Origin of the sequence: Luedemannella flava (assembly GCF_039528515.1) — a bacterium.
GTDB lineage: Bacteria > Actinomycetota > Actinomycetes > Mycobacteriales > Micromonosporaceae > Luedemannella > Luedemannella flava.
The window spans coordinates 1-42,296 of the sequence record NZ_BAAALT010000164.1 but is presented as its reverse complement, the minus strand read 5'-3'; the positions used below and the strand labels follow the sequence as shown (position 1 = coordinate 42,296).

Genomic DNA, 42,296 nt, shown 5'->3' with positions numbered 1-42,296 from the left:
GAAGCCGCCGCCTAGATCAACAACACTGCGAAAGTCGAGTGGCTGCCGTGTCGGCCCTTCCGTCCAAGATCCGGTAAGGGCGACGTGTGCAATGCGCGACACCCGCTTGATGATGCGCGTCACGTCCACAGTGCCCGGTCTATTTCGATAGCGTCCGCGGCGAAGGCACGGGAAGCTGATTCGGCACTCTCAATCACTGTCGCGACGAGGGCACACGACATGATGGGGGATCCGGGGAATCGGCGCGATCGGCGTGGTGGCGCTGGTGCTGCTGGCCGGCTGCGGCGGGTCCGGCAGTCCGTCGTCGCCGACGGGTGCTTCATACTGCGGCTCCTGAGCGTCGCTGTTGGGTTCAGCGGTCGCGGTGCTGTCCGTGCTATGGCACCGCGACCGTTGGTTTCCAGTACAACGAATTCAGTACCGGTCGGTCTCTCTATCCAAGCCATCGGCGTGCGAGATGAGCCCCACTCTGATGACGATGCGACTCGTGTAAGCGAGTTGCTCGGTCATATCGATGGCAGGTTCCGAGTGGATCAACCGCTCGCGGTTAGTCGCTGGAGAAGCGCACGAGCCGCACCCGTGAGTCCGGCTGTCTGTGTCTCCGATTGACGCGCTCACCGGCTTAGCAGGCCGGGGTGCTTTGTCCCTAGTCCGGGAGTTCGTCGATGCCGAGGGCCTCGGTGAATTCGAAGATTCCGTCGCCGAACGGACCAGGGCTCTCTTCCAGCGTGGCCGCAAGTCGATCGGGGTTGGCGACGAGGCCTGCCCTCTCGGCCCATGCCAGCAGTCCGGCGGCGGCCTGGGTGTTGAGAGGCTCAAATTCGTCCTCGTCGTAGGTGAGTGCCCGGACGATCTCCTCGTTGAGGTAGAACTCGACAGCGGTGCCGCTGGGATCGGCCGCCGTGGCGAAGGCGCAGTCGCTGTCGACGACCGATAGCGCGATGGCCGGTGCGTTTGTCTCCAACGCGAGCGCGTTGGCCAACCCGTCGGGCGAGGGGTCGTCGACTGGGCCGAGGAACCCGATCCGCCAGCCGTCGGCGCGGATGTTGTCGGTCACGGCCACGAACAGGTCGTCGACGCAGGCCAGCTCGTCGAGCCGTTTATCGCCGGTACGCGCGACGATGACAAAGCCGGAATAGCCCATGATTACCTCTGTCGTTCGGTGCGGCGCTGGTGGGCGATTGCTAGGGCGTTGGCGGCCAGCGAGTCGGGGCCGGGGTCGGGCCAGTCCGCAGTTTCGGCGGTGATCGCCTCCACATCGCCGCGCTCGGCGTGCGCGTAGGCGCGGATGAGGCTGCTGCCGACCCACATTCCGTCCGGCCAGCGGCCGGCCTTCCACCGCCCGGTGGCGAGCTGCTCGGCGCGGGCCCGCGCGGATCGTTCGCGGTCTTCGTCGATGGCGGCGAGCATCGTGTCGAAGTTGCCCAGCCAGCTCTTCATGCGGGGTAGGTTTTCTCCAAGCCAGGTCCGCACGATGGTGGCGGCACGGTCGGCGTCGGCATCCGTGGACAGCGAGAACGTGTGGTCGGGCAGCTGCGCCGTGTCGTCGGTCGCCCGCAGGCGATGTTGCCACACGCTGTGGTGCGGCATGGCGTCACGGCGCGGATCGTCCGCGCCGAAGTAGTACCGCAGGTGCGGGGCGAGCAGCACCCCAACATTGATGAAGAACGCGACCTCGCCCCATGACGCCGTGGTGCGCTGGACATCGAGGGCGATGCCGTTGCCTTCGGTGTCGAAGTATCGGAAGACCGGCCCACGGCGGACAAAGCCAGCGGCGGCCAGGTCGACTTCGACGAGCTCGACGAACCGTTTTAGCAGGGCGTTCACGAGGCGGCACCCTATCGTCCTAGTGACTGGCAGGCTATCGAGCACCCGGTTGACAATCTCCCTAGGGCTTTGATTTGTCGCATTCGGGCCTGGACGGCCAGCTCTTGCTCTCGAGTTGAGGTCTTGGTTTGAGCCGGAAGGAGTTGGCGACCTTCTGCCGGTAGGTCTCCTCGGTCTGTGGGTTCCAGGGGATGCACCAGCGCCCAGCACGCGTATTGGCAGGTACCTGCCCCAGACGCAGCCAGTTGTAGATGGCGTCGGCCGGGATGCCGAGGATCTGGGCGGCCTGTTTGACGCTGATCTCGCCGTCCTGCACCGCCATCGTGCGTGGCGTGAAGATCTGGTAGATGCCGCGCACCCCGGCGACGTGACGTGGGGTGAAGCGCAGGTTCTTGCCGGTGCGCAGGCCCGCGTCGTTGAGCATCTTCGCGATCTGCGCGTTGCTGTGGGTCGCACCGTACTGGCGCACGATCGCCAACGCCTCGGGCGGAGTCCGGCCCGGACCACGCCGTTCAACGACCAGCTCCTCGGCCGCGCCGGTATGCCAACGCACCCCGATACGCACCACCTCGGAATCGGGCTCCAGCAGTAGCGTCACGTCAGCGATCAGGGTGCGTAGCAGTCGTTTGCGGTCGCGAGGGCTCGTTGTCGGCGCGTCCCACAACCGGGGCAGGTCTGCCGCTAGGGCCTGCAGTGCGTTGTGGTCAGGCACTACGGGCTTGACCGCCCGGGCGGCTACCAACGCGGCTTCGGCCTCGCCGAGAGCGGCGAGTTTGGCTTCCCACCGGGACTCCAACGTCCGCGCCACCAACCGGTTTTCGGGTTCGACCTTGCTGAAGGCACGCTCAGCGCGGTCGGACTCGTAGCGGGCGCGCTCGAGCGCGAGCTCGGCGGCGCGGTGACTACGCACTTGCCGATCTGCGACCTCGTCAGCAGTGGCCAACGCGACCTGAATCTGTTGCGAAGTCACCGTCTGGAGCAGCAACGTCGCCACCGCGTCGTCGACCGTGTCCGCGGTAACCGTGCGGCACCCGGTGGTCGGCTCAGCACACTTATAGGTCACCTTGCGCCCGGCACGGCTGTAGCTGGTACCGACCCGGCCACCACACGTGCCGCACATGATGATCCCCTGACACAGCGCGGTGCCTTCCCGAACCGGGCGGGCACCGCGCCGGGTGTTATTCGCGGCCAGCCTCGCCTCCGTGGCCAGGAACTCCTGCCACGTCACGTAACCCTCGTGATGGTCCTCGATCAGGACCGTCCACTCCGCCCGAGCCCGCGCACGGCGGGTCGAACGCACGGTCCCGTCGGGCAGGACCTTACGCACTTCGCGGGTCTTGCCGAACGTGTAGACGCCCGCATAGGTGGGGTTCTTCAGCACCTGCGCCACGCGGGCGTGGGTGAGCTTGCCCCACTTGATCGTGCCCGCCCACGCGCCCGCCCAAGCCCGCTGTGGGAACAGGCGACCAGTCTGGTCGAACGCGCGAACCGTCGCCAACGCCGACCCAGTCCGCGTGAACTCCGCGAACAGGTCCTCCATCGCCCGACGAACCTGCTCATCCGGATCCTTCACAACCTGCTGGTCGTCGTCGTAGACGTAGCCCACCGGCAGCGGATGCCGTAGCTCACCCCGGCTGGCCGCGGCGACCTTCGCCCCGTGCAACCGGCCGAGCAGGAAATGCAGCTCGATCTCCGACATCTGGCCCTTGAGACCGAGCAAGATCCGATCGTTGACATCGGCCAAGTCGTACACGCCGTCGGTATCGATGAGCAACGTGTCGGTCAGCCGGGCCAGCTCCATCAACCGCGTCAGGTCGGCGTTGGAACGCCCCAGCCGCGATACTTCCAGCCCGAAAACGGCGCCGACCTCGCCCATGCACAACCGGGCCACAATCTCTCGATAGCCGTCTCGCTCGGCCCCGAACCGGCCTGACACCCCCAGGTCGGCGTCGACGACCACGATCTGCTCGGCCAGCCACCCGTACTCGGCGGCTGTGGCCGCCAGGCCGTACTGGCGTTGGGTCGACTCGGTGTTCTGGCGCACCTGCGCCGACGTCGACTGGCGCACATACACGATCGCCAACCGCGCCAGATGCGAGGCCGTGATCTTCGGCGTCGGCTTCATCGTGCCCGCCTGCGCGCAGCAGCGACTCGACCATGTTCGCCACCACCATCACCGCCTGGCGAACGTCCCACCCGCTCAACAGTCCCCGTTTCCGGCCCACCCGGGCCGCCCTCACCCCTGTCAGGAGCTTGCTCATGCGTGTCAGCCACCGACGCCGGGTCGATCTTGTCGATCAATGCCCGTGCCGCCGACAGGCCCTCTACAGCCAGCCGGTCCGACGACGGCTCAGCTCCACGGTCGGTCCAATCCTGCGCCACCGTGACGCGCCGCCTCCCGTCCACCTCACACACGAAGAACAGCCCATGCCGCATGCGCTGCGTGAACAGCACAACCAGGCTCTGCCCCTTCAACGGATGGAACGGATGAGTGATCACTAATGAACTCGAAAGAGAACCTGACTGACGGGTCGTATAGAGCACGGGTTCCGAAGGGCATGGACACGCCGGAGGCAACGCTGCTGGAGCTGGTCGAGCGGATCGCGGACGAGGATCCGGAAGGCGCGTGCTCGCTGTTCACGCTCGGCGCCCAGACCACCTTCGCCCAGGAATCGGAGACCAAGGACTGCGTCACGGCCATGCAGATCGTCGTCGACAAGGTCACCGACAAGGAGAACTTCGAGGCCGCGAAGCTCAAGCCGTCCGGCGAGTGGCCGGGCGTCGTCATCACCGGCGACTCGGCGGAGTTCGGCAGTACCACGTGCACGGGTTGGGACGGGCCCGGCGTGAAGTCGGGCCTCGACACCGGGGACCTGGGCCGCTTCGGGCTGAAGAAGACCGACGACGGCTGGCTCATCAACGAGAACAAGATCCAAGGCGGTGGTACCTGCGGCGGCTGACCCCCAACCAGGGTCGGCACCCGGCAGGACCAGGGTCGGACTCGGAAGACATCGGAAAGAATGGATTTCTAGGCTGACCACGCCCGTCCCGTACCCGGGCGAAAGGTCACCGCCATGCGTCTGTCCACCCGGGCGGCCGCCGGGGTCGCCGTGCTGGCCGCGAGCCTGCTCGTCGCCCCGGCACCGGCCGCCGCCAAGCCCAAGCCACCGCCCACGAACGGGTTCGCCCGCAGCGGCCCGTGGAACACCAAGATCCCCCGCGACGTGCGGCTCGCGCCGAACTCGCAGGCCATCGTCGACAACATCGCCCTCGACAAGGTGCAGAACTACGGCTCCTGGGCGATCAACACCGACGAGTACTCCGCACCGATCTACCACGTCGACAAGAGAACCCCGAAGAAGAAGTGGACCTGGGTGAACTGCCTGGGCATCGAGGACCTCTCCGCGGTCATCGCCGACTCGTTCGCGGCCGTGCCGACGCCGGAGAACATGATCGTGTCGAAGGGCACGGACGGCTCGGTCGCCATCTACCAGGACTCCACCGACACGTACTGGGACTTCTGGCGCGCTGAGCGGGACGCCGCCGGGAACTGGTCGGCGTGCTGGGGCGGCAAGATCGAGCACTACTCGCGCAACCCGGGGATCTTCGACAACCCGCTCGGCGCCACGGCCACCGGCCTGCCGTTCGGGGCGTTCACGATCCGCATCGAGGAACTGCGACGGGGGTACATCGACCACGCGCTCAACATCGCCACCGTGCGCACGCGGGCCAACTGCCACTCCTGGCCCGCCACCCGCGACGACGGCTTCGTCGAGGGCGCGGACATCCCGTGCGAGGGCCAGCGCTTCCGGCTCGACCCGACGTTCGACGTCACCACGCTCACCAGCCCCGCCGCGCGGGTCATCGCCAGGGCCATGCAGGAGTACGGCCTGATCATGACCGACAAGGCCGGCGCCCTGGTGACGTACGCCGAGGACCCCCGGCTCTACATGCCGCCGGGCGGTGGACCGGACACCGACCCGTACACGCTGCTCTTCGATCCCGACAACCTGGTGCCGGACGGGGTCGAGAAGTACGTGCTGCTGTCGGAGATCCCGGTCAACCGGTTGCAGGCGCTCCCGCTCGACTACGGGAAGCCCTGCGACTGACGGCGCCGCCCACCCGCCCGGCCGACGTCCCACGTCGGGTGTGAGCGGCGGCACCGGACAGCGCGTCGACGGTCGGCGGAACGGGGTCGCCGGCCGTCGGCGCGTGTCGTTACATTCGTCCCATGGCGACAGATGTATCCCGGGAGACCGCGGTGGCCACACCGGCGACGGGCCGGCCGACGGCCGGCTACGCGACCAGCCTCGTCCTCGCGGTGCTGGGCGTCTGGTTCACGGTCGGGCTCATGCTCGACGCCTGGGCGCACAACAACATCCCCCAGCTGGAGACGTTCTTCACGCCGTGGCACGCGGCGTTCTACTCCGGGTTCGCCGCCACGGCCGGGTGGGTGCTGTGGACGTGCCGCGCCGCGATCCTCGACGGTCAGCGCGCCCTCGACGCCGTCCCGATCGGCTACGGCGCGACGCTCGTCGGGCTCGTGACGTTCGCCCTGTCGGGCGTCGGCGACCTCGTCTGGCACACCGCCCTCGGCATCGAGCAGGACATAAACATCCTGTTCAGCCCCACCCACGTGGGACTCGTCGCGTCCATGCTCGTCATCGTCACCACGCCGCTGCGCACCGCGTGGGCCGACCCCGGCCTGCCCGAGGCGCCCGGCCTGCGCCGTCTGCTGCCCGCGGTGCTCGCCACCGCGTTCGCCGCCACGCTCGCGCTGCTCTTCATGCAGTACGCCAACGCGCTCACGTACGGCCCGTTCGGCGTCATCTTCGCCCTCTCGAACCAGGACAGCCGCGAGACGTCCCGGTTCGTCGCGGAGGTCGCCGTCACGACCGCGCTGGTCGTCGTGCCGTTGCTGACCCTCGCCCGCAGCTGGCGCCTGCCCGTCGGGGCCACCACGATCCTCTACGTCGCCCTCGGCGGCCTGTCCACGGCCGTGCGCGGGTTCGAGAACCTCGACCTGATCGCCGGGTTCCTCCTCGCCGGCCTCGTGGCGGAAGGGCTCGTCGCCGCGCTGCGGCCCGGCCCGGGCCGGCTCACCCAGCTGCGCGTGTTCGCCGCCGTCGTGCCGCTGATCACCTGGGCTGCCGTGATCGGCGCGGCCTACCTGACGGTGCCGCCCACGGCGATCCCGGTGGTGGCCAAGCCCGAGCTGGTGTACGGGGTGCCGCTCGTGCAGTGCGCGCTCGGTGCGCTGCTCGCCGCGGTGCTGGTGCCCGCCCGCGCCGCCAACAGGTCCTGATTTGTCCGCTAAGAAGCGCAATTTCGGCCACGTTGGGTCAGGTGGCCGATCGCGAGTGCCGTCGTTCTGCCGTACCCTCGGCGACCGTGAGTAGGCACCGGCTCAACGAGGACCAGGACACCGCCTTCATCCCGGTCAGCCTGCCGGCCCGTCACGCACCCGACGCCGGCAGGACGGACGCGGACCCCGCGCCCCCCGCCGAGGCGGCCCCACCGGAGCCCGCCGCGCCCCCGGTCGCTCCGCCCGTCACCGCGCCGCCGCTGATTCCGCCCGCCGTCGGGCAGCCACCGGCCCCGCCCGCCGTCGGGCAGCCACCGGCCCCGCCCACGGTCGAGGCCGACGCCGACGCGTGGTCCGACGAGGACGAGTTCGCCCGCGACAGCTCGACGGTCACGCTCGTACTGCCAGCCCGCGCCAAGGGCGCCGTGCCGCCCGCCCGTCTGCGGCCCACCCCGGCACCGACAGGCCCTGACGCGCGGACCCTCGANGCGGACCCTCGACCCGACCGCCCCCGGCCCGATCGCCCCCGGCCCGATCGCCCCCGGCCCGATCGCGCGCGGTCCCCAGTCGGCCGGCGTGACGCCACACATCCCCGCGCCGCGTCGCCCCGGCGCGCCCGAGGTCGTCGGGCTCCCCGACGCGCCCCACGGCACCTGGGACACCGCCACCGCCGAGTACGGCCCCGTCACCGCGGCGGCGGTGCGCAGCGCGGCGGTCCTCGACCAACCCCGCCCCGGTACGCCGGAGCCGCTGCGCTCGCGCCTCGCCATGGGCCTGGTGGCCGCGTTCATCGCGATGATCACGATCGTCGTCTGGCTCACCCAGCCCCCGGCCACGACCACGCCGCGCGGCGACGCCGCGCCCACGACCGGCGCCGCGCCGGTGGTCGTGCCGCCCGCGAGCCCGTCGACATCCGCGTCACCCAGCGCGACCCCGTCGGCCACCGTGACAGCCACGCCCAGCCGCAGGCCGACGACCGCACCGCCCACCACGACGCGCCCCACCACCGCCGCGCCAACCACCGCCGGCCGCAAGGCTCCGCAGCCAGCGTCGTTGACCGTCGGCGCCCAGCGATCACTGCGGTATGCCTCGAGCACCGACGTCTACGTGGTCCGCTCAAGCGGCGTCGCGGCCCTTGCCGAGGTCACCACGGCCAACGGGCCAACTCTCCGGCACGCCGCGAACTTCACGGTCGTCGCGGGCCTGGCCAGGAGCAGTTGCTTCTCATTCAGGACCGGCAACGGGGCGTATCTGCGCCACCGTAATTACCGGATCTACGTCGAGGTCGACAACGAGAACGACCCGAACCTGTTCCGGCGGGATGCCACATTCTGCAAAGCGGCGGGGGCGCCACCCGGATCGTTCCGGTTCAGCTCTGAAAACTTCCCGGAGTACTTCATCCACGCCCGCGATGGAGGGCTGTGGATCGATAAGGCCCCGCCGCCGCACGAGTCTTCGTTCGTGGTGTCCACCGCCTGGGAGTGAGAACCGTCCTTGCGGGGCCGGGCCGGCGCGTGGCACGGTTTGCGCCGCCCCCCCTCATGAACAGGACTGACCGTTGGCGCCTGCGGAACCCTCGCTGCCCCTACCACCCGACGAGGAAAACGCTGAACCGGCGGAAGCTACGAGACGGCGGCGCCGCCGGCCGAGCCTGGCCGCCTGGTGGGAGAGCACGCTGATCGTCGCGGGCCTGGTCCTGCACATCTTCTACGTCGCCCACGAGGCGCGCCAGGACGGCTGGGACCGCTACGACGCTCTGTCCACGCTGTTGGGGACCGGCTCGCTGCCCGACACGAAGTACTCCATGGTGGGTCCGTTCTTCGCGACGCCGTTCTGGCTGCTCGGCGACGTGGTCCAGGACCCGCGGTGGTGGACCGAGCGGTTCAACACGTTCGTGCTGGCGCTGGGCATCCTGGCACTGTGGGTGCTGCTGCGCGGACGGGTCCCGGACCGGCAGTTGCGGGTGTTCTTCCTGCTGCTGGTTACCGGTTCCATGTTCGGCAACCATCTGCGCTTCTTCTACGGCGAGGTGTTCACCACCGCGCTCGTCGCGGTCGGCCTCGTCGCGGCCATCGTCGGCCCGAAGCTCACCGGCTGGATCATGACGGTTGTCGGCCTGGTCAACACGCCCGCGACGATCGCCGGCCTCGTCACCGCCGTCGGCGAGCGGATCCTGCGCACCCGCGCGCTGCGCTATGTCACGGCCGTCCTGGTCGCGGTCGCCGCGATGCTCGTGGTGAACCTCATCCAGCGCGGCACCGGCCTCGACACGGGCTACCACGACGACAAGGGCTTGCCATCGATCATGCCGTACTCGGGCCTGCCGAACTGGAGCAATCCGCCGTTCTTCGGCCTGATGGGACTCTTCTTCTCGGCCGGCAAGGGCCTGATCTGGTTCGCCCCGGGCCTGTTCCTGCCGATCCGCAGGGGCCTGCACGCGCTCGGCGAGGCGGTCCGCCTCGTGTACCGGCAGTGGCTGGCGTTCCTGCTCGGCATCCTGCTCATCTACTCGATGTGGTGGTCGTGGCAGGGCGGCTGGTTCTGGGGGCCGCGGTTCGTGCTGTTCGCCTCGATCCCCGCCTCGTTCGCGATCGCGTTGGTCTGGGCGCGCCGCCGCGAAACGAGCCTCGGCCTCAACATCTTCGCGACGGTGGCCCTGGGCCTGTCCATCTGGGTGGGCATCAACGGTGCCGTCTACGGCGACACCGGCAGCACGCACCGGAACCCGATGTCCGCGTCCGGCGTGTCGGCGAACGTCAGGCTCTCGGCGGTGGTTGTCGCATGCTGTGACGAGGTCCGGAAGGACCCACCCCGGCACACGTAGCGCCCGCCGCGGCGGTGCCGGTCCACTCCCATACGTTGCCGCACATGTCCCGCGCGCCGTACGGGCCCGCCCCGTCGGGATGCTCCCCGATGGCCGTGGTGCCCGGCAGGTAGTTCTCCGCGATGGTGAACCGGCTGAGGGTCTCGTCGCTGCCCCAGGGATAGAGATTGCCGGCCGGCCCGCGGGCCGCCTTCTCCCGCTCCCGGGCGGACGGCAGCCGCTTGCCGGCCCAGGTCGCGTAGTCGACCGCGTCCTGCCAGGTGACCCGGACGACCGGATGGTCACCGGTCAGCGGCTCCAGATACGGCTGCGGAGCCTTTCCCGGCGGACGATGCCCGGTCTGCTCGACGAACCTGGCGTAGTCGTCCACGGTCACGGGATGGACGTCGATGTAGAACACCGCCAACCGGACGGGCTCCTTGCGCCGCCCCAGAAGGAACACGCACCTGGCGACCGTCGGGCTGGGCAACGTCACGTCCACCAGCCTAGAAGTCGAGGTTCACCCGCCATGAGTTATCCACAGGCAGCTCGACGTGAAGGAACATCTCGTCGAAAGCCGTTCTGCAGCAACGGTTCTACGTTGGTGCAGCAGCGTTTCCACAAGAGTTCATGCGTGCCGGACGGCGAGGATGCCGTCCGGCACGCATGGGTTGTCAGCTGATGTCGCGGCGGCGGGTGAGCAGGATGCCGAGGCCGCCGAGGATGACCACGTAGCCGATCATGACGAGCAGGCCGGCCCACTGCGGCGGCGCGTGCTCGAACGCCCGACCGGGCGTGATCATGATGGTGGAGGCGGTCGCCGGGGCGATCACCGGCAGGCCGAGCACCCAGTCCTTCTCGATCCAGTTGTGCAGCAACGGCGCGAGGATGTTCAGCAGGATATCGCTGACCAGGTAGACCACGATGCCGACGATGATCGTGCCGATCTGGCTGCGGATGAGCGTGCCGAGGCCCAGACCGAAGATGGTCCACATGACGAACGCCAGCAGGCTCAGCAGGACGGACTGGATGACCGGCCAGTCCGTCAGGTGCACGGCCACGCCCTCGCTGCTGAGGTAGATCGGCGTCACGACCAGGTTGATGACCGTGGCGACGAGCCAGAACAGCGCGCCGAACAGGCCCGCGGCGACGAACTTGGCCACGATGACCGCGGTGCGGTGCGGCGTGGTCAGGAACGTGGCCGTCGCGGTCTGGTGGAAGTACTCGTTGGTGACGACCAGCGCGCCGAGGATCAGCGCGAACAGCAGCCCGAGGTACTGGCCGGACGTCATCAGGTTCGCGGTGATCTTGATGAGGCCGGCCGTGCTGCGCGCGGCGGCGGCCTCGGCCTCCATCTGCATCCGGCTCTCTTCCGACATCTGGTCGAGCGGCGGCGACAGCTGGTAGTGCGTGATGAGCATGTTCAAGCCGAGCGCGAGCAGCGTCACGGCGACCATGGAGATGCCGAACAGCCACCACACGTTCGTGGTGCGGATCTTGAGCACCTCGGCCGAGACGAGACCCAACGGCGAGCGGCGCGAGGTGGTGGGCGCCGTCATCGGATGTCCGCCTTTCCCTTGGTCAGCTCCAGGAAGACCTCTTCGAGGTCGGGCCGCTCGGTGGTGAGCTGGTGCAGCACCACGCCGGCGCGGTGCGCGGCCTCGCCGACGGCGACGGCGTCCGGCCCGGTGACCCACAGGTCCCCGTCCACGTCCGTGGTGACCTTCGCTCCCTCGCCGAGGGCGGCGGTGAGCGCGGCCGGATCGGGCGTGCGCACCCGCGTGCGTCCGGCGCCGCCCATCGAGCCGAGCACCGTGTCCACCGGGCCCTGCGTGATGAGTCGGCCGGCCGCCAGGATGATGACGTCGTCGGCGAGGATCTCCATCTCGGACAGCAGGTGGCTGGAGACCAGCACCGTGCGGCCCTCGGCCGCCAGCGCCTGCAGCAACTGGCGCATCCAGCGGATGCCCTCGGGGTCCAGGCCGTTGGCCGGCTCGTCGAGGATGAGCACGCGCGGGTCACCGATCATGGCGGCGGCGATGCCCAGCCGCTGCTTCATGCCCAGCGAGTACCCCTTGAACTTGCGGTTGGCGGCCGTGGACAGGCCGACCATGTCGAGCGCCTCGTCGGCCCGGCGGTCCGGCAGGCCGGCCGCCCGGCAGATGACGCGCAGGTGGTTGCGCGCCGAGCGGCCCTTGTGCGCGGCGCTCGCCTCCAGCACGGCGCCGACCGTGCGGACCGGGTCCGGCAGGTCCGCGTACCGCAGGCCGCCGATGGTGGCGGTGCCGGCGGTCGGCCGGACGAGGTTGAGCAGCATTCGTAGCGTCGTGGTCTTGCCGGCGCCGTTCGGGCCGAGGAACCCGGTCACCCGACCGGGCTCGACCTCGAACGAGAGGCCGTCGACCGCCCTGACCGTCTTGTACTGCTTGGTCAGGCCGGCGACGGCGATACGTCCGTCTGGCATGTGGCGTGTCCTTCCCGTGTCGCGCACCAGAGTGCCATCCCCGCGCACCGGCGCGGCACCGGGAAACGCGCTCAGCGGTGGGTAGCTATGCGGGCAGCCGCGTGGCCTGCTCGGGCGTTGCCGTGCCGGCCAGGATCGCGGCGAGGATCTCCGCACCGTCCACCACACGGGGGCCGGGTCGGTTGAAGAACGCCGGACCGTCGACGATCCACACCTGGTCCGCGCGTACGGCGGGCAGGTCGGACCAGCCGGGCAGGCCCGTCACGGCCGCCGCGTCCGCGAGGGTCTGCTCGCGCGGCAGCCCGCACGGGCCCAGGACGATGACGTCGGGCGCGCAGTCGGCGACGGCCGGCCACAGGTGGGGGACGCTGTGCTCGCCCGGGCCCAGCAGGACGGGCCGCCCGCCGGCCAGCATGATCTGCTCGGGCACCCAGTGCCCGCCCGGCATGAACGGGTCCAGCCATTCGACGAACAGCACCGCCGGCCCGCCGGCCGCTGTGACGGGCGCCGCCGGCCAGCAGTCGCCGGGCAGCCGGTCGGCCGCGGCCTCGGGTTCGTCGGCCCGGGCGAGCCACGCGGCGCCGCCGGGCAGCGCCACGAGGCGTGCGGTCAGGTCGGCCCGCAACGCGGCGGCCGCGGCGGCGTCGCCCAGCCGGTCGGCGATCGCGATCGTGCTGTCGAGAATGCCGCGGATGGTCCGCGCCTCCAGCGACATCACGGTGGTGTCCAGCTCGAGCACGCGGACGGCGTCGTTGACGACCTGGTAGGACACCGCGCAGACCTCGCACAGGTCCTGCGTGAGGATCAGGTCGGGGGCCAGGGCGGCGAGCGCGTCGGCATCGAGGCCGAACACGGCCGAGCCCACGTGCTCGCCGGCGATCTCGCGCGCGCCGGCGCCCGGCGGCAGCGCGGCGGTGGTCACCACGGGCCGGTCACGCACCAGGTCGGGTGGCCAGTCGCACTCGTGGGTCCGGCCCACCAACTGGTCCCCCGCGCCCAGCACCGCGACGATGTCCGTCGCCGCCGGCAGGAGCGACACCACCCGCACCGCGACCTCCTTTGCTCACAATGCCGCATCAGCCTAGACGTTGGCCGGCTCCGCCACGCACCAACAGTCACGATCTGCACACCGGACGTTGTCCGACTCCCGACCCGCTGGCAACACACCGCACACACGCCCACACCGGTCGCGGACCCCGCTCCGGGGTGGCAGGCTGACCCCCGTGGGTGTTTACGAGGCTGATGTGGTCGTGATCGGGCTGGGCGTGGGCGGCGAGGAGGTGGGCGGCCGGCTCGCGGCCGCCGGCCTGGACGTCGTCGGCATCGAGGGCCGCCTGGTCGGCGGTGAATGCCCGTACTGGGGCTGTATCCCGACCAAGATGATGATCCGCGGGGCGAACCTGCTCGCCGAGGCGCGCCGCGTGCCCGGCCTCGCCGGCAGCGCCACCGTCACACCGGACTGGGGCCCGGTCGCGGCGCGCATCCGCGACGAGGCGACCGACGACTGGAACGACAAGGTCGCTGTCGACCGGTTCACCGGCAAGGGCGGCCGTTTCGTGCGCGGCCGCGGCGTGCTGGCGGGTCCGCGCCGGGTCAGGGTCAACGACGACGAGTACGCCGCACGGCGCGGCGTCGTCCTCGCCACCGGCACGGCGCCGAGCCCGCCGCCGGTCGAGGGCCTGGCCGGCACCCCGTTCTGGACCAACCGCGAGGCGGTCGAGGTCAAGACGTTGCCGGCGTCCCTGGTGATCCTGGGCGGCGGGGCGATCGGCGTCGAGCTGGCCCAGGTCTTCGCCCGCTTCGGCGTCGCGGTGACCGTGGTGGAGCGCTCGGACCGGCTCGTCGCCGTCGAGGAGCCGGAGGCCTCGGAGCTCGCGGCCACCGCGCTGCGCGGCGACGGGATCACCGTGCACACGGGCGCGACGACGCAGCGCGTCGCGTACTCGGAAGAAGGTTTTGTCGTGTCACTCAGTGACGGGACCACGCTGCGGGCGGAGAAACTGCTGGTGGCCGCCGGGCGCCGGGCCGAGCTGGACACGCTCGGACTCGACACGGTGGGGCTGGACCCGTCGGCGCGCAGCGTCGCCACCGACGAGTGGATGCGGGCCGGCGACGGGTTGTGGGCCGTCGGCGACCTGACCGGGCACGGCGCGTTCACGCACATGGCGATGTACGAGGCGGACGTGGCCGTGCGCGACATCCTCGGCCAGGGCGGCCCGCCCGCGGACTACCGGGCGGTGCCCCGGGTGACGTTCACCGACCCGGAGATCGGCTCCGTGGGGCTGACCGAGAAGCAGGCCCGCGATGCCGGTCGCGCGGTCACGGTCGGCACGGCGCAGATCCCCGCGTCGTCGCGCGGCTGGATCCACAAGGTCGGCAACGAGGGGTTCATCAAGCTGGTCGCCGCCGACGGCGTCCTGGTGGGCGCCACGTCCGCCGGGCCGACGGGCGGCGAGGTGCTCGCCGCGCTCACCGTCGCGATCGCCGCGCGGGTGCCGGTGCGCCAGCTGCGCCACACCATCTGGGCGTACCCGACGTTCCACCGCGCCCTCGGCGACGCGCTGCGCGAACTCGGCTAGTCTGGCCGCGTGCGCGACATCGCCGTCTTCAGCGGCAGTGCCCATCCGGAGCTTGCCGCCGAGATCTGCGACCACCTCGACGTGCCACTGCACCCGGTGCGGGTCGACCGCTTCGCCAACGACTGCCTCGAGGTGCAGCTGCAGGCCAACTGCCGCGAGCGCGACGTGTTCCTGGTGCAGCCGCTCGTCCCGCCCGTGCAGGAGAACCTGGTCGAGCTGCTGCTCATGCTCGACGCCGCGAAGGGTGCCTCCGCCGCGCGCACGACGGTGGTGATGTCGCACTACGCGTACGCGCGGTCCGACAAGAAGGACGAGCCCCGCATCTCGATCGGCGGCCGCCTCGTCGCCGACCTGCTCACCGCGGCCGGCGCCCAGCGCGTCCTGGCGATGACCCTGCACTCGCCGCAGGTGCACGGCTTCTTCAGCGTCCCGGTCGACCACCTGCACGCGCTGCGCGAACTGGCCGACCACTTCCGTGGGTACGACCTGTCCAACACCGTCGTCGTCTCCCCCGACCTGGGCAACGCGAAGGAGGCCTCGGCGTTCGCCCGCCGGCTCGGCATCTCCGTGGCGGCCGGCGCCAAGCAGCGCTTCAGCGACGACCGGGTCGTCATCAGCGACGTGATCGGCGAGGTGGAGGGCCGCGACATCATCGTCCTCGACGACGAGATCGCCCGCGGCTCCACGGTCTTCGAGCTGCTCGACCGGCTGCGCGAGCGCGGCGCCGGCAAGGCGCGGGTGGCGTGCACCCACGGCCTGTTCGCCGACGGCGCGCTGGAGCGGCTGCAGGCACACGAGGACGTCCTGGAGATCGTCTGCACCAACACCGTGCCGCTGGGCAAGGAGAAGTGGGTGCCGAAGCTCAAGGTCCTCTCCATCGCCCCGGCGCTGGCCGAGGCGGTGCGCCGCATCCACAACGGCGAGTCCGTCAGCGCCCTGTTCCACTGACCCCTTCAAGGAGCGCCGTGTTCCTCCATGAGCTGCCAGGCGCCGTCTGGGACAAGGTGCCCGTGGCCGAGGCCAGGCAGCACTACAACCTGCTGACCCTGAGCGACGACAGCGTGGACCTGCCGGACATGTTCGGCGACGAGCCGGAGTACTTCCTGGTTCACCGCGGCGACCTGGTCATCGACGGCGGCGTGCGCCTGGTGGACGACTTCAGCACCGAGATCTCCACGCTGTACGCCATCGACGGCGACCTGACCGTGTCCGGCCCGCTCAGCCTCGGCAACCTCGACAGCAACTCATCCCTCGTCGTCACCGGGTCGCTGCACGCGCCCGACCTGATCGCCACGGGGCACGGCCAGCTCTTCGTCAGCGGCTCCCTCACGGTCCCCGGCCTGCTGGTGACCGGCCTCGCCGACGCCGGCCACCTCGTCGTGCACGGCACCACCACGGTCGGCGCGTGGATCGAGGTGAACGGGCGCGGCGCCATCTATCTCACGCCTCCGCAGAACGCGCGACTGATCGGCAGTCCCGACAACTGCTACTTCGGCGACGAGGAGACGCCCGAGTCCCCGCAGGACGCCCTCCTCGCCGAGTTCATCCGCGACGGCCGCCCCGACACTGCCGCGATCGCGCAGGCGATCCGCGACCGCCGCCCGGTTCTGCGCTGATGCCCGCACCCGGCGAGCCGTGGCGGGAAGCCGGAAGGTTCCCGCCACGGCTCAGTGATCAGTCGCGGGCCAGGGCGTAGCCGACGACCACCGCCGCGGACACCACGATGTGGCCCGGCGCGAGATCCTGCGCGGTGGTGGCCACGGCCTGAGCGTGACCGCGGTACCGACCGGCTGCGGACTGCTCCGGATCGACATCCTCGATGTGCACGACGACGCCGAGGCGCACGTCAGCGGCCTCGGCGTACAGGTCGGCCTTGGCGCGTGCCGCGGCGACGGCCTTGCGGCGGGCCTCGGCCCGCAACTCCCGTTTGGCGAGGACGTCGAAGTCCACACCCTCGATCTCGTTGGCGCCGGCCGCGACCACGTCGACCAGCAGCGGCTCGACGTCGTCGAGCACGGTGGACTGGACCGCGAAGGCGGCCTGGCACTGGTAACCGACAGAAACTCCGCATCGTTCAGGGTTGCGCGCGGTTTTTCTGCGGGCACCGCTCAGGCGTCCGGCAGCACCTGGAAGTCGGTCACGAAGGTGGCGATACACCCGTCGGCGGTCCACCCCACGTACGTCGCGTAGGAGCCGTCGCCCCAGCCCGACCCGACGACGTAGACGTTCGCGCCCGTATTCTCGTCGACCACGGCGCTGATGACCGCCTCGATCGGGTCGAGCGGGATCTGGGCCGGAATGAACGTCTCATCGATCCGGTCGAAGTCCCAGCTCTGCAGCGTCTCGATCGTCACCCGGTCGGCGAGCGTACCGGTGCCCGCGTCCACGCCGTACCCGAAGTAGGAGTCCTCATCGAGCGACGCGACATCCTGGTCGGCGTGCGCGGCCATGGTCCACGACGCGACCGGCTCGTCGACGATCACCAGTTGCAGCGCGGCGATCCGCCGCTGCCACTCGACCTGGTCCTTGTGCAGCACCGCCACCCACGCCCGCAGCGGGTACGTGCCCGGCTCGACCGTGTCGACGAACGGGGTGGTGTGGGAGACCAGCGGGTCGCACCCCACGATCTCCCCGGTCGGCAGCACGAGCGGCCCGAGTTCGAACGGCTCTACGACGTAGGTGACGTCGTCGAACTCGAAGCGACGACCCTCGACCAACGACGCATCAAGATCCGGAAAATATGGCACGCGGCGCAGCGTACCGGGTCCGTATGATCGCGCGTCGTGAAGTACCTCGCGACGGTCTGTCTTCCCCCGACGGGTCAGGACAGCGCGGCCGACGCGCTCGTTGCCGCGCTGGCGCCGTTCGATCTGAACAACGACCGCGACGAGCCGGCCGACATCTGGGCGGCCTGGGACTGGTGGGCGGTGCCCACGCACGGCGCCCTGCCGCTCAAGCCGGAACACCGGGGCGATCCGCGCGTGGCGTGGGCGGAACTGCCCGACGGGAACCTGGTCGTACTCGCCGCGCCAAAGGCCGCCATCGACTTCGCGACGATGCGGCGCGAGGCCGCCGAGCACGCGGCGGGAACCTGGGACGCCTGGGCCGCGGTCGCCTCCGCCCACCCGCCGGCCCTGCCCCGCGCGCACTTCGACGCCACCTGCGACCCCGCCGACGCGCAGCGGCTCTACCTGCTCCAACCGGCCATCCAGGAGGTCGCCCTGGCGGCGGCCACCCAGCAGCACCCGTACTTCACGTTCCCGGTGCTGCTCGCGGATCCGGTCGCCCAGTTCAGCGGCGACCGGGACGCGTTCGTCGCCCGGGCCGCCGCCGTGGCTTTCGCGACCTACGCCTACATAACGCTGGACGGGGCCTGGGTCACCCAGTTCACGGACGACCGCGGCTGGGACGCCCACGTGCTCGCGATGACGGACTACCTCGACGCGCTGCCCGACGACACCGTGCTCGCCGTCGTCAAGTGCCACATCTGACCGGCCTCACCAGCCGCCGTCGAAGAATGCCAGCAGGGCGCCTGGCGTCCCCGAGGGTAGCGACGTTATACACCCGCTACCGGGTCCATCGTGGACCTGTCACTACCGGCCGGTTCCCGGGCTGTGAGCGATGGATGACCACGCTATCGTCGTCGGACGGAGGCGGCCATGACGAAGATCGCGATCATCGGGGACGTCGGTGGGTGCGCCGACCAGCTCGCGGCGGCCATCCGCCCGCTGGTCGACGACGAGGACACCATCGTGATCCAGGTGGGCGACCTCGTCGACCGTGGCCCGGACAGCGCGGGCGTCCTCGCGCTCGTCCGCGAGCGCCTCGATAACGCCCCGCACCGGTGGGTCCAGCTGATCGGCAACCACGAGGCCCAGTACCTCGGGGGTACGGCGTTCTGGCCGCACCAGCTCGACCCCGACGACGCCGACCTGCTCCACGGCTGGTGGCTGAAGGAACGCCTGCGCGTGGCCGCCGCCGTCCGCACCGCCGACGGCGAGGAGTTCCTGGTCACCCACGCGGGCCTGACCGTGGAGGCGTGGCAGGACCTCGGCGCGCCGGTCACCGCGGGCACCGCCGCCGACCTGCTGAACACCAGGCCGGACGACCTGCTGTGGCACTTCCGCGGGCCGCTGTGGGCGGAGGCGGGCCCGCACGTCTACCAGTCCTGGCTGCAGCCCGACCGGCCCGTCCCCTTCGGCCAGATCCACGGCCACTCGACGATCGTCAACTACCGGCACGGCACCTGGCTCTGCGACGAGCGCGTCCGCCAGCGCACCACGGTCGCCTGGGCCGCCCGGCACACCTTCACCCGCATGGGCGGCTCGCGGTTCATCGCGGTCGACCCGAAGCACGGCACCACGGGCGCCCCGACCTGGTCCCCCCTCATCCTCGACAACGCCACCCTGCTGACCTGACCCGGAACTCAGCGGACCAACCGCCTCCCGACCATGTGAACTGGCCGCTGCCGACCGTTAGCTGTTAGCGTGCCGTACCGGCCACATGTTGACCTTGGTGGTGCTCCGTGGAAACCGTTCAACCGCGCCTGCTGCTCCTCACGCCGCTCGGGCAGGACGCGGCGGGAACCTACTGGCACGCCCACGATCAGGTGCGACAGCACGCCGTACGGGTACATGAGCTCCAGGGCGCCCACGCGCATCAGCCGCCGACGGTCCCCGAGGGCTTTGAACTGGTCACCGAGGCCGGGCGACTGTTCGTGATCTTCCCGGCCGACGCGCCGACGCCAGCGATGTGGCCGATTCACGGGCCAGCCATGGCAGGCCCGGGCCGGCGGTCCCACAAGGGTGTGGTGATAGGCGGGATTGTCGCCGCCTTCATGGTGCTGCTCCTGGTGGGCGCAGTGGGGGCGACGGCGGTCATCCTCGCCAACCGTGGCGAGGACGCCGTCAACGTGACCCTGAAGGACATCTCCAAGGACCAGTGCGTGACGACCACGTCATCGTCGACCGATCCCGCTGCGGAGCACCACCCGACGATCGTGCCGTGCGAGTACGACCCGGGCCACGTCCATAGGGTGACCAGTGTGCACCCGGGCGTCCGCCGCGACGAGGTCCACGACATCTCGCTCTCCGGCTTCCTGTACTGCGGCATGGGCATGGGCGACTACCTGACGCTCATCTGGGTCAGCGAGGACGGCACCACCGGCACCATGCTCTGCCTGACGTAGCGAAGGTCCGTGATGGCCACCGATTTCCTGGTTCTGCCGCCCCGCCTCGACAGCACGGCGGAGCTGCTCGCCGAGGCGGCCCGGCGGCGCGGCCTGGCGGTCGAGCAACTGCCCGGCGCGCAGGCGCCGGCTCACCTGCTGGCTGCCGGCGACGGGCATGTCTACGGCGGTCCCGTCTTCGCCGGCGCCGTCGCCGCCGACCTGGGCCTGGCCCTGCTCGAGCCGCCTGACGACTGGCTCACGCGGCTGCCCTACGGGTACACCCGCCGGGACATCAGCCTCACCACCCTCGGTGAAGCGCGCTGGTCCCGCACTCCGATCTTCGTCAAGCAGCCCCGGGAGAAGTCCCTGCCCGCCGCCGTCTACGCCGACGGGTCGCGGCTGCCGACCGACGAGCGCCACCCGCCGTGCACGTCGCCAGCCGGTACGCCACCCACGGTCGGCTCGACCCGGCGCCGTTGCGGCCGACCCACGCCGCGACGCCGTCCGCGACTTCGCCGCGCGGCCGGCCCACGCCACCGCCTGGCCGCCCGCGACCGGCCCTTCACCTGAGGAATCCATGCCGCGCGTTGACCGGGGACGCCCGCTACGGCGCCCCCGGTCAACCCCCGTCAGCCGACCAGCACCGGCACCCGTGGCTCCACGGACGTCCCCGTGGCCGGCGCCGTCTCCGCCGGTGAGCGCCGGATGAAGGCGATCGTCAACACGGTCGCGGCCGCCATCAGGACGGCGCTCACCGTGAACGCCACCGTGTACCCGTGGATCGCCCCGTCCGCCTGCGCGGCCGGGCTCGTCCCGTTCGCCACCAGGTAGTTGGCGAACGCCGTGGTGAAGATGGTGTTGAGCAGGGCGGTGCCGAGCGACCCGCCCACCTGCTGGGTCGTGTTGAGCAGCGCGCTGGCCACGCCCGCGTCGTGCTCGGCCACGCCGGACAGCGACGTGCTCGACAGCGGCACGAACACCAGGCCCATGCCGAAGCTGATCACCGCGAACGACGGCAGGATGTGCGTGGCGTACGAGGTGTGCAGGTCCAGCTGCGTCAGCGAGATCATGGCGCCCGTGGCCAGCACGCCGCCGACGATCATGAGCGGGCGCGGCCCGATCCGGGGCAGCAGCTGCGCCGCGACCGCCGCCGCGACGATGATGCCCACCGAGAACGGCAGGTAGGCGACGCCGCTGCGCAGCGCCGAGTACCCCATGGTCTGCTGCAGGTAGTAGGTCATGAACAGGAACATGCCCAGCATGCCGGCACCCATCAGGATCGAGATGAGGTACGACGTGCCGCGGTTGCGGTCGAGCAGCACCCGCAGCGGCAGCAGCGGGTGGGTGGTGCGCGCCTCCCACCAGACGAACGCGGCGAGCAGCACCCCGGAGCCGACCAGGTAGGCGATGGTGGTCGCCGCGCCCCACCCGTCGGTGGCCGCCTCGGTGAAGCCGTAGACGAGCGCGACGAGGCCGGCCGTGGCGAGCACGGCGCCGATGATGTCGTAGCGGGTGTCGCCCTTCGCCCTGCTCTCCCGCACGATCGGCAGCGCGGCCGCGAACGCGATGAGCGCGACGGGGATATTCACCAGCAGGCACCACCGCCAGTTGGCGTACTCGGTGAGCAGGCCGCCGGCCAGCAGGCCGATCGCGGCGCCACCGCCCGAGATGCCGCCGAACACGCCGAACGCGCGCGCCCGCTCCTTCACGTCCGTGAACGTCACGGTGATCAGCGACAGGGCGGCCGGGGCGAGCAGCGCCCCGAAGACGCCCTGCAGGCCACGGGCGGCGAACAGCGTGGCCGCGTTGACGGCCGCGCCGCCGAGCGCGGACGCGCCGGCAAACCCGATGAGACCGATGAGGAAGGTCCGCTTGCGCCCGAAGTAGTCGGCGATCCGCCCGCCGAGCAGCAGCAGACCCCCGAACGTCAGCGTGTACGCGGTGACCATCCACTGCCGGTCGGCGTCGGAGATGCCGAGCGCGTGCTGGGCCGACGGCAGCGCGATGTTCACGACGGTCGCGTCGAGCACGACCATGAGCTGGGCGATCGCGATGACCGCGAGCGCCCACCAGCGCCTTCGATCGGGTGGTGCCGTGTCGTCGACGGCTGGCGCGAGCGTGTTCCCTGAGGTGTTCGACATGGGTATGGCCTCCAGTAGGGCATGGCAGTCACACATGACGTGTGGACGCGCCACGCGGGCGTGATTCATCGCGAGCGCACGCGTCGCGTGCGTTCGTGGGCGTTGACGGGCGTGTCTGATCCGCACCGGTCCATGCCGGTGCTCAATTGATTCAGGTGGTCAGGCGTCCTGGCGCAGTACGGGGAGAAGGATCCTGTCGACCACGCGGGTCACGTACTCCTCGTCGAGCTCGCTGCCCCACAGGCGGCGGGTCAGCATCATCGCGTGGATCAGCTCGTGGAGCAGCGTGGGGTCCGCGGTCGGCGGGACCTCGCCGCGCTCCACCGCGCGGGCGATCATCGTCTCGTACACGGCGTTCTTCATCTCGAAGAGCACCCGGTGCAGGGTCCGGGCCAGCTCGGCGTTGCGCGACGCCGCGGTGAGCAGGCCGGTCACGATCGCGCCGTCGTCTCCGTTGGCGACGGTGCACGCGGCCGTCAGCAGGGACAGCAGGTCGCCGCGCAGCGACCCGGTGTCCGGTGCCTCGGGCGTACCGCCGAAGCGCTGGGTGAGCGCCTCCATGACCAGCTCCGGCTTGTTCTCCCACGACCGGTAGATGGTCGCCTTGCTGGCGCGGGCCCGCGCCGCCACGGCGTCCATCGACATCCGGTCGTAGCCGACCTCGCCGAGAAGCTCGAAGACCGCCCCGCAGATCGCCTCGCGGCGCTCCGGCTTCGTCGCGGTCTCCACCCGATCACGTCCTCCCATAGAAGGAAACGGTACCGTTTCGTACGCCCGACGCTACCTCAAGGCCAGCGCTGTACGAAACGGTTCCGTACACCAATCGCGTGTGACGCCGCCCACTCACCCCTGGGCCAGCACGATCAGCCGGTCGATTGAGGGCAGCGGGTGGGTCTTGTCCGGGTTGAGGACGATGCCGTGGTGGCCTTCTCCCGGCTCGGCCATCCGGTAGCCGATCGCCACCTCGCCCCGCCGCCGCGCCGACTCCACCACGGTCGCGAACGTCAGCCCGGGGACCCAGCGCACGTAGTACATGGACGGGCGGACGTAGATCTCCGCGCCCGCGGAGTCGAACAGGTCCGTGAACACCGACTCGAGGTGCCGGTTCTCCGAGATCTGGGTCATCAGCAGGCTCACCAGCTGCTCGCTGATCACGAAGTCGTCGGCGCGGGTGAGCTGGGCGAGCGCCCGGTCGCGGTCGTCGCGCATCTCGCTCACGATCGACCCGTTCTTGCCGCGCTTCTCCAGCATGTCGCGAAGGTGCAGCAGCGTGACGAGCACCCGGGCGTCGGCGGTGAGCGGGTCGAGCACGTCGTCGGAGAGCACGATGACGTTGTCGTACCCGACGATCTCGATGCCCTCCAGCACGTTGCGGTCGCGGGTGTCCCCCTCGGTCACGGTCACCGTGAGCCGGCGCAGCCCGAGCCCGACCCGGGCCACGGCCGCCGCGGCGTCGCGCCGGTCGGTCACCACGTCGACCGTCGAGCCGGCGGTGACGTAGATGTCGAGCTGCTGGATGATGCGGGTCGCCCGGCCGTTCCAGCCGAGGAGCAGCGTGCGCTCGGGCGGCTGCGGCCCGCGCACCGAGTGGACGATCGCCGTCTCGTCGACGGGCAGCGGACCGGTCCGCAGCTGGATCGCCGAGTCGTCCTGGGCCAGGATGGCGATCCGGTCGCGCGGCCCGATGACCGTGTTCATCGGCGGGTTGAGCACGGCCGTGCCGCTGGGGTTGACGATCCCCACCGGGCAGCAGTGCTGGTAGGCCGAGAGCACCTGACCGAACTGGTAACCCACCAGCCGCGGCTCACTGATCACGTAGAACTCGTCCCCGCCGAAGTCGAGCAGGTCCTGGTAGATGACCGACAGGCCGGACTGGCGCGCGGTCTGCACGAGCAGCCGGGCGCTGATGTCGTCGGCGTCGACCACGACCGCGTCCCCGCCGGCCAACCGCGCCACGGCGCGGTTGCGGCCGTCGCGGACCGAGGCCACGACGTGGTGGCGGTGGTCGCGGAAGGCCGGGCCGCGGTTGATGGCCAGCAACACCTTGAGTACGTACGCGTCGGCGTCCTCGGCGTGCTCGGTGGGCGGCGCCAGCACGATGACCGACCGGGCCGCGTTCGGGTTGACCAGCTCCAGGTCGGTGAGGTCGAGCGGGCTGCCGGTGCGGCACACGATCCGCGTGGTACCCGTGTTGCCGAGCCGCCGGCGCAGCTGGTCCTCCATGTCGACCTTGTCGTGCTCGGCGAGGATCGTGATGGCCGCGCGCCGGCGGCTCCGGTTGGCCTCCACCAGCTCCGATACGACGGTGAACACCTGGTCCGACCAGCCGAGGATGACGGTGTGGTCGCTCTCGACCACGACCGAGCGCCCCTTGCGCAGCTGCTCCAGCTGCTGGTGGAGCCCGCGGGTGAGCAGGCTGATGAGCGCGCTGACGACGAAGACGCCGCCGACGGCGAGGATGAACCACAGCCCGAGCACGGCCAGGGTGCCCGTTTCCGGCACGTCCAGGCTGAAGGTGGACGCGAAGGTCTGCCACAGCAACAGGAACGGGTTGGGCTGGCGGCCCCGCTCGTCCGCCGGGTAGGCGAACTCCAGCGCGATGGTGACGATCACGACCATGACCATCGAGACGATCGCGAGCCACCCGATGAGGCTGGCCGTCCCCCGCGACATGGTGTTGTCGAACCAGTACCGCAGCCGCTTGCTGAACCGCGCCCCGCGCGCCATCCGTGCGTGTCTCCTGTCCCCGGCGCTCCCCAGTGGACTCCCCCGCGAATGTGAAGCGTCACTGTAGCGAAGCCGCCATCGACGGACCGACCTGGTGTCGGTCCATCGAAACCTGTCAGAGGTACGCGATAACCTCGATGGCACAAGGCAGGGACGTGCGCGTGCGCGACGCGACCGACGATGAGCCGGCGCTGGGCGACGGCACCGAGCTCTGCTCGGGGCGGAAATACTGATCATGGCCATCCTGAACGTCTCGACGTGGGCATGTCAGTCCACTCTCACTGGTTGCTGGCCCACCGGTTGCGGGCGCCCGGCCAGCAGCCAGACGAAGTAGACGCCGCCCAGCGGCACGGTCACCACGCCGACCGGCAACCGCGTCGGGGCGAACGCCCGCTGGGCGAGGAAGTCGCTGGCCGCGAGCAGCGCGGCGCCCATGACCGCCGACAGCGCCACGATGATCAGCCGAAAACCCTGAACCCCCTGCGGTACGCCAGGACGTACACGGCCACGGCCGTCACCAGCCCGAGCAGCGCCCGTACCACGCACGACGTGCGGCACCATGAGCCCGACGAACCCGATCGGCCCGACGGCCGCGGTCGCCGCCCCGGTCAGCAGCATCACCGCGATGATGGCCAGCGCCCGGGTCCGCGCGACGTTGGTGCCCAACGACCGGGCCAGGTCGTCGCCGAGCGCCACCGCGTTGAGCGACCGCGCCACGACGATCGCGAACACCAGCCCGACCGCGATGAACGGCGCGACGGCCGCAGCGATCGACATCGGCCGCCCGGTGAGCGCGCCGGCGTCCCAGAACCGCAGGTAGTCGAACGCCCGCGGGCGCACGAGCCGGACCGTGGCCGAGACGTCGTCCATCACCGCGCCGAGCGCGACCCCCGCGAGCGTGAGCCGCAGCGGCGTCGCGCCCCCACGCCCGGCCGACCCGAGCGCGTACACGGCGACCATCGCGACCGCGACCCCCACGAACGCGAACCACACGTACGACCAGATGCTCGTCAGCCCGAGCACCCCGATGCCGAACACGACGAACAGGCTGGCCGAGACCCCGCCGACCGCCGCCGGTCGGAGTGGACTCCGTCGCCGCGACGGGCTCGGCGGTCGCTGTCCGCCTCAACGCCTGCATCGCCGCCGGCCTCCACCGTTCGCTCGCCACGGGTCCGATGAGGATAGGCAAGCTAACGCAAGTCCAGAGTATCCACAGCTCCACAGTGGAGTTCTGATCTTCGAACAGATGTACTAGCGTTGCTGGTGTGTCCACGGGGGAACTGGGCGTCATCGACGACGCCGTGACGATCCTGGCTGCCAGGCCAGAATGGTCGCGGCGCGACGTCGACGTGGTCGCCGACTGCGAGGCGGTCCACCGGCTCGAACAGCGCCTCGCCGCCGTGCGGCTCGCGCTGGTCGGCGAACTGGACGCCCGCGGCCTGGCCCGCGACCTGGGCGCCACCTCCACGATCGCCTGGCTCCGCTGGCGCCTGCGGATCCCCGGTCCCGCCGCGGCCCGCATGCTCCGCCTCGCCCGCGCCCTCCGCTCACATCCCGCCACCACCGACGCCCTGACCAGCGGCAACCTCACGGTCGACCAGGCCCACGCCATCACGGAATCGATGGCCGCAATAAACGACGCCGCCCTACACGATCCGGCCCCAGACACCGCGACTCACGGCGACGCAGCTCACGGCGACGCAGCTCACGGCGACGCAGCCCCACGCCATGCCGGTGTAGGCGACGGTGGCCCGGCCGGCGGGCTGCCTGCCGAGATCGTCGAACGCGTGGAGGCGCTGCTGATCGATCACGCGTCCCGGCTCGATCCGTCGGCCTTGCAGGTGGCCGGTCGGCATGCCCTGGCCACCCTCGCGCCGAGTCTCATTGAGGAGCTCGAGCGACGCGCGCTGGCGGACGACGACCGCGGCGCCCGCCAGCGCCGCGGCCGCGACCTGCACGACGACGGCCTGGGCGGCACGGTGCTGCGCGGCTACCTCGACCGCGAGGGCGCCGCCGTCCTGCGCACGGCTCTCGGCCCGCTCTGCGGCCTCCGGGGCATCGGCGACGAGCGCCAGGCGGGCCGGCGCCGCGCGGACGCCCTCGTCGAGATCTGTCAGAAGGCGATGACCGGTGGCGCGTCGCCGGCGCGGGGCGGGCAACCGACCCAGGTGGTCATCACGACCCACTTCGACGTCCTGCGCCAGGCGCTGGGTGCCCGCAGAACGGATGCCGGCGACCACCTCGACCCCGCGACCGTTCGCCGCATGGCCTGCGACGCCATGATCCTGCCGGCGGTGCTGGGCGGCGATGGCCAGGTCCTCGACGTGGGCCGCGCCCGACGGCTCTTCACAGGCGCCACCCGCCGCGCCCTGGCGATCAGGGACCAGGGCTGCGCTTTCCCGGGCTGCGACCGCCCGCCGGACTGGTGCGACGCGCACCACCTGCGCTCATGGCTCGACGGTGGACAGACCAATCTGGACAATGGCGTCTTCGTCTGCCGCATTCATCACCGCCTGCTACACGAGCCGAACGGCTGGCAGGTCATCCTCGGACCGGACCGGCTGCCCACCTTCATCCCACCCAAGTGGATCGATCCCGACCAACGCCCCCTCCGCAACATCCGCCTCACCACCCGCGCGCCGTAGCCGGCCCCGGCGCCCCGGCGCCGGTATACAAGATCAGGAGAGGTTGGCCCGGGCCGCTGGCCGCGGCTGCGGCGCGGGCTGAGGCCGTGCCGCGGGCTGAGGCCGTGCCGCGGGCTGAGGCCGTGCCGGTGGCTGAGGCCGTGCCGGTGGCTCGGGCAGGTGTGCCGTTAGCCGCGTCATCCGGCGTTCCCATGCCGGGCCGCCGCGCATGTACAGCGCCGCTGCCACGAGGCCTAGCACGGTGCTGGACAGCCAGTGCCAACGGCCGAGATGCTCCAGCGAAAAGCCGCCGATAGCGGGCGCCACGAGACCGCCGGCGGGGAAGGCGAGATAGAAGACCGCCTGATAGCGGGCGCGGAGCGGGGCTGGCGCGAGACCAGCCTGGAGGACGGCGTTGGGCGGTGCGGACAGCATGCCGCCCAACGTCCAGCCGACGGCTGCCACGAGGTACACCGGATACGCGTCGACGAATGCCAGGCTGCCGTACGCCACGCCGGCCACCACCGCGGCGACGGCCAGGGCGGCGCGGCGGGATGCGTGACGGAGCAAGGTCGGTATGAACAGCTGCCCGATCACGATGAGCGCGGCGCTCAGCGCGCCCAGTCGCCCGTAGTCGCCCGGCGTCAAGCCGTCAGCGCGCATGGCGAGCGGCAGCAGCGTCGTGCCCTGCGCGCTCACCGAGGCGGACAGGAATGTGAGACCCACGAACCCGAGGAAGACTCGGTCCCGTAGCACGGCGAACAGTCCGCCCTCCGCGCGCCCGCCGCGGTCCGCCGAGCCGCTCGCCGAGCCGCTCGATGAGGGGGACGAAAGGCCGGACGACGGGCCGGACGCGGGCCGCGTCTCGGGGACCTTGAGCAGGAGGAGCACCGCGGCCGCCAGGGTGGTGGCGGCGTCGAGGGCGAACATCAGGCCGAAGCTCACCTCGGCGAGTGCGCCGGCCAGCAGCGACGCGGCGGCCACGCCGGCGTTGTGTGCCCAGAACTGCAGGTTGAGCGCCCGGGTACGTGCCCCGTCCGGGACCACGTCGACGATCGCGGAGATCATGGCGGGCCAGGTCATCGCGTGGCACACGCCCGCGACGACGCAGATGCCCGCGATGAGCGGCAGCCACGTCGCCTGACCCAGGGTGAACAGCGACCCGGCCGAGCCGAAGTACGCCACGAGCAGCGTCGGGCGCCGCCCCCACCGGTCGGCGAGGACGCCGCCGAGCAGGTTGCCGGCCACCCCGCCGATGCCGAACGCGCCCACGACCAGGCCTGCGACCGAGACGCTGACATGTCGGGCGTTGGTCAGGTACAGCGACAGGAAGAGGACCGCGAAGCCGCCGACCCGGTTGACGAGGATGCCGACCCACAGGTACCAGAACGTGGCGGGCAGGCCGCCGCCGACCGAGCCGAACCACCGTCGCACCGCGTAGCCTCCCCTGTTCCCGCACAAAATCTAAGCGCGGGAGGGTCCTGGCACGTCAACACGTTGCGAACTGTTTTCGATCACAGTCGCGCACGTCGATGGGCCCTCAGCCAGCTAACAGTCAGCCAGCTAACAGTCAGCCAGCTAACAGTCAGCCGGCCAGCAGGTCGTCGAACGTCGTCGTCAGCGCGAAGGGGTCGGGGGCGACCGCCGGCTTCCGACTGCCGATGAGATCCGCCAGCTCGGCGGCGGCCCGGTCGATGCGCACACGCAGCGAGCCACCGGCACCGCCCGCGCTGCCACCGTCTGCGCCCGCCCAGTCCTCCGGCGCGGCGAACACCGAGGTCGGGGCGACGACCGCGCGCAGGTGGGCGAACATCGGCCGCAGCGCGTGTTCCAGCGCCAGCGAGTGCCGCACTGTCCCGCCCGTCGCGGCGATGAGCACGGGCTTGTCGACCAGGGCCGCATCCCCGAGCACGTCGAAGAACATCTTGAACAGCCCGTTGTACGAGGCGTTGAAGGTGGGCGTCACCGCGATGACGCCGTCCGCGCCCGCCACCGCGTCCAGCGCCGCCTTGAGCTCCGGCGCCGGGAAGCCGGTGAGCAGGTTGTTCACGAGGTCGTGCGCGATGTCGCGCACCTCGATCGTGACCACCTCGACCGTGACCACCTCGACTGTGACCACCTCGACCGTGACCACCTCGACTGAGTCGGACTCAACCGGATCGAGGCGCTTCACCGCCGCCGCGGCGAGCTGATCGGCGAGCAGGCGGGTCGACGACGGCCGGGTCAGCCCGGCCGTGACGACGGCGATGGTCCGCGTCATCCCGCCACCTCCACGTCCGCCGCCGCGTCGCGCGCCGCGAGCAGCGAGGCGTGCGTGGGCGCGTCCGGCACGTGCGCGGGCCGGCCGACGGCGAACTCGCGGCGCAGCACAGGAACGACCTCCTCGCCGAGGATGTCGAGCTGCTCCAGTACGGTCTTCAACGGCAGGCCCGCGTGGTCGACGAGGAACAGCTGCCGCTGGTAGTCGCCCACGTACTCACGGAACGACAGTGTCCGGTCGATGACCTGCTGCGGGCTGCCGACGGTCAGCGGCGTCTGCGCGCTGAACTCCTCCAGCGACGGGCCGTGGCCGTACACGGGGGCGTTGTCGAAGTACGGCCGGAACTCGCGGACCGCGTCCTGCGAGTTGCGCCGCATGAACACCTGGCCGCCGAGGCCGACGATGGCCTGGTCGGCGTCGCCGTGGCCGTAGTGCGCGAAGCGCTGCCGGTACAGGCCGACCATGCGTTGCGTGTGCTCCTTCGGCCAGAAGATGTGGTTGGCGAAGAACCCGTCGCCGTAGTAGGCGGCCTGCTCGGCGATCTCCGGGCTGCGGATGGAGCCGTGCCAGACGAACGGCGGGATGCCGTCGAGCGGGGCGGGCGTCGAGGTGAACGACTGCAGCGGGGTGCGGAACTTGCCCTGCCAGTCCACCACGTCCTCGCGCCACAGGCGGCGCAGCAGCGCGTAGTTCTCCACCGCGAGCGGGATGCCGTTGCGGATGTCCTGGCCGAACCACGGGTACACCGGGCCGGTGTTGCCGCGCCCCAGCATCAGGTCGACCCGGCCGTCGGCCAGGTGCTGCAGCATCGCGTAGTCCTCGGCGATCTTCACCGGGTCGTTCGTGGTGATCAGCGTCGTGGCCGTCGACAGCTGCAGCCGGGAGGTGCGGGCCGCGATGAAGCCGAGCATCGTGGTCGGTGACGACGGCACGAACGGCGGGTTGTGGTGCTCGCCCGTGGCGAACACGTCCAGCCCGACCTCCTCGGCCTTCAACGCGATGGTGACCATCGCCTTGACGCGCTCCGCCTCGGTCGGCGTCCGCCCGTTGGTCGGGTCGGTCGTCACGTCGCCCACGGTAAAGATGCCGAACTGCATGGTGAAGCTCCTCACGCCCCGCCCGGATGGACTCCGGACGGCCGGCACAACATCACCCCGACGGCGCGATATTCCGTTTTCCGGTCTCCCCATGACCGGCGCCACGCCCATAACGGACAGCGTCGCCAATAAGGACAGCGTCGCCAATCATGACAGCGTCGCCAATCATGACAGCGGCCTCAACGAGTGCCCGATCACCGCCGGCCGGCGCGACGAGGGCCAGACCGCGAGGAGGTCGTGGGTCACCCTCCGCCAGCGCCGGCAGCGCCACGCTGGGCAGCCCGAAGGCAGCCGCGGGTACGGCGCACGCGAGCGTCGCCGCCCGCCACGCGTCCCGCCCGGCGGCGTCCGGACCGACGGTATCCACGCCACGCACGTGGCCGGGCCCACCCGCCGCCGGCAGCGCCAGCCAGGCCCCGCCAGGTGCACCCGACCCGGCCAGGACGTCGGCGAGCGCCGCGCGCCACTCGTCGAACCGCGCCTCGGCGCCGCGCTCGTCGGCGGCGGTGACGGTCGCCCCGAATCGGAACCGCCCCTCGACGTCCGGGGCGAGCGCGCCCGGGTGCGCCTCGATCCAGGCGCCGCGCAGCCGCCACGCCTGCGCCGCCTGCAGTACGCGGAACGCCGCCAGCAGTTCGGCGATGTAACCGTCCCAGGGCAGCTCGACGGTCTCGACCGTGGCGCCCAGCGCGCTCGCGGCGCGCGCCACCGCCTCCTGCACGACCTCGGCGGTCTCCGGCTCGACGGCTTCGAGGTGCGCGCGGCTGACCACGAGCCGCCCGGGCACGCGGCCCGCGACGTCCGGGTCGGTCGAGGCGGGTGGCGGGAGGAGCACGTCGGCGACCGCGGCGAGGACGGCGGCGTCGCGGGTGATCCAGCCGACCGTGTCGAAGCGCGGCGCGAGGGCCAGCACGTCCACGTCCGGTACGGCGCCGTCGGGCAGGGCCGCGTGGGTGGGCCGCAGACCGTACAGGCCGCAGCACGAGGCGGGGACCCGGATCGAGCCGGCCGTGTCGGTGCCCAGGCCGATGTCGGCGAGGCCGGCGGCGACCGCGGCGGCCGGGCCGCAGGACGAACCGCCGGTCACCCGGTCGGGCGCCGCCGCGTTGGGCGGCGCGCCGTAGTGGATGTTGTCGCCGGACAGCGCGTACGCCAGCTCGTCGGTGTGCGCGATGCCGACCACGTCCGCGCCGGCCGCGCGCAGGACGGCAACCGACGGCGCGTCCCGACGCTCGGGGGCGGCCCCGGCCAGCCAGGTGGGGTTCCCGCCGCCGATGGCGTGCCCGCCGAGGGCGATGAGGTCCTTGACCGCGACCCGCAGCCCGTCCAGCGGCCCGTGCCCGGTCGCCGGCGCGAGCACGCCGCCGTCCCCGACCCGGAAGATCTGCTCCACGACACCCATGGGATCAGTGTCCGGCTAGGCTGCCGGCGTGATCATTCGACCCGCCACCATTCGAGAGGCCACGGCCACGGACTGGCCGCGGATCTGGCCGTTCTTCCGGGCGATCGTCGCCGAGGGTGAGACGTACGCGTACCCGGATGATCTGACCTCGGACGAGGCGCGGGCGCTGTGGCTGGAGCCGCCGCCCGGCCACGCGGTCGTCGCGGTGGACGAGGACGGCACGGTCCTCGGCTCGGCGAAGATGGGTCCGAACCGGCCCGGCCGGGGCGCGCACGTGGCGACCGCGAGTTTCATGGTCGACCCGGCCCACGGCGGCAGGGGCGTCGGCGCGGCCCTGGGCCGGTACGTGCTGGACTGGGCCCGCACCAACGGTTACCGCGGCATGCAGTTCAACGCCGTCGTGGAGACGAACACGGTGGCGGTCGCCCTCTGGCAACGCCTCGGCTTCGAGATCATCGGCACGGTCCCCGAGGCGTTCCACTCCAGGAGCCACGGCTACGTCGGGCTCCACGTGATGTACCAGCGTTTCAGCGGCCTAGCCGGGTGACCGCCGCCCGCACCAGTGGCCGGGCGAGCCAGCGTTCCGGGGCCTGTTCGCCGCGGCAGAACGCCTGGAAGGCGCGCCACCCCGGCCGCGTCGCGATGACCCGGTGGAACAGCCGCGGCCGGCGGGTGAACGCGTCCAGGATCGCCCGCCCGGCCCGCATCGTGGGCACCAGCGTCTCCGCGACCGCGCGCTCGTAGCCGGGCAGGTCGTCGCGGGCGGCCGCCGCGCCGGCCAGCGCACCCGAGCGCAGGGCGAAGCTGATGCCCTCGCGGGTCCACGGTTCGAGCAGGCCGGCGGCGTCGCCGGCGACGAGGACGCGGCCGCGCCGCAGCGGCGAGTCGTCCGTGCGGCACCGGGTCAGGTGCCCGGAGTCGTGCAGGGGCTCGATCCCGGACAGGCCCAGCTGCCGCACGAACGCGGCGAGGTAGTCCTTCGTCTCGCCGCCGGACCCGCGCGCCGCGATCACGCCCACGGTCAGGTAGTCGTCCTTCGGGAACACCCAGCCGTAGGAGCCGGGCAGCGGTCCCCAGTCGATGAGCAGCCGCCCGCGCCACGCCTCCCGCTGCGCGGCGTCCGCGGGCAGTTCCACCTCCAGACCCAGATCAACCTGCGAGTACGCCACGCCGACGTGGCGGGACGTCACTCCCCCGGAGCCGTCAGCGCCCACCACGACGCGCCCGGTTACGGCCGTCCCGTCGCCGAGCCGTACGCGTACCCCATCCGGGGTTTCGGACAGCGCGCGGACCGTGACGCGCTGGTGGACCTCGGCGCCGGCGGACGCCGCGGCGGCGCGCAGCGCGTCGTCGAACTCCGTGCGGGCGACCATGCTGACCAGCGGTCGCGTCGAGGTGCGGGTGACGGCCCGGTGGCCCGCGTGGGTGAACGTGACCCGGTGGACGACGTCGCGGGCGGGCACGGCGAAGCCGGCCGGCAGCGCCGCGAGCGAGGTGCCGATGAGGCCGCCGCCGCAGGTCTTGTAGCGGGGGTGTTCGGCCCGCTCGAGCACGAGCGTGCGCGCACCGGCGCTGGCCGCCGCGTGCGCCGCCGACAGGCCGGCCGGGCCCGCGCCGACGACCACCACATCCCACATGTCCATCTCACTCACGCGGGCAGCCTATTAAGGGACCCGCCCGGACGCGCCGACGGGCCGTGCAGACGATGATCTTTCTGCCTCATTGCCCGCGCTGAGCTGCGCGGATAACGTGCGCGGCCGTTATGGATCTCGCCCGTGGCGGCGCACCGCGTCGCGGACGAAGGCGAACGTGGCCGCGTCGGCGAGCATGCGCTTGTCGTCCATGAAGCTGATCGCGAACAGGCCGTCCGAGGTCATCTCACGCAGGAACGTCGGGTCGAGCACCTGCCGCACGTCGGTGCCGTAGTTGCCGCTGTCGTTCTGGTAGTGCGCCAGCATGACCGGCCCGTACGCGCGCAGCTCGCGGACCATGGTCCGGATCGTCATCGTGTTGCTCACCGAGTCCATGGCCTGGAAGCTCTGGAAGTCGCTCTCCCGCAGCACGTCGGCGAACCGGTCGAACAGCGTGCGCCCGCCGCCCCGACCGGGGTCGTCGTAGAGGGCCTGCCAGCCGCCCCAGCCCAGCGACACCTTGGCGTTCGGCGCGTGCCGGTGGAAGATCTCCATCGCCGACCGGTACTGGTCGATCATCGCGCGGTAGTAGTTCGTGGTGGCGGCGTCCGCGCTCCACGCGTTGTCCTGGCACGGGTACGTCTGGAACTCGGTGAACAGGGTGACGTAGAGCGGCGGGCCGGCCTTCGCCCCCGCGAACGTCCTCGCCAGGGTCGTCATGTCCCCCGCGAACCGGCCGGCCAGCGGATACGCCCGCCCGCACGCCGGTCCGTACTTCGTGTCGAGGGCCACCTCCGCGCCGTCGTTGTAGACGATCAGGTGCAGGGCGTAACCCTGGTGGTAGGCCTTCCCCACGGTGCCGGTGCGCCAGCCCGACATCCACGACAGGTCGCCCGGGCCGTTGTACCAGCTTGTCAGCATCCGCACCGGGGCCTGCGTGACGAGCTTCTCGGTGATCGCCCCGTCGGCCTCCGTACCCATGCCGAACAGGACCTTCTCTGAGCCGCCGGCCGGCAGCGGCACGGGCGTCGCGAGCGCCCCGCCGAGCGGCGCACCCGACGGACCGGGCCCCGGTGGGCGCGACGCGACAGTGACCGGCGCGCCGGATCCCCTGCCGCCGTCGGACGATCCATCGCCGGACGACCCGCCGGACAGCTGACCGGGCCAGCGGGTGCCGCCGAAGCCGGCCACAGCGGCGGCAAGGGCCAACACGGCGACCACGAGCGCGACCCGGCCGCCGGGACCCCGTCGTTGGCGGTGCCGTCCCCGTCCCATCGCCCTGACACTAGCGACCCAAGCGGTACAGACAGGTTTCGGCCGTGTGCCGGAACCTTGTCATCCACCGCACGGGTGGCAGGGGCTAGCGGCGGCTGCGGACCGCGGGGCTGGTGGGCACGACGCTCTCCCGGCGCTCGGCGTCATCGGCCCCGCGCCGTGCGCGGCGGACCCCGACGAGGCCGGCGACCAGCGCGCCGAGGCCCAGCACACCGGTGACTGCCGCGATGGTCACCCAGAGCCAGGTCAGACCGCCGGACCCGGCCGCGTTCTCCGGGTCCGCGACGGCCGGTCCGGTCGGGTCCGGTCGGGGCGCGATGGCGTAGGCCAGCAGGGGCGTGGGCTCGGCCGCGTCCGAGACGGTGAGGAAGTTCTTGCCGTCGCGCGCGTACGCGATCGCCTCGCCCTGCGGCTCGTCGGGCAGCGGCGTGATCGTCGGCGTGCCCGTGGTGATCGCCTTGACGATGTCGCCGTTGGGCGCCAGGAACTCATAGGCGTCGGAGTACGTCCGGATTACCACGTGCCGCGCGTCGGGGGCGAACGCGGCGCCCGTCACGAGGTTGTTGCCCGACGCGCCGTACGGATTGGAGGTGCCGGTGGCCTGCGGGGTGAACTGCCCGACGCGGGTGAGCGCGACGCCCTTGTCGTCGTTGGGGATGAGCTCCTCCGACGGCGCGTACACGCCGGCCGGGCCCTGCAGCTCCTTGGTGATGATCACGGGCACGCCGTCGGCCGTCACGACGAGCGCCTCGGCGTCGTGCGGACCGTCCGGATAGCGCAGCCGGAAGATCGTGGGCTTGGCCTCGGCCGGGTCCAGCCGCCACAGCGCGATCGTCTCCCGGCGCGTGTCGGCCGTGACGTTGTCGCCGATGTCGGCGACCCACACCCGACCGTTCTGGTCGATCGCGAGGTCCTCGGGGTCGCGGGCGGCCGTGGGGTAGCCCACCGAACGGACGATCTTGCACGACCGGTTCAGGAAGAAGATCCTGATCTTCGAGGGTTCGAAGTTGCTGTCGTTGATCGCCACGAACCCGGTCGACGTCTCCGCCAGGCCGGACGTCTCCTGGAGCCTCGGGTCACTGAACGTGCACCGTGTGGCCGGCTCAGCGGCCGACAGCGGCGCGCCGTGCGCCGGCCCGGCCGCCGCCGGGGCGGACATCGCGGTGAGCAGGGCGAGGGCGGCTGCGGAGATCGTCGAAGCAGTCATCGCCCACAGTCTGTCAAAGCTCGGGCGGGAGCGCTCGCCGTGTCCGCGTCATACCGCGGAAAAGTCCCATCACCAGGGGAAAGCGGCGTGGCCCCCGACCCACCGGAGTGGATCAGGGGCCACGCTCTGTACATACAGCCTACGCTGCGCGTTACCGCTTACGCGGTGCCGTCACCTCAGGAGAGGGGCGGGTACGCGTTCGCCATCAGCTGGGCGAACTGGGTCGAGAACCAGGCACCCGAGATCGGGGCGCCGGGGAGCGAGCCAGTCATGCTGTTGCCGTTGCGCTCGTTACCCGTGTAGGTCGGGTCACACATCCGGTCGAAGCCCTTGCCCTCGTTGTTCTCGATGAGGGTGCTGGAGCCGTCCGACTCGCCCGGAGGCTTGACCCAGACGTAGGCGTCGATGCCGGAGGCGGGGGCCGCCTTCGGGCGCTCGCCCATGCCCGCACCGGCCTGGTTGCACCAGTTGCCGGCGTGGATACGACGGTCGACACGGGACTGGTTGACGAACGTGTTCACGTCCGTCGAGGTGCTGGCCGCGGTCGGGCGGGCCGCGCCGCCGGCGGCGCACGGGGCGGCCGACGTGGCGGTGCAGTTGCCCCAACCGTTGCGGGAGGTGTCGATCAGCATGCCGATGTTCGAGTTGAAGCCCGACTGCACCAGGCGGCTACGGAAGGCCTGGGCAAAGGTCAGCTCGTCGACGTACTGGTTCCAGTCAACCCACTTGGCCTGACGGACCGACGTGCCGTTCACCGAGGTGTTGATGGTGAAGTACGGCTCGGTCAGCGCCGAGTAGTTCGCGGTGTTCGTGATGAACCCGGTCACGTTGTTGACGCTGCCCGACGCCACCGCGGTCTGGTACATGAGGTCGGCGGTGGGGCCGAAGTTCGTGTCCCAGCCGATCCAGCCGTGGTGCGCGGCGTCGATGTAGTTGTACACGTTCGGGATCGCGCCGAGCTTCTGCAGGGCGTACGCGATGCCGTTGACGTAACCACCGTTGGACTTCATCGTGGCGCACTTGGCCACGTTGGTGTTGGTGATCAGGTTCGGCAGCGAGTCGATCTCGATGACGTTGATGATGCGCAGGTTGCGGTACTTGGCGTCCGACTGGATCGCGGCGATCGGGTCGATGTACTCGGCCTTGTACCGCGGCAGCTCGTCCACGCCGAGCTCACCGTTCGAGGCGAGCGCGGAGCAGTCACGACCCGGCAGGTCGTAGATGACGAACTGGGCGTAGCCCGCGCCCTGGGCGAGAGCGGCGTCCAGGTGGTCACGCAGACCCATGGCACCGTTCGAGCTGCTGTTCGAGGTGCCCTCGATCGCGGCGATACGGTCGAGCCACACCGCGGTCGGCGTGTTCGACACCCGGCTGCCGCCGCTGACGGACTCAGCCTTGGCCTTCCACTCCGGGTTCACGTAGCCGGTCGCACCCGCGTACGGGTTGTCGACCTTCGGGCCGCCCGTGCCGGTGACGACCGCCGAGGTCGGCGGCCGGCTGGTCACGACCGAGGAGGTCGGCGGCCGGCTCGTCACGACCGACGAGGTCGGCGGCCGGCTCGTCACGACCGACGAGGTCGGCGGCCGGCTCGTCACGACCGACGAGGTCGGGACCGAGCTGGTCGGCGTGGTGCCGTTGCAGGCGACGCCGTTGACCGCGAACGCGGTCGGGATGCCGTTGGTGCCGTTCCAGCTGCCGATGAAGCCGGGGTTGACGGTGCCGCCGTTGGCGACAGAGCCGTTCCAGGCCTCATTCACGAACGTGACGTTCGCGCCGGACTGGGTGGCCTTGCCGCTCCAGCTCTGCGAGATGGTCTGTCCGTTGGCGAACGCGAACGTCAGCGACCAGCTCGTCCAGGCGTCACCGGTGTTCTTGATGACGATGTTGCCCTGGAAACCCCCCGGCCACGAACCCACGATCGAGTACGTGACGTTACATGCGGTAGCAGCGCTCGCCGGTGCGGCGACCGCCACTGCCGTGGTCCCCACGGCGGCCGCGGCCGCCGCGATAGCGACAACCTTCGCCCGACGGGACCGCATTGGGACGAATCTCATGCCTTTCACTCCCACTGTTTCTGGCGGCACCAGGGCCGATGCCCCGGTGCAGGCACCATGGATCGCGACAGGGTCGCGCCCTTGGCACGTAACTCAGCTGACCCGCCACGCCCGAGCGGCGAGTTTCACGACGTCGTCCCTTGGCAGGGGACGACCCACTGTGAGGCCCGCCGTCAGAGTGCCGAAGCGCCTCTACGTGCCCTTGGCGTGCCCAAATGCGCATCTGGCTCCATCGATGCGTAGCAGGAGTCTCGCACGCGCTCCACAGCGCCACCAAGAATGTGATCGAGACGTGCACATGTCTGGGTGAACACGCAGGTCAACTCATTGATACAGACCGGAAAGTTTCACCTGCGGACATCATCCGTTCGGCCCCCTTAGCCCTGCTCGGGCCAATGATCGGCACCCAGGACAAACACCCCGGAGATCATCGGTTCAGCACGGAACCGGTCAGCGCGGGGACGTGGGGGCCGGGATCAGTTTGTGGTCGGCGCGGGTGATGTGCAGGACGGCGGCCACCATCCCGGCCGCGCCGGCGACCGACACCTGCCGGCCCTGCTCGGCGAGCTCCAGGTACGCGTGCATGAGCGCGGCCACGCCGCTCGCGTCCAGGAACGGCACGCCGGACAGGTCGAAGACGACCTCGTCGACGTTCGGCAGGACCAGCGCCTGCAGGGCCGCCTCATGCAGGAGGTGGGAGGTGGCCAGGTCGACCTCACCGAGCACGAGGATCCGCAGTACGCCGGGGTCCTGGGTGACCAGGGTCAGCTCCACCGCCGCACCGCCGCCCACACGCTCACGTCACGCATCGGGGGGTGCACTACCCGCAGCCGCATCCGCTCAATCCTGCCCCCGGTCCGGGCACCGCGGGAGCCAGGCCTGTGGAAAGGTGGCCCGCATGCGCGTGGTCAGCTGGAACCTGTGGTGGCGCTTCGGCGACTGGCGCCGGCGCCGGCACGCGATCAGGGCCGTTCTCGCCGAAGCGAAACCCGATCTCTGCGGCCTGCAGGAGGTCTGGGCCGACCCGGACGAGAACCTCGCCGGCTGGCTCGCCGCGGAGCTGGACATGCACTGGGCCTGGGGCCCGACCGCGCACCCGCACCAGTGGCAACGGCGCACGGGGGACGATTCGGCCCAGTTCGGCACCGCCATCCTGAGCCGGTGGCCGCTCGCCGACACGGCGACCGAGGAGCTGCCCGCGTCGCGGGGGCGCACCGTGGTGAGCGCGACGGTGCAGGCGCCGTACGCCCGGATCCCGTTCTTCAGCGCGCACCTGGCGGCGACCGCGTTCGCCACGGCCGCGCGCCTCGAACAGGTCGACCGGATCCGCGAGCTCGTGGCGGCCCGCCCGTCCGACGACCACCCGCCCGTCCTCACGGGCGATTTCAACGCCGAGCCAGATTCGGACGAAATGCGCGTTCTGGGTGGAGACAAGACATCCCCGAGTACGGCGCCCGGGCTGATCCTCATGGACGCCTGGCGGTTCGCGGAGGACGGCCGCGCCGGCCTCACCTGGGACCGGCGCAACCCGCACGTCGCCGAGGCCCCCGAGCCGAGCATGCGCATCGACTACGTGCGGGTCGGTCTGCGTTACGACCTGGACGTGGGCCGCGTCGAGAACGTCGGGCTCGCCGGCACGGAGCCCGTGGACGGCGTCTGGCCCTCCGACCACTTCGCGGTCGTCGCCGACCTCAGCAGCCCAGCCTGACCCGCCGGGTCGGTTTGACCGATTGGCCTCGCCCGGCCCCGGAGGGTGAAACTTGCATGATGCAGACACGCGAGGATCGGGAGATCACGTGAGCACCTCGACACAGGCGCAGACGCCGGCGGCGACGCCGGGGCCCGCCGGCGCCACCCCGGGCGACGGCACGGGCGCGCTCAGCCACCGCCAGATCATGACCATCCTCATCGGACTGATGATGGGCATGTTCCTGGCCGCGCTGGACCAGACGATCGTGGCCACCGCCATGCGGACCATCGCCGACGACCTGTCCGGCTTCTCGATCCAGGCGTGGGCGACGACCGCCTTCCTCATCACCTCCACGATCTCGACCCCGCTGTACGGCAAGCTCTCCGACATCTACGGCCGCAAACCGTTCTTCCTGTTCGCCATCGGCATCTTCATCGTCGGCTCGGTGCTGTGCGGCCTCGCCGACTCCATGTACGAGCTGGCGGCGTTCCGGGCGGTGCAGGGCATCGGCGCGGGCGGCCTCATGTCGCTGGCGCTGGCCATCATCGGCGACATCGTGCCGCCCCGCGAGCGCGCGAAATACCAGGGGTACTTCCTCGCCGTGTTCGGCACGTCCAGCGTGCTCGGGCCCGTACTCGGCGGGTTCTTCGCGGGCGCCGACGAGATCCTCGGCGTCGCCGGCTGGCGCTGGATCTTCTACATCAACGTGCCGATCGCGGCCGCCGCGATGATCGTCGTGACGAAGGTGCTGCACATCCCGCACCGGCGGCAGGACCACCGCATCGACTGGCCCGGCGCGCTGGCGCTCATCGTCTGCCTGGTGCCGCTGCTCACCGTGGCCGAGCAGGGCCGCGAGTGGGGCTGGGACTCGGGCCGCTCGCTGCTCTGCTACGCCATCGGCACCGTCGGCCTGATCGCGTTCCTCGTCGCCGAGCGGGCGTACGGGGACGAGGCGCTGCTGCCGCTGCGGCTGTTCCGTGGCCGCACGTTCGCCATCGGCTCGGTGAGCAGCTTCATCGTCGGCATGGCCATGTTCGGCGGGCTGCTCATGGTGCCGCTGTACCTGCAGATTGTGAAGGGCTCGTCCCCCACCGAGGGCGGCCTGCAGCTCATCCCGTTCGTGGTGGGCATCATGGCCGGGTCGATCATCTCGGGCCAGGTCATTTTCCGCACCGGCCGCTACCGGATCTTCCCGATCGTCGGCAGCGCCATCATGCTCGTCGCGCTCGTGCTGTTCTCGCTGATCACGGCCGACACGCCGCTGTGGCAGACGATGCTGGTCATGGCGCTGATGGGCCTCGGCCTCGGCGGCAACATGCAGCCGATGATCACGGCCGTGCAGAACGCCGCCTCGCCCCGCGAGATCGGGGTGTCGACCTCGGCGGTCACGTTCTTCCGGTCGATGGGCGGCACGCTGGGCGCGGCCGTCTTCCTCTCGCTGCTCTTCGCGTACCTGCCGAGCAAGATCAAGGAGGCCTTCGCGGCCGCGCAGCCGACGCCGGCGTTCCAGCAGGCCGTGGCCGCCCACCCCGACCAGGCGCAGGCCCTGCAGGCGGCGACCGGGGGCGCCGGTGGCGAGGCGCTCAACGACACGTCGTTCATCAACCGGCTCGCCGACGCGCTGTCGCACCCGTTCAAGGTCGGGTTCTCCGACGCGATGAGCGTTGTCTTCCTGGTGAGCGCGGTCATCATGGTCGCCGGCCTGCTCGTCGTCGCCTTCCTGCCGGAGCTGCCCCTCCGCCAGCACTCCGCCGCCCAGGCCCGCGCGGAGGAGGACGCCGCGGAAGCCGCCGCCGCGGAGGCCACCCCCTCGTCGCCGCCCCCCGCCAAGGACGCGTCCGAGCGCACGTAGCCGAAGTAAGGCCAGTTACATGCGGAATTCCGGGTGGGAGTTCCGCACGTAACCGGCCTTTCGTCGGGCTGACGGACGCGCGGTGGGTCAGCGGGAGCCGGGGAGGCCCTTGTCCAGGCCAGCGCGGGGGAGGGCGCCCGCCAGAGCGCCGCCCATCGGGTCGGGCTGGCGGCCGCGGGAGCCGCCGG

Annotated in this window: 40 protein-coding genes; 16 read left to right on the top strand and 24 right to left on the bottom strand. The window is 71.0% G+C overall.

Annotated features, from left to right (window positions below; genetic code table 11):
- Positions 1–646: 646 nt before the first annotated feature.
- From ABD211_RS23380 to ABD211_RS33960, 4 genes are all read right to left on the bottom strand, one after another.
- Positions 647–1,144, bottom strand: coding sequence for a hypothetical protein (locus tag ABD211_RS23380; RefSeq protein WP_344135842.1), 498 nt, complete (start codon positions 1,142–1,144; stop codon positions 647–649).
- 2 nt (positions 1,145–1,146) lie between these two features.
- A complete protein-coding gene (locus tag ABD211_RS23375) occupies positions 1,147–1,827 on the bottom strand; it encodes a DUF4304 domain-containing protein (RefSeq protein WP_344135839.1) in 681 nt (226 codons plus the stop codon).
- Between the two features lie 61 nt (positions 1,828–1,888).
- On the bottom strand, positions 1,889–3,952 hold the full coding sequence (locus ABD211_RS23370; protein WP_344135836.1) for a recombinase family protein: 2,064 nt from the start codon (positions 3,950–3,952) through the stop codon (positions 1,889–1,891).
- Positions 3,949–4,326 carry a DUF5372 family protein gene (locus ABD211_RS33960; protein WP_425560500.1) on the bottom strand — a complete coding sequence of 126 codons (378 nt, stop codon included), beginning with the start codon at positions 4,324–4,326 and terminating at the stop codon, positions 3,949–3,951. The genes ABD211_RS23370 and ABD211_RS33960 overlap by 4 nt, the downstream gene beginning before the upstream one ends.
- Before the next feature lie 59 nt (positions 4,327–4,385).
- Here ABD211_RS33960 and ABD211_RS23365 point away from each other — a divergent pair, with 59 nt between their 5' ends.
- The 3 genes from ABD211_RS23365 (at position 4,386) to ABD211_RS23355 (ending at position 7,132) form a co-directional block, all read left to right on the top strand.
- On the top strand, positions 4,386–4,787 hold the full coding sequence (locus ABD211_RS23365) for a hypothetical protein (protein WP_344135833.1): 402 nt from the start codon (positions 4,386–4,388) through the stop codon (positions 4,785–4,787).
- A gap of 114 nt (positions 4,788–4,901) precedes the next feature.
- On the top strand, positions 4,902–5,936 hold the full coding sequence (locus ABD211_RS23360) for a hypothetical protein (protein ID WP_344135830.1): 1,035 nt from the start codon (positions 4,902–4,904) through the stop codon (positions 5,934–5,936).
- Positions 5,937–6,058: 122 nt separating this feature from the next.
- Positions 6,059–7,132, top strand: coding sequence for a hypothetical protein (locus tag ABD211_RS23355; protein WP_344135827.1), 1,074 nt, complete (start codon positions 6,059–6,061; stop codon positions 7,130–7,132).
- A gap of 151 nt (positions 7,133–7,283) precedes the next feature.
- On the opposite strand, the gene ABD211_RS23350 is transcribed toward ABD211_RS23355, so the two are convergent.
- Positions 7,284–7,526, bottom strand: coding sequence for a hypothetical protein (locus tag ABD211_RS23350; RefSeq protein WP_344135825.1), 243 nt, complete (start codon positions 7,524–7,526; stop codon positions 7,284–7,286).
- A 182-nt stretch (positions 7,527–7,708) separates the two neighbouring features.
- Here ABD211_RS23350 and ABD211_RS23345 point away from each other — a divergent pair, with 182 nt between their 5' ends.
- Both ABD211_RS23345 and ABD211_RS23340 read left to right on the top strand, forming a co-directional pair.
- A complete protein-coding gene (locus ABD211_RS23345) occupies positions 7,709–8,617 on the top strand; it encodes an AbfB domain-containing protein (protein ID WP_344135822.1) in 909 nt (302 codons plus the stop codon).
- Positions 8,618–8,690: 73 nt separating this feature from the next.
- Positions 8,691–9,956 carry a hypothetical protein gene (locus tag ABD211_RS23340; RefSeq protein ID WP_344135819.1) on the top strand — a complete coding sequence of 422 codons (1,266 nt, stop codon included), beginning with the start codon at positions 8,691–8,693 and terminating at the stop codon, positions 9,954–9,956.
- On the opposite strand, the gene ABD211_RS23335 is transcribed toward ABD211_RS23340, so the two are convergent.
- The 4 genes from ABD211_RS23335 to ABD211_RS23320 form a co-directional block, all read right to left on the bottom strand.
- Positions 9,889–10,431, bottom strand: coding sequence for a formylglycine-generating enzyme family protein (locus ABD211_RS23335; protein ID WP_344135816.1), 543 nt, complete (start codon positions 10,429–10,431; stop codon positions 9,889–9,891). The two genes, ABD211_RS23340 and ABD211_RS23335, sit on opposite strands and share 68 nt — an antisense overlap.
- A gap of 178 nt (positions 10,432–10,609) precedes the next feature.
- On the bottom strand, positions 10,610–11,494 hold the full coding sequence (locus tag ABD211_RS23330; RefSeq protein ID WP_344135813.1) for an ABC transporter permease: 885 nt from the start codon (positions 11,492–11,494) through the stop codon (positions 10,610–10,612).
- Positions 11,491–12,399, bottom strand: a complete 909-nt coding sequence (locus ABD211_RS23325) for an ABC transporter ATP-binding protein (protein WP_344135811.1) — start codon at positions 12,397–12,399, stop codon at positions 11,491–11,493. Before ABD211_RS23325 ends, ABD211_RS23330 begins: the two co-directional genes overlap by 4 nt.
- Before the next feature lie 85 nt (positions 12,400–12,484).
- On the bottom strand, positions 12,485–13,447 hold the full coding sequence (locus tag ABD211_RS23320; protein WP_344135808.1) for a TroA family protein: 963 nt from the start codon (positions 13,445–13,447) through the stop codon (positions 12,485–12,487).
- A gap of 175 nt (positions 13,448–13,622) precedes the next feature.
- Here ABD211_RS23320 and ABD211_RS23315 point away from each other — a divergent pair, with 175 nt between their 5' ends.
- Genes ABD211_RS23315 through ABD211_RS23305 form a run of 3 tightly spaced genes read left to right on the top strand, consistent with a single transcriptional unit; the run spans position 13,623 to position 16,594 of the window.
- Positions 13,623–14,978 carry a dihydrolipoyl dehydrogenase family protein gene (locus ABD211_RS23315; RefSeq protein ID WP_344135805.1) on the top strand — a complete coding sequence of 452 codons (1,356 nt, stop codon included), beginning with the start codon at positions 13,623–13,625 and terminating at the stop codon, positions 14,976–14,978.
- Between the two features lie 9 nt (positions 14,979–14,987).
- Positions 14,988–15,926, top strand: coding sequence for a ribose-phosphate diphosphokinase (locus tag ABD211_RS23310; protein WP_344135802.1), 939 nt, complete (start codon positions 14,988–14,990; stop codon positions 15,924–15,926).
- A 17-nt stretch (positions 15,927–15,943) separates the two neighbouring features.
- Positions 15,944–16,594, top strand: coding sequence for a hypothetical protein (locus tag ABD211_RS23305; RefSeq protein WP_344135799.1), 651 nt, complete (start codon positions 15,944–15,946; stop codon positions 16,592–16,594).
- 58 nt (positions 16,595–16,652) lie between these two features.
- Here the strand turns inward: ABD211_RS23305 and ABD211_RS23300 are convergent, their stop codons facing one another.
- Both ABD211_RS23300 and ABD211_RS23295 read right to left on the bottom strand, forming a co-directional pair.
- Complete coding sequence (locus tag ABD211_RS23300) at positions 16,653–17,135, bottom strand: SIMPL domain-containing protein (protein ID WP_344135797.1); 483 nt, start codon at positions 17,133–17,135, stop codon at positions 16,653–16,655.
- Positions 17,087–17,725, bottom strand: coding sequence for a DUF4241 domain-containing protein (locus ABD211_RS23295; RefSeq protein ID WP_344135795.1), 639 nt, complete (start codon positions 17,723–17,725; stop codon positions 17,087–17,089). The genes ABD211_RS23300 and ABD211_RS23295 overlap by 49 nt, the downstream gene beginning before the upstream one ends.
- 36 nt (positions 17,726–17,761) lie before the next feature.
- Between ABD211_RS23295 and ABD211_RS23290 the strand changes: the two genes are divergently transcribed.
- The 4 genes from ABD211_RS23290 (at position 17,762) to ABD211_RS23275 (ending at position 20,718) form a co-directional block, all read left to right on the top strand.
- Positions 17,762–18,469 carry a hypothetical protein gene (locus tag ABD211_RS23290; protein WP_344135791.1) on the top strand — a complete coding sequence of 236 codons (708 nt, stop codon included), beginning with the start codon at positions 17,762–17,764 and terminating at the stop codon, positions 18,467–18,469.
- 168 nt (positions 18,470–18,637) lie between these two features.
- A complete protein-coding gene (locus ABD211_RS23285; protein ID WP_344135788.1) occupies positions 18,638–19,396 on the top strand; it encodes a metallophosphoesterase in 759 nt (252 codons plus the stop codon).
- Positions 19,397–19,503: 107 nt separating this feature from the next.
- The gene (locus ABD211_RS23280; RefSeq protein WP_344135785.1) at positions 19,504–20,166 is read left to right on the top strand and encodes a hypothetical protein; all 663 of its coding nucleotides are present in this window, start codon (positions 19,504–19,506) and stop codon (positions 20,164–20,166) included.
- 12 nt (positions 20,167–20,178) lie between these two features.
- The gene (locus tag ABD211_RS23275) at positions 20,179–20,718 is read left to right on the top strand and encodes a hypothetical protein (RefSeq protein ID WP_344135856.1); all 540 of its coding nucleotides are present in this window, start codon (positions 20,179–20,181) and stop codon (positions 20,716–20,718) included.
- 59 nt (positions 20,719–20,777) lie between these two features.
- On the opposite strand, the gene ABD211_RS23270 is transcribed toward ABD211_RS23275, so the two are convergent.
- From ABD211_RS23270 to ABD211_RS23255, 4 genes are all read right to left on the bottom strand, one after another.
- A complete protein-coding gene (locus tag ABD211_RS23270; RefSeq protein WP_344135782.1) occupies positions 20,778–22,289 on the bottom strand; it encodes an MFS transporter in 1,512 nt (503 codons plus the stop codon).
- A gap of 159 nt (positions 22,290–22,448) precedes the next feature.
- A complete protein-coding gene (locus tag ABD211_RS23265) occupies positions 22,449–23,036 on the bottom strand; it encodes a TetR/AcrR family transcriptional regulator (RefSeq protein ID WP_344135779.1) in 588 nt (195 codons plus the stop codon).
- 96 nt (positions 23,037–23,132) lie between these two features.
- The gene (locus tag ABD211_RS23260) at positions 23,133–25,016 is read right to left on the bottom strand and encodes a CASTOR/POLLUX-related putative ion channel (protein ID WP_344135776.1); all 1,884 of its coding nucleotides are present in this window, start codon (positions 25,014–25,016) and stop codon (positions 23,133–23,135) included.
- Positions 25,017–25,283: 267 nt separating this feature from the next.
- Positions 25,284–26,063 carry a FecCD family ABC transporter permease gene (locus tag ABD211_RS23255; RefSeq protein ID WP_344135853.1) on the bottom strand — a complete coding sequence of 260 codons (780 nt, stop codon included), beginning with the start codon at positions 26,061–26,063 and terminating at the stop codon, positions 25,284–25,286.
- Positions 26,064–26,281: 218 nt separating this feature from the next.
- On the opposite strand from ABD211_RS23255, the gene ABD211_RS23250 reads away from it, so the two are divergent.
- Positions 26,282–27,661: an HNH endonuclease signature motif containing protein gene (locus ABD211_RS23250; RefSeq protein WP_344135774.1), complete on the top strand. Its 1,380-nt coding sequence runs from the start codon at positions 26,282–26,284 to the stop codon at positions 27,659–27,661.
- Between the two features lie 33 nt (positions 27,662–27,694).
- Here ABD211_RS23250 and ABD211_RS23245 read toward each other — a convergent pair whose 3' ends face one another.
- The 4 genes from ABD211_RS23245 to ABD211_RS23230 all read right to left on the bottom strand — a co-directional run bounded on the left by ABD211_RS23245 (position 27,695) and on the right by ABD211_RS23230 (position 32,399).
- Positions 27,695–29,074 (bottom strand): MFS transporter, encoded by a 1,380-nt coding sequence (locus ABD211_RS23245; RefSeq protein ID WP_344135770.1) that lies wholly within the window; start codon positions 29,072–29,074, stop codon positions 27,695–27,697.
- Positions 29,075–29,225: 151 nt separating this feature from the next.
- Positions 29,226–29,900: a CE1759 family FMN reductase gene (locus tag ABD211_RS23240; RefSeq protein WP_344135767.1), complete on the bottom strand. Its 675-nt coding sequence runs from the start codon at positions 29,898–29,900 to the stop codon at positions 29,226–29,228.
- Positions 29,897–30,997: an LLM class flavin-dependent oxidoreductase gene (locus ABD211_RS23235; RefSeq protein WP_344135764.1), complete on the bottom strand. Its 1,101-nt coding sequence runs from the start codon at positions 30,995–30,997 to the stop codon at positions 29,897–29,899. Before ABD211_RS23235 ends, ABD211_RS23240 begins: the two co-directional genes overlap by 4 nt.
- A 52-nt stretch (positions 30,998–31,049) precedes the next feature.
- Positions 31,050–32,399, bottom strand: a complete 1,350-nt coding sequence (locus ABD211_RS23230; RefSeq protein WP_344135761.1) for an amidase family protein — start codon at positions 32,397–32,399, stop codon at positions 31,050–31,052.
- 34 nt (positions 32,400–32,433) lie between these two features.
- Here ABD211_RS23230 and ABD211_RS23225 point away from each other — a divergent pair, with 34 nt between their 5' ends.
- Positions 32,434–32,946 carry a GNAT family N-acetyltransferase gene (locus tag ABD211_RS23225; RefSeq protein WP_344135850.1) on the top strand — a complete coding sequence of 171 codons (513 nt, stop codon included), beginning with the start codon at positions 32,434–32,436 and terminating at the stop codon, positions 32,944–32,946.
- Here ABD211_RS23225 and ABD211_RS23220 read toward each other — a convergent pair.
- The 5 genes from ABD211_RS23220 to ABD211_RS23200 form a co-directional block, all read right to left on the bottom strand.
- Positions 32,927–34,042, bottom strand: a complete 1,116-nt coding sequence (locus ABD211_RS23220; RefSeq protein ID WP_344135847.1) for a geranylgeranyl reductase family protein — start codon at positions 34,040–34,042, stop codon at positions 32,927–32,929. The genes ABD211_RS23225 and ABD211_RS23220 overlap by 20 nt on opposite strands.
- A 117-nt stretch (positions 34,043–34,159) precedes the next feature.
- Entirely contained in the window at positions 34,160–35,305 is a 1,146-nt protein-coding gene (locus ABD211_RS23215) for a hypothetical protein (protein ID WP_344135759.1), read from the bottom strand.
- Positions 35,306–35,390: 85 nt separating this feature from the next.
- On the bottom strand, positions 35,391–36,512 hold the full coding sequence (locus tag ABD211_RS23210; protein ID WP_344135756.1) for a hypothetical protein: 1,122 nt from the start codon (positions 36,510–36,512) through the stop codon (positions 35,391–35,393).
- A gap of 176 nt (positions 36,513–36,688) precedes the next feature.
- The gene (locus tag ABD211_RS23205) at positions 36,689–38,566 is read right to left on the bottom strand and encodes a glycoside hydrolase family 6 protein (RefSeq protein ID WP_344135753.1); all 1,878 of its coding nucleotides are present in this window, start codon (positions 38,564–38,566) and stop codon (positions 36,689–36,691) included.
- 450 nt (positions 38,567–39,016) lie between these two features.
- Positions 39,017–39,358, bottom strand: a complete 342-nt coding sequence (locus ABD211_RS23200; protein WP_344135750.1) for an STAS domain-containing protein — start codon at positions 39,356–39,358, stop codon at positions 39,017–39,019.
- Between the two features lie 106 nt (positions 39,359–39,464).
- Between ABD211_RS23200 and ABD211_RS23195 the strand changes: the two genes are divergently transcribed.
- Both ABD211_RS23195 and ABD211_RS23190 read left to right on the top strand, forming a co-directional pair.
- A complete protein-coding gene (locus tag ABD211_RS23195; RefSeq protein ID WP_344135747.1) occupies positions 39,465–40,274 on the top strand; it encodes an endonuclease/exonuclease/phosphatase family protein in 810 nt (269 codons plus the stop codon).
- An 88-nt stretch (positions 40,275–40,362) separates the two neighbouring features.
- Positions 40,363–42,108, top strand: a complete 1,746-nt coding sequence (locus tag ABD211_RS23190; RefSeq protein ID WP_425560499.1) for an MDR family MFS transporter — start codon at positions 40,363–40,365, stop codon at positions 42,106–42,108.
- Positions 42,109–42,296: the final 188 nt, after the last annotated feature.

What these genes read in the sequence shown, in the direction of transcription:
- ABD211_RS23370 (WP_344135836.1), bottom strand. Translation starts at nt 3,952, where the DNA reads ATGAAGCCGACGCCGAAGATCACGGCCTCGCATCTGGCGCGGTTGGCG.
- ABD211_RS23235 (WP_344135764.1), bottom strand. Translation starts at nt 30,997, where the DNA reads ATGCAGTTCGGCATCTTTACCGTGGGCGACGTGACGACCGACCCGACC.
- ABD211_RS23260 (WP_344135776.1), bottom strand. Translation starts at nt 25,016, where the DNA reads ATGGCGCGCGGGGCGCGGTTCAGCAAGCGGCTGCGGTACTGGTTCGAC.
- ABD211_RS23195 (WP_344135747.1), top strand. Translation starts at nt 39,465, where the DNA reads ATGCGCGTGGTCAGCTGGAACCTGTGGTGGCGCTTCGGCGACTGGCGC.
- ABD211_RS23220 (WP_344135847.1), bottom strand. Translation starts at nt 34,042, where the DNA reads ATGGACATGTGGGATGTGGTGGTCGTCGGCGCGGGCCCGGCCGGCCTG.
- ABD211_RS23365 (WP_344135833.1), top strand. Translation starts at nt 4,386, where the DNA reads ATGGACACGCCGGAGGCAACGCTGCTGGAGCTGGTCGAGCGGATCGCG.
- ABD211_RS23210 (WP_344135756.1), bottom strand. Translation starts at nt 36,512, where the DNA reads ATGACTGCTTCGACGATCTCCGCAGCCGCCCTCGCCCTGCTCACCGCG.
- ABD211_RS23215 (WP_344135759.1), bottom strand. Translation starts at nt 35,305, where the DNA reads ATGGGACGGGGACGGCACCGCCAACGACGGGGTCCCGGCGGCCGGGTC.
- ABD211_RS23240 (WP_344135767.1), bottom strand. Translation starts at nt 29,900, where the DNA reads ATGACGCGGACCATCGCCGTCGTCACGGCCGGGCTGACCCGGCCGTCG.
- ABD211_RS23380 (WP_344135842.1), bottom strand. Translation starts at nt 1,144, where the DNA reads ATGGGCTATTCCGGCTTTGTCATCGTCGCGCGTACCGGCGATAAACGG.
- ABD211_RS23205 (WP_344135753.1), bottom strand. Translation starts at nt 38,566, where the DNA reads ATGAGATTCGTCCCAATGCGGTCCCGTCGGGCGAAGGTTGTCGCTATC.
- ABD211_RS23265 (WP_344135779.1), bottom strand. Translation starts at nt 23,036, where the DNA reads ATGGGAGGACGTGATCGGGTGGAGACCGCGACGAAGCCGGAGCGCCGC.
- ABD211_RS23325 (WP_344135811.1), bottom strand. Translation starts at nt 12,399, where the DNA reads ATGCCAGACGGACGTATCGCCGTCGCCGGCCTGACCAAGCAGTACAAG.
- ABD211_RS23330 (WP_344135813.1), bottom strand. Translation starts at nt 11,494, where the DNA reads ATGACGGCGCCCACCACCTCGCGCCGCTCGCCGTTGGGTCTCGTCTCG.
- ABD211_RS23270 (WP_344135782.1), bottom strand. Translation starts at nt 22,289, where the DNA reads ATGTCGAACACCTCAGGGAACACGCTCGCGCCAGCCGTCGACGACACG.
- ABD211_RS23285 (WP_344135788.1), top strand. Translation starts at nt 18,638, where the DNA reads ATGACGAAGATCGCGATCATCGGGGACGTCGGTGGGTGCGCCGACCAG.
- ABD211_RS23360 (WP_344135830.1), top strand. Translation starts at nt 4,902, where the DNA reads ATGCGTCTGTCCACCCGGGCGGCCGCCGGGGTCGCCGTGCTGGCCGCG.
- ABD211_RS23275 (WP_344135856.1), top strand. Translation starts at nt 20,179, where the DNA reads ATGGCCACCGATTTCCTGGTTCTGCCGCCCCGCCTCGACAGCACGGCG.
- ABD211_RS23230 (WP_344135761.1), bottom strand. Translation starts at nt 32,399, where the DNA reads ATGGGTGTCGTGGAGCAGATCTTCCGGGTCGGGGACGGCGGCGTGCTC.
- ABD211_RS23355 (WP_344135827.1), top strand. Translation starts at nt 6,059, where the DNA reads ATGGCGACAGATGTATCCCGGGAGACCGCGGTGGCCACACCGGCGACG.